This window comes from Streptomyces sp. S07_1.15 (genome assembly GCF_020739505.1).
In the GTDB taxonomy this organism is placed as follows: Bacteria; Actinomycetota; Actinomycetes; order Streptomycetales; family Streptomycetaceae; genus Streptomyces; species Streptomyces xinghaiensis.
Window position 1 is genome coordinate 1,598,733 of record NZ_JAJBZK010000001.1, and the last position, 56,218, is coordinate 1,654,950.

The 56,218-nt window shown below is 71.2% G+C and carries 55 protein-coding genes and 4 pseudogenes (2 of these 59 only partly in view); 34 read left to right on the top strand and 25 right to left on the bottom strand.

Features of this window, described 5'->3' with window-relative positions; genetic code table 11:
- Positions 1–90, bottom strand: partial view of an alpha-amylase gene (locus tag LIX60_RS06715; RefSeq protein WP_227957640.1) — the start only. Its footprint begins 255 nt before the window's first position; the window shows 90 of its 345 coding nt (coding positions 1–90); its start codon is at positions 88–90; its stop codon lies beyond the left edge, outside the window.
- A gap of 634 nt (positions 91–724) precedes the next feature.
- Between LIX60_RS06715 and LIX60_RS06720 the strand changes: the two genes are divergently transcribed.
- From LIX60_RS06720 to LIX60_RS06730, 3 genes are all read left to right on the top strand, one after another.
- On the top strand, positions 725–862 hold the full coding sequence (locus tag LIX60_RS06720) for a hypothetical protein (protein ID WP_227957641.1): 138 nt from the start codon (positions 725–727) through the stop codon (positions 860–862).
- Positions 859–1,155: a hypothetical protein gene (locus LIX60_RS06725; RefSeq protein WP_227957642.1), complete on the top strand. Its 297-nt coding sequence runs from the start codon at positions 859–861 to the stop codon at positions 1,153–1,155. The genes LIX60_RS06720 and LIX60_RS06725 overlap by 4 nt, the downstream gene beginning before the upstream one ends.
- 242 nt (positions 1,156–1,397) lie before the next feature.
- Positions 1,398–1,694 carry a hypothetical protein gene (locus LIX60_RS06730; protein WP_227957643.1) on the top strand — a complete coding sequence of 99 codons (297 nt, stop codon included), beginning with the start codon at positions 1,398–1,400 and terminating at the stop codon, positions 1,692–1,694.
- 517 nt (positions 1,695–2,211) lie between these two features.
- Here LIX60_RS06730 and LIX60_RS31725 read toward each other — a convergent pair.
- Positions 2,212–2,568: a hypothetical protein gene (locus tag LIX60_RS31725; RefSeq protein ID WP_308101105.1), complete on the bottom strand. Its 357-nt coding sequence runs from the start codon at positions 2,566–2,568 to the stop codon at positions 2,212–2,214.
- Between the two features lie 11 nt (positions 2,569–2,579).
- Complete coding sequence (locus LIX60_RS06735) at positions 2,580–4,544, bottom strand: glycosyltransferase family 4 protein (RefSeq protein ID WP_308101106.1); 1,965 nt, start codon at positions 4,542–4,544, stop codon at positions 2,580–2,582.
- Between the two features lie 594 nt (positions 4,545–5,138).
- Here LIX60_RS06735 and LIX60_RS06740 point away from each other — a divergent pair.
- The 5 genes from LIX60_RS06740 to LIX60_RS06760 all read left to right on the top strand — a co-directional run bounded on the left by LIX60_RS06740 (position 5,139) and on the right by LIX60_RS06760 (position 10,515).
- Positions 5,139–5,942: a DedA family protein gene (locus LIX60_RS06740; protein ID WP_374117814.1), complete on the top strand. Its 804-nt coding sequence runs from the start codon at positions 5,139–5,141 to the stop codon at positions 5,940–5,942.
- Positions 5,943–6,112: 170 nt separating this feature from the next.
- Positions 6,113–7,558 carry a glyceraldehyde-3-phosphate dehydrogenase gene (locus LIX60_RS06745; RefSeq protein ID WP_227957644.1) on the top strand — a complete coding sequence of 482 codons (1,446 nt, stop codon included), beginning with the start codon at positions 6,113–6,115 and terminating at the stop codon, positions 7,556–7,558.
- 236 nt (positions 7,559–7,794) lie between these two features.
- Positions 7,795–8,571: a phosphodiesterase gene (locus tag LIX60_RS06750; protein WP_227957645.1), complete on the top strand. Its 777-nt coding sequence runs from the start codon at positions 7,795–7,797 to the stop codon at positions 8,569–8,571.
- A 130-nt stretch (positions 8,572–8,701) separates the two neighbouring features.
- Entirely contained in the window at positions 8,702–9,709 is a 1,008-nt protein-coding gene (locus tag LIX60_RS06755; protein ID WP_227957646.1) for an NADP-dependent oxidoreductase, read from the top strand.
- Complete coding sequence (locus tag LIX60_RS06760; RefSeq protein ID WP_227957647.1) at positions 9,706–10,515, top strand: SDR family oxidoreductase; 810 nt, start codon at positions 9,706–9,708, stop codon at positions 10,513–10,515. The genes LIX60_RS06755 and LIX60_RS06760 overlap by 4 nt, the downstream gene beginning before the upstream one ends.
- 124 nt (positions 10,516–10,639) lie before the next feature.
- On the opposite strand, the gene LIX60_RS06765 is transcribed toward LIX60_RS06760, so the two are convergent.
- Positions 10,640–12,040, bottom strand: a complete 1,401-nt coding sequence (locus LIX60_RS06765; protein WP_227957648.1) for a radical SAM protein — start codon at positions 12,038–12,040, stop codon at positions 10,640–10,642.
- Positions 12,041–12,088: 48 nt separating this feature from the next.
- On the opposite strand from LIX60_RS06765, the pseudogene LIX60_RS06770 reads away from it, so the two are divergent.
- The 9 genes and pseudogenes from LIX60_RS06770 to LIX60_RS06810 form a co-directional block, all read left to right on the top strand.
- A pseudogene (locus LIX60_RS06770) lies at positions 12,089–12,328 on the top strand (GNAT family N-acetyltransferase); the annotation flags it as partial.
- Positions 12,329–12,422: 94 nt separating this feature from the next.
- Positions 12,423–13,934, top strand: a complete 1,512-nt coding sequence (locus tag LIX60_RS06775; RefSeq protein WP_227957649.1) for an ABC transporter substrate-binding protein — start codon at positions 12,423–12,425, stop codon at positions 13,932–13,934.
- A 236-nt stretch (positions 13,935–14,170) separates the two neighbouring features.
- Positions 14,171–16,039 (top strand): ABC transporter permease subunit, encoded by a 1,869-nt coding sequence (locus LIX60_RS06780; protein ID WP_227957650.1) that lies wholly within the window; start codon positions 14,171–14,173, stop codon positions 16,037–16,039.
- Between the two features lie 153 nt (positions 16,040–16,192).
- The gene (locus tag LIX60_RS06785; protein WP_227957651.1) at positions 16,193–16,642 is read left to right on the top strand and encodes a DUF5980 family protein; all 450 of its coding nucleotides are present in this window, start codon (positions 16,193–16,195) and stop codon (positions 16,640–16,642) included.
- 734 nt (positions 16,643–17,376) lie between these two features.
- Entirely contained in the window at positions 17,377–17,901 is a 525-nt protein-coding gene (locus LIX60_RS06790; protein ID WP_308101107.1) for a YbhB/YbcL family Raf kinase inhibitor-like protein, read from the top strand.
- A gap of 140 nt (positions 17,902–18,041) precedes the next feature.
- Positions 18,042–18,419 carry a DUF1330 domain-containing protein gene (locus LIX60_RS06795; protein ID WP_227957652.1) on the top strand — a complete coding sequence of 126 codons (378 nt, stop codon included), beginning with the start codon at positions 18,042–18,044 and terminating at the stop codon, positions 18,417–18,419.
- 276 nt (positions 18,420–18,695) lie between these two features.
- The gene (locus LIX60_RS06800; RefSeq protein WP_227957653.1) at positions 18,696–19,574 is read left to right on the top strand and encodes a helix-turn-helix transcriptional regulator; all 879 of its coding nucleotides are present in this window, start codon (positions 18,696–18,698) and stop codon (positions 19,572–19,574) included.
- Complete coding sequence (locus LIX60_RS06805) at positions 19,571–19,786, top strand: DUF397 domain-containing protein (RefSeq protein ID WP_227957654.1); 216 nt, start codon at positions 19,571–19,573, stop codon at positions 19,784–19,786. Before LIX60_RS06800 ends, LIX60_RS06805 begins: the two co-directional genes overlap by 4 nt.
- Before the next feature lie 164 nt (positions 19,787–19,950).
- Positions 19,951–20,145: an antitoxin gene (locus LIX60_RS06810; RefSeq protein ID WP_227957655.1), complete on the top strand. Its 195-nt coding sequence runs from the start codon at positions 19,951–19,953 to the stop codon at positions 20,143–20,145.
- 115 nt (positions 20,146–20,260) lie between these two features.
- Here the strand turns inward: LIX60_RS06810 and LIX60_RS06815 are convergent.
- The 6 genes and pseudogenes from LIX60_RS06815 to LIX60_RS06840 form a co-directional block, all read right to left on the bottom strand.
- Positions 20,261–20,350 (bottom strand): annotated as a pseudogene (locus tag LIX60_RS06815) (IS5/IS1182 family transposase); the annotation flags it as partial.
- 226 nt (positions 20,351–20,576) lie between these two features.
- A complete protein-coding gene (locus LIX60_RS06820) occupies positions 20,577–21,452 on the bottom strand; it encodes a hypothetical protein (RefSeq protein ID WP_227957656.1) in 876 nt (291 codons plus the stop codon).
- 87 nt (positions 21,453–21,539) lie between these two features.
- On the bottom strand, positions 21,540–21,917 hold the full coding sequence (locus tag LIX60_RS06825; protein WP_227957657.1) for a peptidase inhibitor family I36 protein: 378 nt from the start codon (positions 21,915–21,917) through the stop codon (positions 21,540–21,542).
- Positions 21,918–22,247: 330 nt separating this feature from the next.
- The gene (locus LIX60_RS06830; protein ID WP_227957658.1) at positions 22,248–23,786 is read right to left on the bottom strand and encodes a carboxylesterase/lipase family protein; all 1,539 of its coding nucleotides are present in this window, start codon (positions 23,784–23,786) and stop codon (positions 22,248–22,250) included.
- A 106-nt stretch (positions 23,787–23,892) separates the two neighbouring features.
- On the bottom strand, positions 23,893–24,792 hold the full coding sequence (locus LIX60_RS06835) for an MBL fold metallo-hydrolase (RefSeq protein WP_227957659.1): 900 nt from the start codon (positions 24,790–24,792) through the stop codon (positions 23,893–23,895).
- A gap of 383 nt (positions 24,793–25,175) precedes the next feature.
- On the bottom strand, positions 25,176–26,075 hold the full coding sequence (locus tag LIX60_RS06840; RefSeq protein ID WP_227957660.1) for a helix-turn-helix domain-containing protein: 900 nt from the start codon (positions 26,073–26,075) through the stop codon (positions 25,176–25,178).
- Positions 26,076–26,302: 227 nt separating this feature from the next.
- Here LIX60_RS06840 and LIX60_RS06845 point away from each other — a divergent pair, with 227 nt between their 5' ends.
- From LIX60_RS06845 to LIX60_RS06855, 3 genes are all read left to right on the top strand, one after another.
- Positions 26,303–27,334 carry a hypothetical protein gene (locus LIX60_RS06845; RefSeq protein ID WP_227957661.1) on the top strand — a complete coding sequence of 344 codons (1,032 nt, stop codon included), beginning with the start codon at positions 26,303–26,305 and terminating at the stop codon, positions 27,332–27,334.
- A gap of 571 nt (positions 27,335–27,905) precedes the next feature.
- Entirely contained in the window at positions 27,906–29,153 is a 1,248-nt protein-coding gene (locus tag LIX60_RS06850; protein ID WP_374117816.1) for a glycoside hydrolase family 30 beta sandwich domain-containing protein, read from the top strand.
- Positions 29,154–29,543: 390 nt separating this feature from the next.
- Complete coding sequence (locus LIX60_RS06855; RefSeq protein ID WP_227957663.1) at positions 29,544–30,605, top strand: hypothetical protein; 1,062 nt, start codon at positions 29,544–29,546, stop codon at positions 30,603–30,605.
- A 309-nt stretch (positions 30,606–30,914) separates the two neighbouring features.
- On the opposite strand, the gene LIX60_RS06860 is transcribed toward LIX60_RS06855, so the two are convergent.
- On the bottom strand, positions 30,915–31,124 hold the full coding sequence (locus LIX60_RS06860; protein ID WP_227957664.1) for a DUF397 domain-containing protein: 210 nt from the start codon (positions 31,122–31,124) through the stop codon (positions 30,915–30,917).
- Entirely contained in the window at positions 31,106–31,948 is an 843-nt protein-coding gene (locus LIX60_RS06865; protein WP_227957665.1) for a helix-turn-helix transcriptional regulator, read from the bottom strand. Before LIX60_RS06865 ends, LIX60_RS06860 begins: the two co-directional genes overlap by 19 nt.
- A 550-nt stretch (positions 31,949–32,498) precedes the next feature.
- Between LIX60_RS06865 and LIX60_RS06870 the strand changes: the two genes are divergently transcribed.
- The 10 genes and pseudogenes from LIX60_RS06870 (at position 32,499) to LIX60_RS06915 (ending at position 38,972) form a co-directional block, all read left to right on the top strand.
- Positions 32,499–32,792 carry a hypothetical protein gene (locus LIX60_RS06870; RefSeq protein WP_227957666.1) on the top strand — a complete coding sequence of 98 codons (294 nt, stop codon included), beginning with the start codon at positions 32,499–32,501 and terminating at the stop codon, positions 32,790–32,792.
- 195 nt (positions 32,793–32,987) lie between these two features.
- Entirely contained in the window at positions 32,988–33,545 is a 558-nt protein-coding gene (locus LIX60_RS06875) for a hypothetical protein (RefSeq protein ID WP_227957667.1), read from the top strand.
- A 434-nt stretch (positions 33,546–33,979) separates the two neighbouring features.
- Positions 33,980–34,462 (top strand): class I SAM-dependent methyltransferase, encoded by a 483-nt coding sequence (locus LIX60_RS31405; RefSeq protein WP_308101108.1) that lies wholly within the window; start codon positions 33,980–33,982, stop codon positions 34,460–34,462.
- Between the two features lie 250 nt (positions 34,463–34,712).
- Positions 34,713–35,162: a hypothetical protein gene (locus LIX60_RS06885; protein ID WP_374117817.1), complete on the top strand. Its 450-nt coding sequence runs from the start codon at positions 34,713–34,715 to the stop codon at positions 35,160–35,162.
- Positions 35,159–35,425, top strand: a complete 267-nt coding sequence (locus tag LIX60_RS06890) for a hypothetical protein (protein WP_227957669.1) — start codon at positions 35,159–35,161, stop codon at positions 35,423–35,425. Before LIX60_RS06885 ends, LIX60_RS06890 begins: the two co-directional genes overlap by 4 nt.
- Positions 35,426–35,442: 17 nt before the next feature.
- Positions 35,443–35,556, top strand: a pseudogene (locus LIX60_RS31920) (type II toxin-antitoxin system Phd/YefM family antitoxin); the annotation flags it as partial.
- A gap of 229 nt (positions 35,557–35,785) precedes the next feature.
- Positions 35,786–36,325 (top strand): AAA family ATPase, encoded by a 540-nt coding sequence (locus LIX60_RS06900; RefSeq protein ID WP_227957670.1) that lies wholly within the window; start codon positions 35,786–35,788, stop codon positions 36,323–36,325.
- A 482-nt stretch (positions 36,326–36,807) separates the two neighbouring features.
- Complete coding sequence (locus LIX60_RS06905) at positions 36,808–37,371, top strand: hypothetical protein (RefSeq protein WP_227957671.1); 564 nt, start codon at positions 36,808–36,810, stop codon at positions 37,369–37,371.
- A 39-nt stretch (positions 37,372–37,410) separates the two neighbouring features.
- Complete coding sequence (locus LIX60_RS06910; RefSeq protein ID WP_227957672.1) at positions 37,411–37,956, top strand: AAA family ATPase; 546 nt, start codon at positions 37,411–37,413, stop codon at positions 37,954–37,956.
- A gap of 113 nt (positions 37,957–38,069) precedes the next feature.
- Positions 38,070–38,972 carry a hypothetical protein gene (locus tag LIX60_RS06915; RefSeq protein ID WP_227957673.1) on the top strand — a complete coding sequence of 301 codons (903 nt, stop codon included), beginning with the start codon at positions 38,070–38,072 and terminating at the stop codon, positions 38,970–38,972.
- Between the two features lie 291 nt (positions 38,973–39,263).
- Here the strand turns inward: LIX60_RS06915 and LIX60_RS06925 are convergent, their stop codons facing one another.
- From LIX60_RS06925 to LIX60_RS06940, 4 genes are all read right to left on the bottom strand, one after another.
- On the bottom strand, positions 39,264–42,353 hold the full coding sequence (locus LIX60_RS06925; RefSeq protein ID WP_227957674.1) for a glycoside hydrolase family 18 protein: 3,090 nt from the start codon (positions 42,351–42,353) through the stop codon (positions 39,264–39,266).
- A 575-nt stretch (positions 42,354–42,928) separates the two neighbouring features.
- Positions 42,929–43,585 carry a hypothetical protein gene (locus LIX60_RS06930; RefSeq protein ID WP_227957675.1) on the bottom strand — a complete coding sequence of 219 codons (657 nt, stop codon included), beginning with the start codon at positions 43,583–43,585 and terminating at the stop codon, positions 42,929–42,931.
- The gene (locus LIX60_RS06935; protein ID WP_227957676.1) at positions 43,582–44,463 is read right to left on the bottom strand and encodes an ATP-binding cassette domain-containing protein; all 882 of its coding nucleotides are present in this window, start codon (positions 44,461–44,463) and stop codon (positions 43,582–43,584) included. The genes LIX60_RS06930 and LIX60_RS06935 overlap by 4 nt, the downstream gene beginning before the upstream one ends.
- Before the next feature lie 213 nt (positions 44,464–44,676).
- Positions 44,677–45,429, bottom strand: coding sequence for a MerR family DNA-binding transcriptional regulator (locus LIX60_RS06940; RefSeq protein WP_227957677.1), 753 nt, complete (start codon positions 45,427–45,429; stop codon positions 44,677–44,679).
- 89 nt (positions 45,430–45,518) lie between these two features.
- On the opposite strand from LIX60_RS06940, the gene LIX60_RS06945 reads away from it, so the two are divergent.
- Entirely contained in the window at positions 45,519–46,133 is a 615-nt protein-coding gene (locus tag LIX60_RS06945) for a putative immunity protein (protein WP_227957678.1), read from the top strand.
- Positions 46,130–46,645 carry a putative immunity protein gene (locus tag LIX60_RS06950; protein ID WP_227957679.1) on the top strand — a complete coding sequence of 172 codons (516 nt, stop codon included), beginning with the start codon at positions 46,130–46,132 and terminating at the stop codon, positions 46,643–46,645. Before LIX60_RS06945 ends, LIX60_RS06950 begins: the two co-directional genes overlap by 4 nt.
- A gap of 123 nt (positions 46,646–46,768) precedes the next feature.
- On the opposite strand, the gene LIX60_RS06955 is transcribed toward LIX60_RS06950, so the two are convergent.
- From LIX60_RS06955 to LIX60_RS06970, 4 genes are all read right to left on the bottom strand, one after another.
- Positions 46,769–48,028, bottom strand: a complete 1,260-nt coding sequence (locus LIX60_RS06955; protein ID WP_227957680.1) for an RNA polymerase sigma factor — start codon at positions 48,026–48,028, stop codon at positions 46,769–46,771.
- 6 nt (positions 48,029–48,034) lie between these two features.
- The gene (locus LIX60_RS06960; protein ID WP_227957681.1) at positions 48,035–48,442 is read right to left on the bottom strand and encodes a YciI family protein; all 408 of its coding nucleotides are present in this window, start codon (positions 48,440–48,442) and stop codon (positions 48,035–48,037) included.
- 198 nt (positions 48,443–48,640) lie between these two features.
- Positions 48,641–48,883, bottom strand: a complete 243-nt coding sequence (locus tag LIX60_RS06965) for a hypothetical protein (protein WP_227957682.1) — start codon at positions 48,881–48,883, stop codon at positions 48,641–48,643.
- An 11-nt stretch (positions 48,884–48,894) separates the two neighbouring features.
- The gene (locus LIX60_RS06970; RefSeq protein WP_227957683.1) at positions 48,895–49,278 is read right to left on the bottom strand and encodes a bifunctional 2-polyprenyl-6-hydroxyphenol methylase/3-demethylubiquinol 3-O-methyltransferase UbiG; all 384 of its coding nucleotides are present in this window, start codon (positions 49,276–49,278) and stop codon (positions 48,895–48,897) included.
- A 61-nt stretch (positions 49,279–49,339) separates the two neighbouring features.
- Between LIX60_RS06970 and LIX60_RS06975 the strand changes: the two genes are divergently transcribed.
- The gene (locus LIX60_RS06975; protein WP_227957684.1) at positions 49,340–50,032 is read left to right on the top strand and encodes a TetR/AcrR family transcriptional regulator; all 693 of its coding nucleotides are present in this window, start codon (positions 49,340–49,342) and stop codon (positions 50,030–50,032) included.
- Positions 50,033–50,131: 99 nt separating this feature from the next.
- On the opposite strand, the pseudogene LIX60_RS06980 reads toward LIX60_RS06975, so the two are convergent.
- A pseudogene (locus LIX60_RS06980) lies at positions 50,132–50,637 on the bottom strand (GNAT family N-acetyltransferase).
- Between the two features lie 53 nt (positions 50,638–50,690).
- Complete coding sequence (locus tag LIX60_RS06985; RefSeq protein WP_227957685.1) at positions 50,691–51,083, bottom strand: hypothetical protein; 393 nt, start codon at positions 51,081–51,083, stop codon at positions 50,691–50,693.
- 410 nt (positions 51,084–51,493) lie between these two features.
- Here LIX60_RS06985 and rox point away from each other — a divergent pair, with 410 nt between their 5' ends.
- The gene (gene rox / locus LIX60_RS06990) at positions 51,494–52,939 is read left to right on the top strand and encodes a rifampin monooxygenase (RefSeq protein ID WP_227957686.1); all 1,446 of its coding nucleotides are present in this window, start codon (positions 51,494–51,496) and stop codon (positions 52,937–52,939) included.
- A 279-nt stretch (positions 52,940–53,218) separates the two neighbouring features.
- Here rox and LIX60_RS06995 read toward each other — a convergent pair whose 3' ends face one another.
- The 3 genes from LIX60_RS06995 to LIX60_RS07005 all read right to left on the bottom strand — a co-directional run.
- Positions 53,219–54,685, bottom strand: a complete 1,467-nt coding sequence (locus LIX60_RS06995) for an ATP-binding protein (RefSeq protein ID WP_227957687.1) — start codon at positions 54,683–54,685, stop codon at positions 53,219–53,221.
- A 68-nt stretch (positions 54,686–54,753) separates the two neighbouring features.
- Positions 54,754–55,416, bottom strand: a complete 663-nt coding sequence (locus LIX60_RS07000; RefSeq protein WP_043460637.1) for a response regulator transcription factor — start codon at positions 55,414–55,416, stop codon at positions 54,754–54,756.
- Positions 55,413–56,218 carry the 3' portion of a sensor histidine kinase gene (locus tag LIX60_RS07005; protein ID WP_227957688.1) on the bottom strand. The gene runs 337 nt beyond the window's last position, so only the last 806 of its 1,143 coding nucleotides appear in the window; its start codon lies beyond the right edge, outside the window; the stop codon is at positions 55,413–55,415. Before LIX60_RS07005 ends, LIX60_RS07000 begins: the two co-directional genes overlap by 4 nt.

A 56,218-nucleotide genomic window follows, 5' to 3' on the forward strand; every position in this document is an offset into this window, starting at 1 on the left:
GTACGCCGCGCCGGGCTGCGCGAGTCCCGCGGCGGCGGCCAGCAGCACCGGCAGCGAGGCCCGTGCGATCGAGCGCGACAGGGTGAACATGGGGACCTCCTTCGACGTGCCGAATGGAACGAGCCCGAGCGTAGGAGCGGCGCGTGGAGCCTGAAAGAAATTGCGCCAGTTGCGCAAGGATGATCACGCTTCCCCAGACGCCGGGAGGAGAGCCGGAGTGACGACTTTTCTCGCAGGTCATGACACTCTGCTCTCCGGCGCAAGGGCTTGCCCCACCCTGCCCGCGTGGAACCACAGGCCGCACTTCCGTTCCCTCCAGGGGGCAGCGAGACCGGGCAGATATGCCAACGAATGGTATGTCAGCGACAACTCTTCCCGCCCAGCAGCAAGTTGGCTTGAAAGAAATTTCAGACTTTTGCGCAAGGAGCTGCCTGCGGGGAAGCGGCCCCCGGCCGCCGAGGAGGCCCTCGTTCGCGGCTGTCGCGGAGTTCCGCGAGAAGGCCGAGGAGGCATGCCGCGACCGCGAGATGCGCACCTTCGCGGCGGCAGAACACCGCCTCGACCACAAGACGGAATGACCCGGGCTCACTTCGGGAGGGACTGTGTCGAACTCGCCCACGCTCACCGGCACGCGGCCGATCTGCCGCAGCCGCCGCAGGGGTACCGGGTCTGGGATCGGCCCAACGGGAGCTATGCCGTGTACCACGAAGGCACCAACACACTGGTGTCATACGGCAGTGACGGCCTGCCGAAGACCCTGAACCGGCCCGCTCCGAAGTCAGCGGACAACCCCAAGGGATTCGACACCAAGCTGTGGCCGACCCTTGAGGACTACCTCAAAGCCCAGGGAACGAGGCGATGAAACTCAACAGGGAAACGGAAGACGACGAGGAGATCTGCCGGATCTGCGGCTACACCGAGGGCGATCTCCTGTGGGAAGGCGGCTGGCCGAACTACATCATCTGCCCGTGCTGCGGCACCGAGTCCGGTATCGGCGACGCGGGAAATCCGGACAGCTGGGAAGGCCTGCAGGGGATCCGAAATTCCCGCGGCTACTGGATCGGGAACGGCGCGCAATGGAGCAGCCCCAGCCTCAAACCGAAGAGCTGGGACCTCCTGCGGCAGCTGGCGCAGCTCCCGCCGGAATGGCGATGACCCGGACCACCGGCCGGGGCATCACATGACGTAACGGCAGGCCACAGCGCCGGAGCCGCTCCGGCGGAACGGATCCGGCTCCGCGCGACGCCGGTTCCCCGAGGCCCGACCGGGTCCCGGGGAACCGGCGTCGCCCGGCCGCGGGCCCCGGCCGGGCCCGTCGCCGGGACACCGGACCGGCCCCGGGGTGCGGCGCCACCCGACGGCTGCCCCGGACCACCTCAGAAAGCAGGGAACCGAGGATGAAACTCAACAGGGAAACGGAAGACGACGAGGAGATCTGCCGGGTCTGCGGCTACACCGAGGGCGCATTGCTCTGGGAGGGAGGCCGGCCGAACCACGTCATCTGCCCGTGCTGCGGCACCGAGTCCGGTATCGGCGACGCGGGAAATCCGGACGACTGGGAAGGCCTGCGCGGGATCCGAGTGCTCCGCGGCTACTGGGTGGGGAACGGCGCCCGGTGGAGCAACCCCGACCGCAAGGCGGAGGACTGGGACCTGCTGCGGCAGATCGCGCAACTCCCGCCGGAATGGCGATGACCGGGGCCGCCGGCCGGAATACCTCGCCGGCTGGTCCCCCACCGGTCTTCTGGGCCGGTCGGGTACGTGCGGTGGTGGTCCGCCGTTCCCGGCCGTGTGGTCACGACCGGGAACGGCGGGCCCCAAACACTCGGACGGTGGTTCTGGCCAGTCGCCGTGCTGCGGGCGGGGACCGTCCCCGAGCCAGGCCGGCGGGGCCGAACGGTACCAACTGAACGACCCCGACAACCGGGAACCTCCCGAGCACCACGATCTTCCGGCCGCCCGGCGTCGCTTCGTGCGGCTCACCGATGCTCTTGAGCGGCGTTTCGGGCCGTCCGTCAAGGCCGGCATGCCGCAGGACGCGAGCTTCCACGGAGGGATCTCCGGTCCCGCCGCCATGGGTGCGGGCCGGCGGCCCCTGTGGATGCTGATGAGCAACTTCGGCAGCCGACGCTGCTCAGCAGCGGCCTCCAGGGTGCAACGGTCCGCCGGGGCGCGGTCCGGGCGGGGCCCGGCCCCGGCGGGACCCGGAGGCTCAGGTACCGGCGGCGTCGCTGTCGCGGGCGCTGAGGGCCAGGGCGTTGTCGACGGTGAAGAAGGGCCTCACCCGCGTGGTGCCCCGGTCCGGGTGGTCCAGGAACAGGGGCGGGTAGACGTCCGTCTTCTTCCGGTCGGCCAGGTCGCGGGTGATCCGCCCGATGGGCACGGGCGGGCCGTCGCCGGGGACGCGCAAGGTCAGGTCCCAGACATCGTGTTCGGCGCGGCGGAGCCGGAGGGCCTCGCCGTAGGGCAGGTCGAAGCGGAACGTGCCGACATCGGCGCCCGGGCCTCCGGTGGGAGTGAGCGGCACCGTGAAGTCGGAGTCGTCCCCCTCCCGGGACGCCGCGTGCACGGTGGTCCCGGTCAGCGGCAGGTGTCGGGCGCGAGGACGGTCGCGGTGACCGTGGCCGCGGCCTCGCCGATGTGAAGGGCGGTGACCTCGGCGTGCGCCGGGCGGCGCCAGACGCGCAGGGCGAGGAAACCATCGGTGGTGGTGTAGGGGATCCAGGCCGAGACGCCGTGGGCGTCGAGGACGGGGGGCCGTCCGATGAGCCGGGCCTGTTCGGTGAGGCCGGCGGTCAGCCGGATACGGGGCCGGGTGCGGGTCCCGGCGCCGCTGCCCGCGGCCTTGCCGCCGCTGTCGCTGCCCTCGCCGGCGTCGCCGCTGCCGCCGCCGCGGGGTGCGACGTAGCAGTCCCAGCGGCCCTCGGCCAGGGCGTGTTCGCCGGGCTTGAGCGTCACGCCGATGTCGTTGAGGTCGAGTGCCGTGGCGACCTCGGGCAGCGGGACGCGGATCTCCCGGCGCTCGGGGTCGCGGCGCAGGCGGGCGACGAAGTCGAGCCGCCCGGGCGGCAGCGATACGGCGTCCAGACGGACCCGGATGCCACCCTCTGAGGTCGAGCGGGCGAACGCCACGGGCCGGGCTCCCGCGCCCTGCCGGGCGCCCTCGTCGGGTAACGCGGTGCCCGCCGCCGGGGCGGCGGGCGTCACCCGGGTGCGCCGTGTCACCCGCGCCGGCGGTGTCACCGGTCTACTGCCACGGGACAAGGCGCCGCGGACCCGGTCCAGGAGACCCGCACGTTCCGCGGCCGCCGCGCGCGCCTTCTTCTCGTAGCGCTGCGCGGAGAGCATCCGGAAAAGGTCCTCGTAGCGGCGGGCGATGGCCGGGGGAGCGAAGGTGGACGCCTTCTCGACGGCGGCGTCGCCGAGGCGGCGACGCAGTCGGTCGTCGGACATGAGGAGCCGCAGGGCGGCGGCGTAGTGCTGTACGTCGGCGGGGAGGCCAGCCGTGTCCGGGGTCCGGTCCGGCGCCGCGCCGTCCGTGGCGCCGTCCGCGGCGAGCGGGACAAGCAGTCCGTCCGTGCCGTGCGTGATGATCTCAGCGGGTCCGTGCGGGCAGTCCGTCGCCACGACCGGGACACCGCAGTGCATGGCCTCGACGATGGTCATGCCGAAGGACTCCATGTCCGAGGAGACCGCCGCGATGGCACCCTTGGCCCATTCCGTCTCGATCGGGGAGACGGCGCCCATGAGGAAGACCCGGTTGTAGAGGCCGAGTTCGTCGATCAAGCGGCGCAGCTTCGGCCGTTCGGCTCCGCGCCCGTAGATCCGCAGGGTCCAGCCCGGGTACTCGTCGGCCACGGCGGCGAAGGCGCCCACCAGGCGGTCGTAGCGCTTGACAGCGACGAGGCGTCCGGCCGCCACGATGGTCCGGGAGTCCAGCCCGGCGGGCTCCACCTGCGGCCGGGGCACCCCGTTGGGGATGCCGAGGACCATGGTCCCGGCCCCGGACAGCGCCCGCTCGTACTGGCGGGCGTCGGCCTCGGAGACGGTCACGAAGGCATCGAGTCCACGGACCGCGGTGTTCTGGTCCTCGCGGAGCTGGTCGCTGTGGGCGTCGAGGGAGAGATGCTCCTGGCCGATGCGCAGGTAGCGGTCCTGTCCGTGGCGGGCCAGGTAGCCGTTGAGGATGGGGCGGGTGGCGATCACCACGTCGGCGTCGGTCCGCGCCAGGTAGCCGGCGATGCGCTGGTCGTGCAGGGCGGTGTAGTGCAGCCGGCCGAAGTCGACGCCCGCGTCGGGGAACATCGTGTTCGGCCGCTGGGCCAATGCGTGACCGCCCTCGTAGCCGGGTCCGTCCTCGCGCATGTCGATCAGCGAGGTGAGCCGGACCTCCGCGTCGAACGGTAATCGCGGCTCGTCCGCGACCCGGTGCACGCTGACCACCTCGACCTGGTGGCGCACCGCCAGCGCCCGGGAGAGGTTCACCGTCGAGCGGATCGTTCCCCCGATACCGAAGGCATTGTGCAGTAAGAAAGCGATCTTCATCGTTACGCCCCCCGGCGTCCCCGTCCGCCCGTGCTCCTCGCTGTGCGCGCTCGCACGCTGTGCGCCGGCGGACCGCTCGGCCCCGGCCCCGTCCGGGCAGGGACGGCGCCCGCGCCAACTGGTCGTCCCCGGAGGGCTGTTGGGCGGGGGCCGCATGGGACGAGACCTCCGCCGGGCCGGATGGTTGCCCGGGACGGAAGTGAATGTGACGCGTGCAACATGCGGACGTTGCGTGAAGGCCGGGGGTGCCGAAGGGGGACGGAAGAGCGGAAACCCCCGGCCCCCGGCCCCCGGCGCCCGGCCCGCGCGGCTGGACGGGTGCGGTACGGGGAGCGGGACGGCGCGTACCGCGCGGCGGGCCCGGGTCGCGACGCGCGGACGGGCGACGCGGCGGTTTCGAAGGTCCCGCACGGGCAAGAAGGCGCCCCATGGGCGTCGACCGGCCCACACCGGCCGCCGAACCGCGCGGCAGGCGGCACCCCTGGCGCACGACCGCGCCGGCGCCCGGCGAGGGGTGCTCCTCGCCCCGGGAGGCACCGAGTCGAGGGAACGGGCCGGGCCGCCGCGGCCGGGTCCGATGACGGGAGACCACGTATGCACGGCATGATCTCGGCCCAGGCTCAGCAGTCCCCCGGTGGCCTCGCGGGCTGGGCCACGGATCTCGTCGAGACGATGGGCGGGCCGGGAGCCGGGCTGGCGATCGCCCTGGAGAACGTCTTCCCGCCGCTGCCCAGCGAGGTCGTGTTGCCGCTGACCGGCTTCGCCGCCGGGCGGGGCGTGCTCGGTCTGCCCTCGGCGATCTTCTGGACGACGCTGGGCTCGGTCACGGGCGCGGTGCTCCTGTACTGGGCCGGGATGTGGCTCGGCCATGAGCGTCTGCACCGGCTGTGGGTGAGGGTCCCGCTGCTGAAGCCCGCCGATCTGGAGCGCACGGAGGCATGGTTCGGGCGGCACGGCACCAAGGCGGTCTTCCTGGGCCGCATGGTGCCGGTCTTCCGCAGCCTCATCTCCGTCCCGGCCGGAGTGGTGCGGATGCCGTTCCGGGTCTTCGTCCTGCTGACGACCCTGGGCAGCCTGCTGTGGAACTCGGCCCTGATCATGGCGGGTTACTGGCTCGGGGACCGCTGGCATGTGGTGGAGACGTACGTGGGCCTCTCCTCCAAGATCGTCCTGGCCGCCGCGGTGCTGGCGCTCGTCGTCCATCTGGTGATGCGCCGCAGGAGGCACGGCCGGAACCGGAGGCACGATCGTGGCAGCACCGCAGACGGCGAGGGTGACGGAGCCGGAGGCGGTGGCGGAAGCGCAGGCGCAGGCGACGAGGCCTCCGGCGGCGACCGGGAGCAGGGTGACGGGGAACGGGGCCGGAGCGGGGACCGCACCGCCGCGCGCCCCGAGTGAGCCCCCGGCAACTCCCCACCGCCCCGGACCGGTTCGTCCCGGCGGCACCCCCGCCCCGTCCCGCGCGGCCATGGTCCCGCTCACACCCGCTCCGACCAGGCATACCGCTGGAAGGACCGGAAGAGCAGCCGGTTAGCATATGAGCACCGCCTAGCTCGAAAGATGGACCAGTGACTGCCACCGTGGACTCGTTCACCAACTGGAAGAACCGCGAAGAGATCGCGGAATCGATGATCCCGATGATCGGGAAGTTGCACCGGGAGCGGGACGTCACGGTCCTGCTGCACAGCCGCTCCCTCGTGAACAAGTCGGTGGTGAGCATCCTCAAGACCCACCGTTTCGCCCGCCAGATCGCCGGCGCGGAGCTGTCCGTGACCGAGACGATGCCGTTCCTGCGGACGCTCACCACGCTCGACCTCGGCCCGTCCCAGATCGACATCGGCATGCTCGCCGCAACGTACAAGGCGGACGACCGCGGCCTCTCGGTGGAGGAGTTCACCGCCCGGTCCGTCGCCGGTGCCACGGGTGCGAACAAGATCGAGCGCCGTGAGCCGCGCGATGTCGTCCTCTACGGCTTCGGCCGCATCGGCCGCCTCGTCGCCCGTCTGCTCATCGAGAAGGCCGGTTCCGGCAACGGCCTGCGGCTGCGCGCCATCGTCGTCCGCAACGGCGGCGGCCAGGACATCGTCAAGCGCGCCTCGCTGCTGCGCCGCGACTCCATCCACGGCCAGTTCCAGGGCACGATCACGGTGGACGAGGCGAACAGCACGATCGTCGCCAACGGCAACGAGATCAAGGTCATCTACTCCGACGACCCGACGGCGATCGACTACACGGCGTACGGGATCAAGGACGCCATCCTCATCGACAACACGGGCCGGTGGCGGGACCGCGAGGGCCTGTCGAACCACCTCCGCCCCGGCATCGACAAGGTCGTCCTGACCGCCCCGGGCAAGGGCGACGTGCCCAACATCGTCCACGGCGTCAACCACGACACCATCAAGCCGGACGAGCAGATCCTGTCCTGCGCCTCCTGCACCACCAACGCGATCGTCCCGCCGCTGAAGGCGATGGCGGACGAGTACGGCGTGCTGCGCGGCCATGTGGAGACCGTCCACTCGTTCACCAACGACCAGAACCTGCTGGACAATTACCACAAGTCCGACCGTCGCGGCCGCTCGGCGCCGCTCAACATGGTCATCACCGAGACCGGTGCCGCCTCCGCCGTCGCCAAGGCGCTGCCGGACCTCCAGGCGAAGATCACGGGCAGCTCGATCCGCGTCCCGGTGCCGGACGTCTCGATCGCGATCCTCAACCTCCAGCTCGCGCGGGAGACCACCCGCAAGGAGGTCCTCGACCATCTGCGCGAGGTGTCGCTGACCTCGCCGCTCAAGCGCCAGATCGACTTCACCAGCGCCCCCGACGCCGTCTCCAACGACTTCATCGGCTCGCGCCACGCCTCGATCGTCGACGCCGGCGCCACCAAGGTGGAGGGCGACAACGCGATCCTCTACCTCTGGTACGACAACGAGTTCGGCTACTCCTGCCAGGTCGTCCGCGTCGTCCAGTACGTCTCCGGGGTGGAGTACCCGACCTACCCGGCCCCGGCGGTCTGATCCGGCGGTCCGGTTCCGGGCGATCCGCTTCCGGGCGGCCCGGATCCGGCCGCGCATCCCGGGCCGACCGCCTGCCCGCGGTCCCCGTCCGCCGTCCCGTCCGCCGCCGTCCCGTCCGCCGTCCCGCCGGCCGGGGCGGCGGTTCACCGGCCGCGACGCGGGCACTCGCCTCCGCGACGTTCCCACCCGCCGCGGCGACGCAGCGCCGCGGCGGACGGCAGTGAGGGAGATCGCGCATGACGGCCTCGCCGGACCCGCAGGACCCGCAGGACCCGCCGCCGCCCGCCCTCCGCCACCGCGCCACCGCCTCCCTGGCCGGCCGTGTGGCGCGGTGGCGCGGCGCGCCCGCGCTGCACCCCGCCGGGGTCCGGTTCACCGGCACCCTGGCCGTCGTCCCCGCGGGCCCGGCCCTGGGCGAGCCCTGGCTCGACCGGCCCGGCCGCTACCGGACCGACGTCCGCTGGTCACGTGCGGCCGGTGTGCCCGCATGGTGCCCGGACGGTCTCGGCCTCGCGCTCCGCGTGACCGACGCGGGCGGTCCCGGCCGTCCGCTGGACCTGCTGTTCACCACGAGCGGCGGCGGACGCCGGACCCGCCACCTGCCGCTCGCCCGCGGAAACGCCATGGCGGGGCCGTACTCCACGCTCCTCTCCTACCGCGTCGGGACCCACCGCCGCCTGCTGGCGCTCACCCCGGCCCCGGGCTCGCCCCGCGTCCGCGGCGATCTGGCCGGGCTGCGGCAGGCGCTGCACACGGGGCCCCTCGTGTTCGTGCTCTGCACCGTCCGGGACGGTGAACCCTGGCGCGCCCTGGGCACGTTGACCACCGGGCCGCCGTCCGACGCCCCGCCCGGGTCCACGTCCTCGTACGACCCGTATCTCAACGCCCTGCCGGGCCTGCGGCCGACCTCCCGCCTCAGCGGATTCCGGGAGTCGGCCTACGCGGGCTCCCGGTCCGGCCGCTCCGGCCTGCCGCCCCGCCCGGCCTCCGCGACCGGACGGCCGCCCGGGTGACGGCGGGGCGCCCGTGGCGACGGGGCGCCCCCGATACCGTTCCCGGCGCCCGCTGTGGCGCATACCACACGCCGCATCGTACGTACCGGTCGGTATGGTGCTGGTTGCGCGGCACTCAACAGGAGGCTTCATGTCAGCGACCAACCGCCAGATCCGTCTGGCAGCACGTCCCGTCGGCGAGGTACGGCCCGAGGACTGGGAGCACGCCACAGCGCCCGCCGAGGAGCCGGGCGAGGGACAGTTCGCCGGGCGGACCCGTTTCATCTCGCTGGACCCCGCGATGCGCGGCTGGCTCGACGACCGGCCCTCCTATCTGCCGCCCGTCGGCCTCGGCGAGGTGATGCGGGCGGGTTCCGTGGTCGAGGTCACCGCCTCCAACCACCCCGACTACCGGCCCGGTGACCACGTGGTCGGCACCTTCGGCGTCCAGGAGCACGTCGTCTCCGACGGCAAGGGCGCCCTGAAGATCGACGTCGGCCTGGCGCCGGCCTCGACCTACCTCGGCGCGCTGGGCATGCCCGGCATGACCGCCTACTTCGGCCTGCTGGACGTCGGCGCGCTCAAGGAGGGCGAGACCGTCGTCGTCTCCGGCGCCGCGGGCGCGGTCGGCTCCATGGTCGGCCAGATCGCCAAGGTGAAGGGCTGCCGGGTCGTCGGCATCGCGGGCGGCGCGGAGAAGTGCGCCCTGCTGACCGACGAACTCGGGTTCGACGCGGCGATCGACTACCGCGCCGGGGACGTCAAGCGGGCCCTGCGCGAGCAGACGCCGGACGGCATCGACGTCTACTTCGACAACGTCGGCGGCGAGATCCTCGACGCGGCACTCACCCGGCTGGCGATGCGCGCTCGTGTGGTGATCTGCGGCGCCATCAGCCAGTACAACAACGAGACGCCGGTCAGCGGCCCGTCGAACTACCTCTCGCTGCTCGTCCGCCGGGCGCGCATGGAGGGCTTCGTCGTCTTCGACTACGCCAAGCGCTACGCGGAGGCCGCGCAGGAGATCGCCGGCTGGATCGGCGACGGCCGGCTCAAGGTGAAGGAGCACGTGGTCAAGGGCACCGTGGACGACTTTCCGGAGACCTTGCAGATGCTCTTCCGCGGCGAGAACGTCGGCAAGCTCGTCCTGGAGCTGTCGTGACGGCCGCGGGACCCGCCGGAGAGCGGGCGGAAGGGCAGCAGGGGCAGCCGGGGAAGCCGCTGAGCGGCAAGGTCGCCGTCGTCACCGGAGGCGCGTCCGGCCTGGGCCGCGCCACCGCGCTGACGCTGGCGGAGGCGGGCGCCGAGATCGTCGTCGCCGACCTGGACGCGGCGGGCGGCAAGGAGGTGGCCGGGCTCGTCGGCGGCCACTTCCGCGCCTGCGACGTCTCGGACCTGGACGCCAACCGCGCCCTGGTGGACTTCGCCGTGGAGCGCTGCGGCGGCGTCGACATCGCCTTCCTCAACGCGGGCGTGGCGACGGGCTGCGGCATCGGCGACGACTTCGACCCGGCCCTGTACCGCCGGGCGATGGGCGCCAACCTCGACGGTGTCGTCTACGGCGCCCACGCCGTGCTGCCGGCGCTGCGGGCCCGCGGCGGCGGTTCGATCGTGGCGACGGCCTCCCTGGCGGGCCTGACGGCGGTGCCGTTCGACCCGCTGTACGCCGCCAACAAGCACGCGGTGGTGGGCCTGGCCCGCTCGCTGGGCCCGGCCCTGGCGCCGGAGGGGGTCCGCTTCAACGCGATCTGCCCGGGCTTCGCCGAGTCGCGGATCATCGACCCGATCCGGGAGATGCTCTCCTCGCAGCACCTGCCGATCATCCCGGCGCAGATCGTGGCCGACACGGTGCTGCGCATCCTCACCGGGGACGCCACCGGGGAGTGCTGGTTCATCCAGCCCGGCCGCGAACCGGAGCCGTTCCGCTTCCGCAACGTGCCGGGCCCCGGAGAGGCCGCCACCGGCTGAGCCGGCGCCGCGCCGTCCGGCACGGACGGTCCGTGCGGGTCCGCGCCCGGCGCATCGCCCTCGTGCGGTGTGCCGGGCGCGGGCGCCGGGTCCCCCGTGGCGCCCGCCACGGCGCCCTCGCCCGCTACCGCGTCCCCGCCCCGCTGCCGCGGGCGGCCGGGCCCCGGAAGGCCGCGAGGGTGTGTTCCAGCAGCGGCAGGGCCCGCACCACGCGGCGGGAGCGGATGAGCGCGTCCCAGGCGGGCTCGAACTTCTTCCAGCCGCCCGCGTAGGCGAGGTGCCGGAGCCGCTCGTGGGCGCCGGACTGCGCGGACGCGCCCCGCCAGATGTTCGACCAGCGGTAGAAGTCGCGGTAGGCCCGCCAGTAGCCGTCCTCCAGCTGACGGGCCGTCATGTTGCGCGGGCGGTGGACGACGTGGCGGGTGTCGTAGAGGTCCCAGTCGCGGTGGACGATCCGGTCCTCGGCCTCCAGCTGCTTCCACAGCCCGGTCGACGGGTACGGCGTCATGATGTGGAACGTGGCCGTCTCGACGCCCTGCCCGACGGCCCACTCCACCGTCCGGTCGAAGACGTCGGGCCCGTCCTGGTCGAGCCCGAAGACGAAGCTGGCGTTCACCATGACACCCGCGCCGTGCAGGCGGCGGACGACCTCGCCGTAGTCGCGGCCCGCGTTCTGGTCCTTCCTCCGCTCCGCCAGGTTCGCCGCGTTGACGGTCTCGAAGCCCACGAACAGGCTGCGCAGCCCCGCGTCGGCGGCCCGTTCCAGCAGCCCCGGTTCCAGTACCGACTTGACCGTCCCGGCCGCCTGCCACACCCGGTTCATGCCCGCCATGCCGTCGAAGAGGGCTTCCGCGAAGCGGCGGTTGCCGAACAGGTGGTCGTCGAGGAAGTAGAGGTGCCGGCCGGGCAGCCGCTCGATCTCCGCGAGGGCGTCGTCGACGGCCTGGGTGTAGAAGGACTTCCCGCCCTCGAAGAAGGCGTCCTTGTAGCAGAAGTCGCAGTGGTGCGGGCAGCCGCGGGACACCACGAGGGAGTTGGGCACGAGGTACAGGTGCCGTTTGACGAGGTCCCTGCGGACGGGCGGCAGGCCGGCGAGGGTCCGGCGGGTGGAGTCGTAGCGCCGCGCGGGCACGCCGTCGCGGAAGTCCTTGAGGAACAGCGGCCAGGTGTCCTCACCCGGGCCGGTGAAGACCGTGTCGGCGTGCGCGGCCGCCTCGTCGGGGAGTGACGTCACGTGCAGGCCGCCCATGGCGACGTGGACGCCCCGGGCCCGGAAGTGGCCGGCTATCTCGTAGCTGCGCCGCGCGGAGGTGATGTACGGCTGGAGGACCAGCAGGTCCGGGGTCTCCAGCGCGTCGAGGCTGATGCGCTCGACGTGCTCGTCGTACAGCGTCACCTCGTCGTCCGGGCCGAGGTACCCGGCGAGGGTCGCCAGCCCCAGCGGCGGGAAGAGCGAGTACTTGACCGGCCGGAAGAGCGGGCTGGTCGCCTCGGTCAGGGCGGGCAGGATCATCGTCACGCGCATGCCTGTTCGGACTGCCCGGAGCGGCGGTCCGGTTCCCGGGGCTCCCTTCGGGGTCTTCCGCCGCGCCCGGAGTACCGGCGCCGTGGGCTCGCGCGTCAACTCGTCGGCGAGCTGATGGAGTTCGCCGCGGCCGACGGCGGCTACCGGTCGGTCTACCTGCACACCGACCCCGCGTCGCCGGGCGCGGAGGCGCTGTGGCGGTCGCTGGGCACGCTGGTGTGGGACGAGCGGGAGGAGGAGCCGGGGGGCGGGCAGGGGGTCCTCCACTTCGAGATCCCGCTGCCGTGACCCTGCGGCGTAAATGAAAACGACAATCGTTTACGATGTGGCCGGTCGCGCCCCGCGCCCGCCGAACACACCGGAAAGACGAGAACGAGACACGATGACATCGCCCCGGAGCCGGCTGACCGCCGGACTGCTGCTGCTCGTCCCCGTGCTCTCCAGTTGCTTCTCCGCCGGCGGTGCGTCGTCGTCCGCCTCGGACCCGTCCGCCTCCGGGGAGGGCGGGCGCCTGCGCGTCGTCCTCGCCTTCCAGCCGACCGAGAACTACTCGCCCCACGGCCAGGACGCCTTCGCCCTGTCCCGCCTCGGCGTCGCCGAGGGCCTGACCCGGCTCGACGCGAACGGCGCCGCGGCGCCCGCGCTCGCCGAGTCGTGGAGCCGCGAGAAGGGCGGCCGAAGCTGGGTGTTCACGCTGCGCGAGGCCGCGTTCCAGGACGGCGGTGAGGTCACCGCGCAGGCCGTGGCCTCCTCCCTGAACCACGCCGCCGGCGCCTCCCCGGCCCCCGCCGCGCTGTCCGGTGTGCGGCTGACCGCCGACGCCGTGGGCGGGGACCGGGTCCGGGTGCGCACCGACGAACCCGACCCGGTGCTCCCGCTGCGGCTGAGCAACCCGAGCCTCTCGGTGTTCTCGCCCGGGGCGTACGGGGAGAAGGGCACCGTCAACCCGGCCGGCACCGCCACCGGCCCCTTCGAACTCACCGGCACCACCGGGGACACGGCCGCCACCCTCGACCGCTTCGACGCCTACTGGGGCGGCCGCGCCCAAGCCGCGGGGATCGACGTCAGGTTCGTCTCCGACGGCACGGCGCGCGCCAACGCCCTGCGCACCGGCGACGCGGACATCGCCGAGTCGCTCCCCGTCGCCCAGATCGCCTCCCTGGACGAGGGCACCGTCCACGAGACGGACACCGCCCGCAACACCGGCCTGCGTCTCAACACCGGCTCCGGAGCCTTCACGGACGCCGGGCTGCGGGCCGCCGCGCGCGAGGCCGTCGACGCCTCGGCCGTCGCCGAGGGAGTCCACGAAGGGCACGCCCAGCCCGCCCGGGGCCTCTACGGACCCGGCCTGGCCTGGGCCGGCGGCAAGCGCGGCGAGCCGACCGGGCGGGCGGAGGCCACCGAACCGAGGGGCACGCGCATCACCCTCGCCACGTACGACGACCGCCCCGAACTGGCCGAGACCGCCCAGGTGCTCCAGCAGCAGCTGGAGAAGGCCGGGTTCCGGGTCGGGCTGGAGGTCCGTACCTACGCACGACTCGAGAGCGACCTGCTCGCAGGGAAGTTCGACGCCGTCGTGACCTCCCGCAACATGATGCTGGACACCGGCGACCCGGTCGGCGTCCTGGTGAGCGACTACACCTGCGAGGGCGGCTACAACCTGTCGTTCCTGTGCGACGAGAAGGCCGACCGGCTCATCGCCGCCGCCCAGGCGGAGACCGACCCCGCCAAGCGGCAGGACGCCGCCATGAAGGCCGAGGCGGCGATCCTCGGCACGGACGCGGAGATCCCGCTCGTGCACCTGAAGGCCGTCACAGGGGTCGCCGCGTCGGTGAAGGGGACGGTGCTCGACCCGTACGAACGGCAGCTCGTCTCCACGGGGACCCGGCGCTGACCGCCGCCGCGTCCGGCCGGGCGGGTGGCTCCGGGGGCGCCGGGAGCGCCGGTCGCTCCGGGGGCGCCGGGAGCACCGGTCGCTCCGGCCGCCCCGACACCGGCAGCACGTGCCGCCCCGGCAGGGCCGGCGCCGCCGACGGCGCCGGCCCTGCCGGCCGCACCGGGGGCATACCCGCCGTCCTGCGCGCCCTGGCGCGGGGCGGCGGTCCGTCCCTGCTGTGGCGCGCCGTGCTCATGGCGGCCCTGGTGTGCGCGATCGGGCTGCTCCCCTGGCTGGCGCGCACCGACCCCGCGCTGACCGTGCTCAGGGCGCGCTCGGCGGAACGCGACCCGGACCCCGGGACGCTGCGCGCCATCCGCGACGAACTCGGCCTCGATGACGGACCGTTGATGTTGCTCGGGCGCTGGCTGGGCGGGCTGCCGCACGGGGACGCGGGCCGCTCCTGGGTCTCCGGTGCGGAGGTACTGCCCGCCGTCGCGCAGGCGCTCGGGGTCTCGCTGCTGCTGATGGTCGGCGCCCTCGCGGTCGCCGTGGCCACGGCCGCCGCGGTGTGCGCGCGGACGGTGTGGCTCGGCTCGCGGCGCCGGCTCGGCGGGCGCGGTCCCGGCACGGACTGCGGTGCGGGTGCGGGCGGCAGTGCGGGCGGCGGTGCGGGCCGCACCAGTGACACGGGCGGGGCGGGCGGCGCGGGCCGTATCGGCGGCACCGGTCCCGCCGTGCTCGCCGCCCTGCCCGAGTTCCTCGTCGCGTCCGTACTGGCCTCGGTGGTCGGGGTGCGACTCGGCTGGCTACCCGCTCTGGGCTGGTACGGCCCGCGGTGGATGGTGCTGCCCTCGCTCGCCCTGGGCCTCCCCGCCGGGGCGGTTCTCGGGCGGATGCTGGACGATCTGCTGCCCGCCGCGTTCGCCGAGCCGTGGGCCCGTGCCGCCGCCGCGCGCGGCATTCCCCCGGGGTCCGTGGCCCGGCAGACGGTGCGGCGCTGCCTGCCCGGACTGCTGCCCAACGCGGGGCTGTTCGTGGTCGGCCTGACCGCAGGGTCCGTCGCCGTGGAACAGGTCTTCGACATCCCGGGGCTCGGCCGGCTGACGCTGCGCGCCGCCCTCGCCCAGGACCTGCCCGTCCTGCAGACCGGTGTGCTCGCCCTGGTCCTGCTCGCGGCCGCCGCCGGTGCCCTGGCCCGGCTCGGAACCCGGCTGCTCATCGGGCCCGCCCTGCGCGGCGGCGCCCTGCACACCCTGCACCGTCCGGCCGCGTCCGCGTCCGCGCCCCGCGCCCTGCCGCTGCTGTACGGTGCGGCGCTCCTCGCCGTCATCGGCCTCGGCCTGCCGCACGACCCGTTCGCGCTGGACACCACCGCGCGCCTCCAACCCCCGTCCGCGACCCACCCGTTCGGCACCGACGCCCTCGGGCGCGACATCCTGGCCCGGACCGCGCACGGCGCGCTGACCACCCTCGGCACGGCCGTCGCGGTGAGCGCCGCCGCCCTCGCGGCCGGAGTGCTGCTGGGGCTGCTGCCGCGGCTGTCCGGGCCGGTGGCCGACACCGTCAACGCCGTGCCGCCCGTCCTGGCCGGTCTGCTCGTCACCGGGATCGCGGGCGGCGGCCCGTGGACCCCGGCGCTGGCCGTGGCCGTCGTCGCCTGGTCCCCGCTCGCCGCCCACACGTCCGCCCTGCTGCGCCAGGAACGGGCCGCCACGCATCTGGCGGCCACCCGCGCGCTCGGCGCCGGACCCGGGTACCTGCTCGCCCGCGTGCTGCTGCCGGCCGTCCTGCCGTCCGTGGTCCGCCACGCGCTGCTCCGGCTGCCGGGCATCGCGCTGAGCCTGGCGGCCCTCGGTTTCCTCGGGCTGGGCGCCCAGCCCCCGTCCCCCGAGTGGGGCCTGCTGCTGGCCGAGAACCAGCCGTACGCGGAGCGCGCCCCGTGGGCGGTGCTCGCCCCGGCCGCCGTCCTCGCGCTGCTCGGCGCGCTGGCGGTGACGGCGGCGGGCGGGGTGCGCCTGCCCGGCCCGGGGCGGCTCCGGGCCGGAGGGACGGGGGCCGCCGGAGGCGCGAGGGCCCGGGGACGCGGGGGCGCGGGACGGCCTTCACCGGACACCGGATGACGAGATCAAGACAGTTATTGAAAACGCAAATATCACCCTGTTCGCGGGCTGTCACGTGCGTGAGACTCGTTGACAGCGGCCGGTCGGCGAAGTCGGCCGGAAGGCACGTCGTGCCGCCGCAAGCACCTCCACGCCCCCAACCAGGAGGTATCGATGAAGAAGACAAGCCCTCGCGGAATCGGGTTATCGCTCGGCCTCTTCTCGGCTCTCACGCTGACGCTCGTCAGCGGCGCCCCGGCTTCCGCCTCGGCGCCGACATGGACACTGGAAGCCGACCAGCAGCGGATATGCGTCGACGCGCAGTCCGGATGGTCCCTCACCTACGCCTTCTCCCCGGTGGCCGGAAGCTGGTCGAGCCCGATCACGACCGGGGTGCGCGACCTGCCTCCCGGCTCCTCCAGCCCGTACAACGAGACCATCGCCCCCGGTTCGAACTTCCGGGACCCCGACGACCGCAACGCTCTGACGGTCAACTCCTTCGTCTGGATGAAGCTCGCGCCGGCCCCGGCCGGTGACTACACCGCCGAGATCTGGGCCACCGACGGCAAGCGGACCGAGACCGACCCGCTGCTGCTCGCCTACCGGGACCGCTGCCCCGGGTAACGGCCACCCGGCCACCCGGCCAGTCGGCCGCTCAGGGCCGCGGCGCACGGCGCGGCCGGGCCGGGCCCCGGACCGCGTGCGATGAGGGCCGGCGGGGCGGGTCCCGGCGCGAGGAGGGCCCGTCCGGCAGCCGGTCGTTAAGGGCCGGTTATGTGGCGCTTGGCTCAGGCTTCGCAGCGGCTGCATCCGTTGCGAGGGCCCTCCGCTCCGTCCAAGCTGATGTCCAGGACCGGCGGTGGCCGCCCGGGGAGGTCCGGGGCCGCCGCCGTCCGTACGGCGTCAGCAGCCCTGGCGCGGGCAGCCGCCTCGTTCCGGGAACGGGGCGCGGCGGCTCCGCGCCACCCGGTTCTCCGCGCGGGTCCGGCTTGGGACAACGGGCCCGCGCGGGGGCTCCGGCTCGGCCCCGGCTGCTACGGCAGCCGGGGTACCGGCCGATCGGCCTCGGGGCCGGCGCTCATTCCTTGCCCTGCCCGGCCTTCTTCTTCAGGCGCCGCCGCTGGCGCGGGGTGACGTCCTTGCGCCCGCTCTCCCGCAGGTACGCCGCCTTGCGCTCCTCGTTCTTCTTCATGCTCGCCCTCTCGCCGTGTCGTAGGGGGCCGTAACGGCCCGGGCCCGACGGGGCCCACCCGTTCCAGTCTGTTCCGGCCCACCCCCGGCCGCACCCGAAGCGGCACAGGGCGGACATATGACATGTTCCGTGCACATCCGACCCGCAGACGGGTACTCGCCGCCGCATGGCCGATATCGAACTCCGCAGTACCGCCTTCAGCGGCGAGTCCTTCATCCCGCGCACGTACGCCCGGGACGGCGACAACCTCTCTCCCCCGCTGAGCTGGTCCGGGGTGCCGCAGGAGGCGGCGGAACTCCTCCTGCTCTGCGAGGACCCGGACGCGCCGAGGGGCACGTTCCTCCACTGGCTGGTCACCGGCATCGACCCGGCCTCGGGCGGCGTCGAGGCCGGACAGACACCCGCGGGCGGCACGCCCCTGACGAACGGCTTCGGGGACCGGGGCTGGGGAGGCCCGTACCCCCCGCCCGGCGACCGGGCCCACCGCTACTTCTTCCGCCTCTACGCCCTCCCCGGCCCGGTCTCCCTCCGCGACGGCGCGACCACCGGCGAAGTCCACTCCGCGGTGGACGAACGGCAGCTCGCGAGCGGAACCCTGTACGGGCTGTACGAGCGCCGAGCCGGGCAGCCCCCGTACGTGGGGAACCCGGCGGCGCCAGGCACCTCGGAACAGGATGCATCCGGCCCCTGAAACCGACCGGGCGGTATCTATGATCGGCATATCCGGTTAAGCTGCTGCGGCGCCAGGACACCGCGGAAGCGCGGGCGGTCCCCCGAGCCGCTTCGACGGCGGGAACCGCCCCCGACGAGACGACGAGAAGGGGAAGCCGGATGGCCATCGATCCCTCGGGAGCCGACCTCGCACGGATGGTGGCGGAGGACCCGGGCGGCCCCGTCGTCATGCTCAACCTGCTGCGGTTCACCGAGGACGGCCGCTCCTCGTACGCCGAGTACGCCCGGCGGACGCAGAAGTTCCTGGAACGCTACGGAGCCGAGCTGCTCTACGCCGGCGACGGCACCACGCCGCTGGTCGCCGAGGAGGGCCAGGCGTGGGACGCGGTCCTGCTGGTCCGCTACCCCAGCCGCGAAGTCTTCAGCCGCATGGTCGCGGACGCGGAGTACCAGCAGGTCACGGACCTGCGCAGCCGGGCCCTGACCGAGGCCGTACTCCAGCCGACCGCCCCGTGGACGGGCCGCCGGGCGGACTGACAGCCCGGAGACCCGAGCTTCCCTCCGCCCATCCCTCCAGCCCGGCCCGGCATGTGCTCGTGGCCGTTGAGCTGAGCGTGTGGCCCGGGGCTACCCGCGCAGCGCGATCGATCACAACGCAACCCGGTAACCGCCGTCAATGGCCGTCTGTACGCGCGACGCCGATACGGGTACGCGGCGAGCGGCGTGACGGCGCCCCGACGTCCGCGTTGAGCCAGGAAGGCAGAACAGCCAACTGGCGCGACTGGCGTACGGACATGAAGGCGGGGAACTGGGATGGCGGTCGACGAGGCACCGGTGCATGTCGGGGACGGCTGGGACAACGACGACGGCGCGGCTCCGCGGGCCGCGGACAGGTCCGGCCAAGGGGTGGTCGTCGCCTTCGGGCGGAGCATGAAGATGCTGCGCCTGCGGACCGGCATGGAACGCGCTGAGTTCGGACAGCAGTTGGGCTACACGGCCTCCAGCGTCGCGGCCTTCGAACAGGGGCGGAGGATTCCGTCGTCCCGGACGATCGAGCGGGCGGACGAGGTACTGGCGGCGGGCGGGCTGCTGACCGTGTGGAAAGAGCAGATGGAGCGGGCGCAGTACCCGGTGTTCTTCCAAGGAATGGCGGCGCTGGAGAAGGAGTGCGTCGAACTGCTCATGTACGACACGCACGTCGTCAACGGGCTGCTCCAAACCGAGGAGTACATGAGGGCGCTGCTCGCCATGCGGCGCCCGACCCTGGACCAGGAGACCATCGATCAGCGGGTGACCGCGCGGCTGGCCCGGCAGGCCATCTTCGACCGGCGGCCCGCGCCACTGCTGAGTTTCGTGATGGACGAGGCCGTGCTGCGGCATCGCTACGGCGGCAACGCGGTGCTCCGGGGACAGCTGGAACACCTTCTGCTGATCGGAGGGCAGCGCAACGTCGAGATCCAGGTCATGCCGCTCGACTGCGAGGACAACGCGGGCGTGAACGGGCCCTTCACCGTGGTCACGCGCAAGGACGGCAAGAAGTTCGTGTACTCCGAGGCCCACGCCACCAGCACCTTGGAAACCGATCCGGAGCAAACGGTCCTCGCCGCTGCCCGCTATGGGATTATCCGATCCCAGGCTCTCACTCCCCGAGAGTCGCTGGAACTCATCGAAGGGTTGCTGGGATCGCTATGAACAACGCTGAGTGCTCGGCCACCGCATCCGACCTCGCCTGGTTCAAGAGCAGCTACAGCGGAACCGAGGGTGGTCAGTGCGTGGAGGTGGCCGCTGGTACGGGAGTTGTGCACGTCCGGGACTCCAAGGACGCGGCCGGCCCCGTCATCCGCGTCTCGCGTGAGGCATGGACGGGCTTCGTCGGGCTGGCCTCGTCGGAGCAGAGCGTCTGACGGCCGTCCGTCCGTACCCGAGAGCCCTGCCGGTCCCTGCGGACCGGCAGGGCTCTCCCCGTTCGGCGGCTCGTGCCACCTGCGGAAACTCGGAGGTGAGGTACGGGATCCGGCGGGTACCCGAAGGTTTGGCACGACGTACGCGAGACCCCGGGAGGTGTCCCATGGGGAAACTGGGCGATATGGCGAAGAAGGCCAAGCAGGCGGCGAAGAGCCACCCGGACCAGGCCGACAAGGGCGTCGAGAGGTCCGAGCGCATGATTGATGAGCGGACGGGCGACAAGTACGACGCCCAGACCGACAAGGCCGCCGACGCGGCCCGCCGCTCCTACGGAGGCGACGAGCCGAAGGAGCGGTAGCCCCGGCGCCGCAGCCCGGCCCCCGGTGTTCACGCGCCGGGGGCCGGCGATGCTCTACCGCGCCGTTGCCTTGCCCCTGATCAGGAGGAGAGGCGGTGGGCAGTCACCATGAGCACCCCGAGTAGTGGGGACGGTCCGCGGCGATCCGGTCGATCGGCAGCAGGGTCCCGTCCAGCAGCACGAACGCCTTGGAGGATGCTTTCCCGGCGGCGCTGACGGAGCTTGACGGACAGGAAGCGCAGCGCAGAACTGGACACGTCAACACCCGTCCACCGGGGACTTCGCCCGTCTGTCAGCCAAACGGCCCTTCCAACCCGACAGTTGAAAAGAGCTCAGCCCGCCCCAGCCCCAGCCGCATCGGCGCCGTCGCCCAAACCGCCCTCGTCCTCAACAACACATGGCGATGGACTTCGCCGAGAAAACTCACTGTATCAGTGTGATTCATCAAGTACGTTCTTCACGGCAACCAGGTGGGTCATTTTCGCCTCCTTGAGTTTCCTGAAATACTCCGCGTTCCGCGCGATCGCACCCTCCTCCAGCCTTTTTTCTTCTGCGTACCATTTATCGATCAGGCCGACTTTTTCTTTACATTGCACATCACGAACCGCGGTATCCATCTCTTCCTTGCTACCGATCTGACGCTCCTCATCCTTCCACCATTTCTTGTCATTTATCGCGTCATACGGCGTGGCATATTCCTTCCCCCTCTCCTTCATGCATTCAGACCACGCTTTCATGGATGCCTCCACCCGGGGATCTTCCTGGGCTTGCTTCAGGTACTTTGAGCTCAGCTCATTGAAGAGGGAGTAGTCCATTCTGGAATCATCGAGCTGCTCAGTGGCAAGCGCATTGCAGCTCCCTTCGTTATCACCTTGCCCGAGGGCAGCCTTCTGCTGTTCTTCGGTAAGTTTCTTCCATCTTCTATCTTCTGACCTCTTGGTTCCGTCGGGGTCGCGCAGTTCGATAGGGGCGTGGTATCCGTATGCCTGAGCCACCTCGATCTCAATGACTCCGTATCGCCTCCTGTTCGTAAGGTCCAGAGTGCGAGTTGGGCGCTCAACAACGGTCCAGTCCAGGCCTTTACTCCTCATACATTTCTGAATGACGAGATCCGTCGCGTTCTGCGACATGTTGTACTCGCTGGGACTCAGTTCGTACTCATCAAATGGGAGGATGAGGGACTTCACCTGCTCGGTGGGCTCGGGTGCAGCAGATGTGGCGCCATCGCTGTTATCCGCCTCACTGCACCCAGCGATAAGGAACGCACCGCCGAGCGCGACAACCCTGGCAAGTATTTCTTTTTTCATCCCTCTCCCAGGTGCGAAGCATGCGTATGGATGCCAGCCCCTCCGGGCCGGCATCCATACGCGCATTTTCACTCAGCCGTTCTCGGCTCAGCGGACATCGACAGAGCTGGCCTTGTTGTCGAAGTTGTTGTTCGAGAAGTCGTTGTCCTCCGAGTTCTTCCTCGCGAAGTAGTTGTCGCCGGCGTAGCCGCTCGTCTGGTAGAGCACGACGTCGCGGCTGAGGTTGTTCCTCATGGAGCTGGCACCGTCGTTGCAGGCGCCGGAGGCGTTGGTCCAGTAGTTGTTGGCGAGGCTGCTGTCGTCACGAGTGAAGTTGCACCAGCCACCGCCCTTGTTGTCGTGCTGGTAGATGGTGAAGTAGGCGGCCTGAGCACCCGATTCAGCGGCGCCCGCAGCCGGGGCAGCGAGCGCGGCGGCGCTGAGCAGGGCGGCGGAGCCAAGGGCGGTGAAGAGCGTGCGCTTCAAGACGTTCCCCTCCTGTTGGTACCGAGTCGGTGGTCACAAGGTGTGACACACGTGTCGCTCGGAGTACCTTCATCCGAACAAGTGAGCCTTTCGCGTGTCAACGCTGTTCGAAATGTTCATCTGGGCGCGATGAGATCCGGAATGGTCCAGACCACGAACGCGAGCAAGTCGGTGCGCTTGCCAAGTCCCGTGCGCTGGCGCGACCGAGCCCTGACCGAGAAGTGTGGGTGGCGCGCAAGCGGAAGGAGCCGACCGAAGAGATCGTTTCAATTGGATCATCATGTTCCGGCACCTCGATATCCGGAATGCCCGAAGTGCCTACGCCGTCGGTCAGATCCAGGCCCGTCGTTCCCGGCCGCGGGGGTCGTCGGCCCGGGTCCACCGCGCGTCGATGCGCATCGTGGCCCGGCGCTCGCCGTCGTATCGGTCCCAGCCGGGGTTGCCCGTTCCCGCGAACCGGATCCACGCCTCGTGCACCCGGGCGGCGAGATCCGCGGGGGGCTTGCCGGGGCCGAGCAGGCCGCCCGGTCCGTGCAGCTGCGGAAGATGCGCCAGATCGAAGACGAAGGGCAGCTCCACCGCGTGGGCGGCGCCGAGCTCTCCGTCCAGGGCGTGGGAGCGCCACGCGAACTCGTAGGCGTAGGTGGCGGATCGGGGGTGGGTGGCGTGAGCACCGGCCAGTGCCCAACTCCCCGCGCCGAACGCGGCGTCGCCCATGATGGCGGACCGCAGCTCGCCGAAGGACGCCCCGGGGCGGGCCTTCCGGTACGTCTCGACGAGCCGCGCCGGATCCGGGTGCGAGCGGGCCGCCGCCGCGTATACGTCCTCGGCGGTCGAGGTGGAGTACGCGCCCACGGGGGCCAGGTAGAGGTTTCCCTCCTCAGTGTTGGTCCCGATGAGCAGGTCGACGTCGGCACCGAGGCCGGCGGCGACGGATTCGGCGGGCTGTGTGCCGAGGACGAGACTGAAGGGGCTGAGCCCGATCAGGGGGTCGCGGTGCGTCTCGGTCCGCAGGTCGATGCCAGGGAGCCGGTTGGCCGCCTCGACCAGACGCTCGTCGGAGATGCCCGCGAAGGCGTCGGCGTGGGGCTCGATGCCCAGGGCCCCGGCCGCCGCCCGGGTGACGCGGGCGGCCTGTTCGGCCGTGAACGCCCCCAGGCCGCTGCCGCTCTGGACGATCGCCCGGTGGAAGAGGCCCGTGGCCTCGGGGGTGGCGAGGACGCCGCCGACGATGGTGGCCCCGGCCGACTGGCCGAAGAGGGTGACGTTGCGCGGATCACCGCCGAAGGCGGCGATGTTGTCCCGGACCCAGCGCAGCGCGGCGACGACATCGAGCAGGCCGCGGTTGGCGGGCGCCCCGGGGATGTCGAGGAACCCGGCGATGCCGAGGCGGTAGTTCAGGGTGACGAGGACGACACCGTCGCGGGCGAAGCCGGAACCGTCGTACAGCGCGGACCGCGTCGATCCGGCGACGAACCCGCCGCCGTGGACGAAGACCATGACGGGCCGGTGCCCGCGGCCGCGGTTGCCGCTGTGGCCGCCCGCGGCTTCGGGTGTCCAGACGTTGACGGTGAGGAAGTCCTCCCCGCGGCTCCAACCGGCGCCGAAGTAGGGGGACATGTCGACACTGCCGAGCTTGCGCTCGGACTGCGGCGCGTTGGGCCCGGGCACGGTGGCGTCTCGTACGCCGTCCCAGGACGCATGCGGCTGCGGCGCCGCGAAGCGGCCGGCGCCGAGAGGAGGGGCGGCGTAAGGGATGTTCAGGAAGGCGATGGCGCTGTCCAGGCGCAGGCCGCGGACCGCTCCCTGCGCCGTGGTCACGACGGGGTCGGGGTCCGGGTGGGGGTGGTGGGGCTTCGCGTGGTTCACAGTGGTGCCTTTCCGGGTGCCTCTGCCGTGTCTGCTGCTGCCCTGTCCGCTGCTGCGCCTGGCCCACCGTCACGGCACCGGGCCGTGGCGGTGGGCCAACGGGAGGTCAGAGCCGGTCGAACGGGGCCCACCGCTTGATGCCGAACGAGCCGCCGCTGCGTTCCACCTCCAGCGCGCCGTGTCCCGCGAAGTGGGCGGGCAGGACGAGCGCGTTGCTGTCGGCGGCCCAGCCGAGGATCTCCTGACGGGTCCTGCGGGCCGCCGGTGCGTCCTCGCAGAAGCAGCTGTTGTGCTCCGGCCGCATGACTTGGAAGGGGGAGTGCATCAGGTCGCCGACGAAGACCGCGCGCTCGGAGCCGGAGGCCAGCATGACGACGCTCGATCCCGGTGTGTGGCCCGGTGTGGCCTGAAGACGCAGGCTGGCGTCGATCTCGTGACCGGATTCCCAGAGCAGGACCTGGCCGGCGGCGTGTACCGGCGCGACGCTGTCCTCGAAGACGTTCTGGTTGACCCCGCCGGCGATCTCCGGATTGTTGGCCGGGTTCCAGAACTCGAAGTCGGCCTTGGGCATCAGGTACGTGGCGTTGCGGAAGGTGGGCACCCAGGTCCGGTTCTCCAGGCGGGTGTTCCAGCCGACGTGGTCGACGTGCAGGTGGGTGTTGACGACGATGTCGACATCGTCGGGGCGCACGCCTGCCCGCTCGAGGTTGCCGAGGAAGTCGAGCTCCAGGTGGCCCCAGACCGGTGCGTAGGGGCGTTCCTTGTGGTTGCCGACCCCGGTGTCGACCAGAATGGTTTTGCCTTCGCTGCGCAGCACCCACGTCTGCACGGCAACCTCGCAGATCCCGGTCTCGTCGTTGAGGAAGTCCGGGACGAGCACGGGCCGGTGTTCGTCCCACTGCTCCTTCGGCGAGCCCGGGAAGAACACGTCCGGGGTCATGCCGACCGGGCCGTGCAGCTCCTCGACCCGGGTCACCTCGACGGCGCCGAGCGTCATGTCACTCATGGTGTGTGCTCCTGTGTTCGTATCGTGTCGTGGACGGATCCCACCGGTGGCCGCTCCGGCGGGCACGCAGCGGGTTGGGACGGGTCGCGATGGTGCGGGCGGCGCTGAGCACGGACATGTCCTTGCCGCGCAGCGCGACGGAGGTGGGGTTCCGCGGCCCGTGGCCGGTGTCCGGGACCGTGGTGGCAGTGCTGTGGGCCGGATGCGCACGCTCTTGCCGGGGGCGTTGAGGCCGGCGAGGACCTCGTTGCCGCGGCCGGGTTCCTTCACTGTTTTCGGGCAGGCGGCAGCCGCGGTGTGGCGCCGTGGTCTGGAGGCGTACCGGGAGAAGTGGCTCGCGTCAGGCGGTGCGGGTCAGGCGGTGCGGGTACAGGTGGTTCAGGTCAGGCGGTGCGGGATTCGGCGTCCCGGCGGGGCCGGGCCGCTTCCGGTGGTGCGGTGCCGTGGGCGAGCAGGGCGAGGGCTTCCGCGGAGGGGGAGCCGGGGGTGGCCGTGGCCACCACCAGGGACGGACCGTTGCCCTGCGGGCTCTGGAGTGTCTGCTGGGTGACGGTCAGTGCCCCGACCAGGGGATGGCGCATCTCGAAGTCGGCGGCATCGCAGATACGGACCCGGTGATCGGCCCACATCGTGGCGAACTCCGGGCTCCGCATGGTCAGTTCGCCGATGAGCCCGGTCAGGAGGGGATCGTCCGGGTACCGGCCGGCTGTCAGGCGCAGATTGCCGACCACGGCCCTGGCCTTGGCGGGCCAGTCGGCGTACAGCTCGCGGGTGTGCGCGTCGAGGAACACCAGCCTGGCCATGTTCGGCCGCCGGGCCGGTGTGTTGGGGCTGTCCCGATCGAGATGGCCGGCGAACAGCGCGTGACCTTGGCTGTTCCAGGCCAGGACATCGCTGCGACGGCCCAGGACGATGGCGGGTGTGCCCTCGATGGCCGCCAGCAGGGCGCTGGTCGCCGGGGTGATGCGCTCGGCCCGCGGCCGGGCCGCGGCTCTGCGCCGTTTCGGTGCGCGGGCGAGGTCGTGCAGATGGGCACGCTCGGACTCGTCCAGGCGCAGGGCGCTCGCTATGGCGTCGAGCACCTCACGCGAGGCGTTCCGCGACTGGCCCTGCTCCAGGCGGGCGTAGTAGGGCGCGCTGATGCCCGCGAGCATCGCCAGTTCCTCGCGCCGCAGCCCCGGCACCCGGCGCCGCTCGCCGTACGTCCGCAACCCGACGTCATCGGGGCGCAGTTGGCTCCGGCGTGCCTGGAGGAACTCGGCGAGGTGCCCGTGCTTGTTCATGGGGTCGAGTATGCGCACCGCCGCCGGGATGTGCCTCACCCTGCCGGGGTGGGGATCGGCGGGGCCCGGTCGCGCCCCCATACGCGCCCCTCCGGGCCGTTGCCCGGCTTGGAGCCGGTTCGGCGTCGGCAGGGTGAAGCCCCGTCTTGATAGCGTCACTTGACGGGCAGGGGCACGACAAACGAGCCAACGGGGGCGGTGTGGCGCGGGCCGGGACGGTGCGGTGGATGTCATGGACGGCGGCGGTCGTCGCCCTGTCCCTGGTGGCGTCCTGGATCTGGTGGCGCGAGAGCGGAACGGCGGCCCGCTGGCGTTTCGAGAAGGCGATGAAGACGTACTGCGGCGGCCTTCTCGCCCACGAGCGGAGCGAGCTGTACGACGGGTTGTGGCACGAGACCGACCTGCGGTTGGACCAACGGTACGGGCCTGAAGCGCACCGCTGCATGCTCGGTCTCACAGAGGTGACGGTCGTCCGCGTGACCCGGGACGACCTCCGCACCCTGAACCTGGACAGAGTGCTGCTGCCGTTGAAGGGCGATCGGCTGCCGGTTCCCCTGCCGGGCGGCTGGCGGGGAGTGACCAACGGGCATTCGATCCGGGTCGTGTCCGACTGCCGGGGTGGCGATGCGGCAGTCGCCGTCACCATCTCCCCGTATTTTCCCAGTGACCATCGTGAACGGCCCGAGGACGGCTGGTTCGGTATGGACGAGGAGTGGGTGCGGTTCGCCACCGCCACCGTCGTCAAGGCCGCCGACCGCTGGAACTGCGCTGTCGAGAAGGGCGCACGCGTCAGGGAACTACCGGCTCCGGCGGGGCCACGGGTCACCGGGCGGGCCGAAGGCACGTGCGCCGGTCTGCCGTTCGCCCGCGACAAGCGGTTCGACACGGTGACGGAAACACCGGCGAGTGCTTCGGCGGTCAGTGAGCGTTGCGAAGTCAGCGGCGAGTTGGGCCCCTTCAACACCCCATACGTCCTCGCGGCCGACTTCGGCCCCTTCGCGGAACGCACGCGGCAGAAGCAGGAGACGTACGGGGAGGCAGGGCGGTCGGAGTACTCGATGTGGGCGACCGCCCACTGCCCCGGTGACCCGGCTCGTGCTCACTTCTCCGTGTCCGTCCCTCCGGAGGCGAGCGTGGAGTACCACCCGGACCGGGAGAACGAAACCCGCGAGGAGACCTTCGGCCTGCCGGCACTCACCGAGTTCGCCAAGCGGTCGGCGGACCGGCACGGCTGCACGGATCTGCGACTCCCGCGGTAGCGGCTCCGGAGGATTACGTTCCCGAACCGGTGTCCCCCGCCCTTCGGCCGTGCTCGTTCGCAGTCCTTCCCTGCGTGCGGACGCCGGGGCCTGGAGTGCCGACGGTCCCGGGGCGGCGAGCGCAAAGCGCTCAAGGATGGGTTGACGGTCGGGAGTTGGGCCGTTACCGTGCCAGCGATCCGGAATCTCGCGCACCGTTCGCAATATCGAACCATCGACGCCCTCCGGTAGCCGGTCCGCGCTTTCCTGCACTTCGCAAGGCAGACCGAGGCAGCATCTGCGTTCACCACCGCCATGAAGACACATTCCGTGATCACGGCTACATATGGGAGCGCTCCCAAGAGGGGGGTGCGGTGCAAGACAGAGAAAGGCACTCGGGGCAATACCGTCACACACCCCCGCCCCCCGCCATAACAGGGGCGAGGAGTTTCGGGGAACGACGTCGACCGCACTGGAAGACCCGAACGGCACGGACCACTACATCGGTTCAGGAGGAATCATGACGTTACGCCGGGATGAGTCCACGGCCAGCGGGCCGGAATCTCCGAGCCGGAGGTCTGTTCTGGCGGCGATGGGCGCCCTTCCGCTCCTCGCGGCGGCCCCGCCGGCCGCGGGAGCGTCCGGAACACCGGCCGCGGCGACCGCACCGGCCGCTGACGTGATCGTCGACCCCTCCGCGGCGCGGCAGACGATCCGGGGCTTCGGCGGCATGAACCACACGGCCTGGATCAGCGATCTGACACCCGCCCAGCGGGACACGGCGTTCGGCAACGGCGAGGGACAGCTGGGGTTCTCCGTGCTGAGAATCCCCGTCCACGAGAACCGGGCCGACTGGAGCCGCGAGGTGGAAACGGCGAAGCGCGCCGCCGAGCACGGGGCGACCGTCATCGCGTCGCCGTGGAATCCCCCCGCGCACATGACCGAGACCTTCGTCCGCGGCAACCAGACCAACGCGAGGCGGCTCCGCCATGACATGTACGGCGCCTATGCGCAGCACCTGAACGACTTCTCCGGGTTCATGGCGGACAACGGCGTGGACCTGTATGCGATATCGGTGCAGAACGAGCCCGATTACGCCCAGGACTGGACGTGGTGGACCCCGAACGAGATGATCCGGTTCCTCCGGGAGAACGCCGCCTCGATCGGCACCAAGGTCATCGCCCCGGAGTCGTTCCAGTATGTGAAGAGCTTCTCGGACCCGATCCTCAACGACCCCCAGGCACTCGCCAACCTGGACATTCTCGGGGCTCACCTCTACGGAACACCGCCCCAGAACTTCCCCTATCCCCTCTTCAGGGAGAGGGGTGCCGGCAAGGAACTGTGGATGACCGAGGTCTACCACCCCAACAGCAGCGATTCGGCGGACCTCTGGCCCCAGGCGCTCGACGTGGGAGAACACGTCCACCGGGCTCTGGTGGACGCCGAGTTCCAGGCGTACGTGTGGTGGTACATCCGGCGCGGCTACGGCCCCATGAGGGAGGACGGCCGCATCAGCAAGCGCGGCGCCTGCATGGCGCACTTCTCGAAATTCGTCCGCCCGGGGTATGTGCGGATCAATACCGCCGCGAACCCCCAGCCGAACGTCTACACGTCCGCGTACACGGGCGGTGGCTCCAAGGTGGTCATCGTCGCCGTCAACAAGGGTGCCTCGCAGGTGAGTCAGACGTTCACCCTGACGAACGCCACCGCGTCCAGCGTGTCGTCCTGGCTGACGGACGCCGGCAGAACCCTCGCCCCGCAGGGCGGGATCACCATGTCGAACCGCTCCTTCACGGGCACGCTTCCCGCCCGAAGCATGACGACCTTCGTGACGGGGTGAAGCGAACCGCTACGGGAGCCGCGCACGGAGACCATCGAGCCACTGGCCGGACCAGATCGCTTCCGCCGCCGAGATGGCCGACGGACCCGCTGTGCTCCAGGGGCCACGCAGCTCGCCGAGCGTGAAGAGCGCCGCGCTCTGGGCCTCGGCCCAGCGAAGAAACCGAGCGCTTGGCCTGGCACGGCATGGAGACGACCTGGCGCCCTCCTCCCCAGCGGCGAGCTCGCAGACAGCGGGCGGGTGCCAGGGCTCGCCGGAGGGCGGGACCAATCGGGCCGGCCGTCCCAGGTCAGTTGAACCCCAAAGGAGCGCGGATCTCCGCCACAAGTCCGGGCAACCATGCGTCCGGTTTGATCGTAGGATGATCGGCCTTACGAGTACGATCCCCACGTGGCTACAGCTGACCTCTCTCATGACATATCGGGCAAGGGGCCTGAGGTTCGGGTGCTGGTGTGTCCTGCATACGGCAGTGCGGAGTCGCGCAGGCACTGGCGGGACACCCTTGAAAAGGAAGTTGCTTTCGAGGAGGGGTCGCTGAAGCGCCATCTGTCTGCGAGTCAACTCGAGCAACTTCTCGGTCTCCACCCCGCGGGCGCGGCGCGTTTCTGGGGCGCCACCTCTGCGCACGACACGGCGATGTCCAAGGTGTGCACCGGCGATGTGGCGTTGTTCACTGGCATGAAAAGGGTTCTGGCCGTGGGGGAAGTCGGCGCAATATTCGCCAACAACACCTTCGCGGACGCTCTGTGGCCACCCGGCCCCGGCGGCAGGAGCTGGAAGACCGTCTACAGTTTGCGCGACTTCACACCGGCTTCGATCCCTTACGAGACACTCGCCAAGCTGCTCAATTACTCCGAGAACTACGGATTCCCGGGGCAGTTGGTTGTGCACGGCAGTAAGGCGCAACGTGTCGTCGATGGCCTGGGGATAACGACGAGAACCGTCCTCGAGCAGCTTGGTACGGAAGAGCCGCCGAGTTCGCGCACAGTCCGAGCCGGGCTGGAGAGGCATCAGACCCCGCTGGTCAGTTTTGTCTCAGCGGGAGGGGCGACTCTGTACAGGCGAGAAGAACAACCGCTGGTCATGGAATTCTGCGCCACACTCAAGCAGGCCACGAGCCGCTTCTACTGTCCTGTCGGAGTATGCGACATCTACGCCGAAGGGGACGGTGACGTCGAGATCATTGAAGCCAAGAGCTCGGCCGGACACTCCTATGTGCGAGAGGCCGTTTCTCAGTTGCTGGACTACGCGCCGTACAGTCCACGACCGGTGGACCGGCTCGCGGTCTTGCTGCCTGACCGGCCGGAACGCAGGGAACTCTCCTTGCTCCATCGATACGGGATCGATTGCATCTATCGCGTCTCCGCAGGGACCTTCGAAAGATCACCGGCTTCTGATCGTGAACGGCAGCTGATAAAGGAACTGATAGACCGACGTTTCCACGGTCAGTAGAAAGCCATCCGCCGCCGAGTGACCCCTCGCCCCCACCACGACGAGGACCGCCGGGCCTCTCCCCGTCCGGCAAGACGGTGGGCGGGAACGCGATCAGCAAGAAGCCGATACCCATCGACGTGAGTCGTGCTCACAGTTGCCCCGGAACCAGCGTGTGGCCACTGGCAGTTCAGTGCCTCACTCCCGAACAGCCCCCGGGAACACGGCCGGGGCCAAGTCGGCGCCATGGACGAACCCAAGAAGACGCAGTCGGGGTACGGCAACAGCTCTCGTACGCGGACCATCTCCGGAGCCGCCGACATTCACGGCTCAGGCTCCCGGACCACCGCCCTTGACAGCGGCTATGAACGGAGTCCAGCCGCCCAGCGGGAACACGAGCACCGGACCGGTCGGGTTCTTGCTGTCACGGACGGGCACGGCATCGACGAAGTCGTCGGAAACCTCCACGCATTCGCCTCCGTCCTGGTTGCTGTAGCTGCTCTTGCGCCACGTAGCCACGGTCAGGTCGAGGGATCGCACGGTGTCTCCTCCAACAGACGCAGGACAAACTTCCGCGACTCGACGGGGGTCAGGGCCAAGTCGCGCACTGCATCGTACGCACGCTGCAGACGATCAACGGGGCAGGTTTCTTCGATCAGTTCACCCCGGTAGCCGTTCTCCGTGTACGCCACAGTACGTCCGTCGGGCAAGCGCAGGAACATGACGGTGGCGTTCATCAAGCCATGCGGCCCGACACTGAGCGGCAGCACTTGGAACGTCACGTCCAGCCGGTCCCCCATCGCCAGCAGATGCTCAAGTTGCGCGCGCCATTCGCCTACGTCACGCAGTGGTGCGCGGAGGACCGCTTCGGAGATCATCGACCGGAACGGCGGCGGTTCCTCGCCGTCCAGCAGTTCCCTCCGCCCCATACGGGCGTCGACCTGGTGCTCCAGTTCATCGCCCCTGAGCCCACCGGCCGCCAGGAGTTCCCGCGCGTACCCGGGCGTCTGCAACAGCCCCGGCAGCACGCTCACCGCGAAGTGCCACAGGCTGGTGGCCTCCGCCTCCAGCTCCATGTAGCGCCGGTACTGCTCGCGAAATTGGGTGTGGTCCGCCCGCGCCAGCTCCCACAGGGCGAGCAGCATCCCCGGCGTCCCGAAGTACGTGTCCAGGGCTTGGACGACCTCCGGGCCGCCCAGCGTCTCGCCCTTCTCCATTTTTCCAAACAACGACCAGTCCCAGCCCAGCCGTTCGCCGAGCTGGCGGAGGCTGACGCCCTTGCCGGCCCGTAACTGCCGCAGTTCCTCGGCGAACCGCTGACGCGGCTCCCGGCTGCGGCCCGTGACCAGACGTCGCTGCGGCAAGGCAACTCCCTTCCGGCGCCCCGGGCCGACCGTCCTCGACCGCCCCCAGAAGCCTTTCGTACGCGTACTCACTCACACCGGCACGCGCCTTCACCCGCACCCACCGCAACTCGCGTGGAAGGCGCGGAGCGCGTGGCCCGGGAAGCCGGATCGCCTGCACGGCCTGCCCGGCACCACCCCGGCAGCATTCTCGTAATGCACCGACTACACACGGTAAGACAGCCGACGCGGACGCGATGTACGGATCGCGAATCCTCACCCCCACCACCCCGCCGGAGGGATGCCCCCGTGCCGAACCCGACACCCACAGTTCCTCACCTCGCCCAGAAGCTCCAAGAGACCCCGGCCGCGCGGGACACCCTCGCCGAACCGACTGATCCGAGGCCACGACCCGCGATGCCGAGGAGGCCTCGTCGAGCCGGGCAGGGCACCATGTGGTTCACCGGACTCGAGCCGTCGCTTCCGTCGGCGCCCAGGCGCCTGCGCGGATTCGTTTGGGTCACAGGGGAGACGAGTGATGAAGGCGGCTCCCGGGTGGCAACCTGGGGCGATGCGACCTGGAACCGATGTCCCCGAGAACGGCCTGCGGCATCTGCTCAATGAATGGGATCCGATTGGCGTCGCCGACGAGGTGCAGGACGAGTACAACTGCATGCTCGCCCCTTTGCTCCAACGCCTCCATGATGGCGCGGACCAGGCGGAGATCGGCGAGTTCCTGCGGCACGAGCTGGAGCATCACTTCGGTCTCGACCCTCTGGGACCGCGGCCGGACGCGACGGCCGCCCGAGTGATCGCCTGGTGGGCATCCGTCGGCAGGGAGACCGATGGCACCGGCCGCGTTTAGCCGCTCATCGCGGACAACGGCTTCGCGGTCGACCGGAAGCCGTGGGAGGCCAACCGCGCCGAGTGCGGGCCCTGCCGGCCCGGCGGGAACTGCCACGGATCCGCCGGGAACGACCAGGCCAAGGGCACCACGAGTGTCCCCGGGCCCTCTTGGCGCAAGGCGCCGGCGCGCTGACCGATTCCGTCTGGAAAGAGAATGCGAACCCTGACTCAAGCCGCTTGGGAGGACGCTGTCGGGCGCCTCCTGGGTGACGTGTACTCCTTCGCGGCGACCGGCCCCAGAACCTCCGCCGGTTGGCAGAAGGACGCGCTGGCGGTGATGAACCGGGAGGTCGGCGATCCCCGCGGATGGATCACGCTCGACTGGGACAAGGAGAAGAACGGGGAACCGGCGAAGAGCAGCCCCTCCTTTCCCTTCGCGCCACTGTCCGACACGGAGCTGACGAGGCGGCTGTCCCCCGTCACGACCGACACGGCTGCCCGCCTGCTGGTGATCACGACGTACGAATGGGGGCTACCCGGCACGGAGGAGGAGACCAGGGCAGCGTCCGCCGACGCCCGGACCCTACTCGACAGGTTCGGGGACCGGACCTCCTGCTACAGCAACATCGCCGAAGCACGCACCACCCCGTCGCCGGACCTCACGACCGGGGTCACCGGCTGGAACCCTCTCACCGAGTACGACGGTGACTTCGGAGTCATCGCCGTCTCACCCGAAGAGGTCGGTGTCTTCTGGTCCTTCAACCCCATCTGACCTCATGCGGCACGACCGCACCCTGTCCGGCGTCCGGGCGTTCGCCTCACGCGTCGGCTCCCTCACCTGACGGGCGGGGCCCCACCATGCAGCGGTAATGACCAGACCGGGGACGCCGCGCGAGTGTCCCCGGGCACTGGCTTACGCAAGGCGCGACGGTGTTGCGTCAGTTCCGGCGGAGCATCGGGCGTCACCGGATACGGTGGCCGGCTCCGTCGCCCTCACCGTTTTCGGAGGAGTCTCATGCCCCGCGCGCCTCGCACTCCGGCCGAGTACTGGGACACCTATATGCCTCACCGGAGAAAGGGCGTCCAGCCGCCCCTGTTGCGGACCGCTTCGAGTGGACCCAGTACCCCGGTCACGGCCCCGGTGCCGAACTGCTCGGCGAGCCGGGCCGCGCTCTGGACCTCGGTCCCGCGGAAGGCAGGGAAGCCGTGTACCTGGCCCGGCACGGCGTAGAGGTGACGGGCGTCGACCTCTCCCCCGTCCAGGTGGAGCGCGCCCGCAGATGGTGGGACGGCGTACCGGGGCTCACCTTCGTCCACGCGGACGTACGCGACTATCTCGCAGCGCACACCCAGGTGTTCGACGCCATCTACTCGGTATGGGGTGCGGTGTGGTTCACCGACCCCGAGCAGTTGCTCCCCCTGGTGGCCGAGCGCCTAGTGCCCGGCGGTGTCCTCGCCTTCAGCCAGGCCGAGCCGGCCCCCGGTGCCTGCGGACCACCGCCGATGCGGGGAAAGTGGCTTGAGGGCCGCGAGCACGAACTCACGGTGCTCCGCTGGCAGTACGCCCCCGAAGCGTGGACCGGCCTCCTCAAGCGCCATGGGTTCACCGGCATCCACGCCTCGGTGCTCGAAGCGCCCGAGCCGGGCAAGCCCGGCACGCTCCTGGTACGGGCCCGCACCTGCGCATAGGGCGACAGGCAACAGGCGGCCTCTCACACACGGCACAGGCCCCACGCCCGCACCCACCGCACCCCGTGTCGAAGTGGAAGGTGTGGAACGTGCCCCAAGGGGGTGGGGAGCTCGACCACGTGCTCGGCCTGAACGGCCACACCCCGGCGGCATTCTCGTAATGCACCGACTACACACGGTGACTCGACGGATGTGCGCGCGATGGCCGCATCACGCATCCGCTCCCAGAACCCCGCGGAAAGACACCCCCGTGCCGAACTCCACACCCCACCCTGCCGCCGGTCTCAACCCCCACCCCGGCTCCGCCCCCGACCAGGCCCCCGCCCCGGAGCGCACCCCGCCCCCGAAGCGCACCCGGCGCACCGGCCCTCAGTTCCTGGCCCCCAAGCTCCAAGAGGCCCTGGCCGCCCGGGACGCCCTCGCCGTCGCCCTCACCGACGCCGGCATCCAGCTCCCCGCCATGGACGTCCGCACTCCCTGGGGCGACGCCCTGCCCGACGACGCCGACGACCCGGCGGAGCCGCCCCGGACGCGGCGGACGGACGAGGCCCTGGCGAAGCCCGCCCCGGACAGCGACCAGCACCGCATCCCGGAGAGCGCCCGCTACGCCCTCGTCCACCTCGGCGTCTGCTCCGCCCCCGTCGCCCTCGCGCTGGCCGCCGTCATCGCCCGGGGAGCCGTACGGAGCGACGCCCGGTGACCACACCGCCCCCCGCCGGTCCCCCACCCGAGCCGGCCCCTCCCCCGCCCGGCACCGCCGTCCGGGACACCGCCCGCGCCCGGGTCGGGATCGTCACGGGCCACGAGGGCCCGTACCTCCGGCTCCGCCCGCTCTCCGGCGGCCGGGAGTGGGCGGCCGACCCGGCGGACGTCCGCCCCCTCGACCCGGCCGAACTGCTCCGCGCCCAGGTCGCGGAGGCCAACACCCGCAGCCTGCAAGCACTCCGCGAACGAGACATGTGAAGGAGGGCGCGCACTCCATGGAAGCCTCGGCCCGCGCATTCGAGCACAACGCCTCCCGGTTCCTCGCCGCCGCCGAACGCGGCGAGACCGTCACCGTCACCAGGAACGGCCGCCCCGTCGCCCGCGTGGTGCCGTACGACCCCGCAGAGGTGCCGCCCTATCCGCCGGGAACCGTCGGGGGGCATCGAGGGCATTCTCAAGGGAACGGGTTGGTGAACCACATCGTCATCGCCGACACCGACGCAAGGGGCGCCCTCCTCTCTTCACCAACGGAGAGTGGGACCGCCCGTGCCGCAAGGCATGCTGACCAAACGCGCCGACCCAACGCGGGCGGCCGGCCACGAAACCGGGGGTATCGCGTTGATCGTCTGGGTGAACGGTGCGTTCGGCAGCGGGAAGACGACGCTGGTGGACGAATTGCGTCCGCGATGGCCCGAAGCACTGGTATACGACCCGGAGTTGGTCGGCTTCGTGCTGCGGGAGATCGTGGACGTGCCGACCGGCGACTTCCAGGACCTCCGGCTGTGGCGCCGGCAGGTCGCCGACCTGGCTGTGGGTCTCGTCGAGGAGTACCGCCGCCCGCTCCTGGTCCCGATGACCCTGGTCAACCCCCGCTACGTGGGCGAAATCTTCGGCGTGCTGAGGGACGCAGGCGTCGATGTTCACCACTTCTACCTCAAGGTCTCCCGGAAGATCCTGGAGCAACGGATCGACGGGCGGAGCTTCTTCCCTGGTGATCCCGATCGGGAGGAGCAGGTTCGGCGCTGGGCCAAGGACAGGATCGAAGCATGCATGGCCACTGCCGACACCCTGCCCGGCAGCACGGTCTTCCTGGACGGCGAGCTGGCCCCGCGGGAACTGGCCGACGAGGTGCTGACCCGTATCGGCCCAGGACGTTGAGGGCCCGCCCGGCGAGGAAGCATTGGCGGCACCCGAGGCTCAGGACCGGCCCATGAGTGCTGGTGCCTATGCGCTGCGCTGCGGTGAAGTTCAGCTCCCGGTAGGTGAGTTGACGCTCCAACCCTCGGCGAGCCGTGGATGCGCTACCGATACGGTGGGCGGTCAGCCGCTCCGAGGCCGCCGCGTTCACCGGACAGCGCCATCTCGGCCAGGACCTCAGGGAATCATGAGGATCGGCTACTCAAAAGGCAACGAGCGTGAGAACCAGCAGGGCAACGACCCGGAAGACGGCTGAGGCCAGAGACGATCCGAAACCGGGCGGAGCATGCCGACGACGCAGAAGGATGCTGATGGAGATCGTGACCAGTCGTAAAGGGACGCGAGGGCTCCTCTGCGCGGCCGTGGCCGGCTCTCTGGCACTCGCCGTGGCGGGTTGCAGCGGAGGGGATGACGGGAGTGGCGGGAAGAAACCCGATACCTCCGTGGCGGCCGAACGCCTCTGCGGCGGCAACGCCGTGTCCACGGAGGCGGGCAGAGCTCTCCAAGTCATCATGGGCTCGGCACGGTTCGAGCCATCCGACGAGAAGACTACGGTCGCGGCCACCGCGCGGGAACTGGGCCGCACGGACAATTCCTCCGTGCGCGGGATCGGGGACATCTGCCGGATCTACCCGCCCACCGACGCTCCGTACAAGCAACTGCGGGTCAGCTGGCACCTGACCGGCAGTGCGCCGGAGGACATCTCCGCCGGGAGGTTCACCCTGCTGCCGATAGGCGAACAGGCCGGCACCGCACCGGACGTCGCGTTCGTCACCTTCGCCTGCCACGACGGTCACGAACTGACCGGCCCCTTGCGTCGGCACATCACCATCACCGTCGAGCCCGGAGGCAGGCCCACCGAACCCGAGGGCGACACTGAGGAACTGGAGGCACTCAAGGACGCCTACGCCACCGTCGCCCACTCCTTCTCCCTGGCCATGGCAAAGGAACTGGGCTGCGAGGACAACGGCGGGCTGAAGGCCAAGCCGTCTCTGGACCCGGCGTAGACGGAGCGCGCGGGCCCGGCAATAGGTGGGGAGATTGTCTTGCTCGTCTGGGTGAACGGTGCGTTCGGCAGCGGGAAGAGCACGTTGGTGGACGAGTTGCGCCGGCGTTGGCCCGAGGCGCTGGTCTACGACCCGGAGATGGTCGGTTACGTACTGCGGGAGACCGTGGAGGTGCCGACCGGCGACTTCCAGGATCTGCGGCTGTGGCGACGCCAGGTCGCGGACCTGGCGGTGGGCCTCGTCGAGGAGTACCGCCGCCCCGTTCTGGTGCCCATGACCCTGGTCAACCCGCAGTATGCCGGTGAGATCTTCGGCGTGTTGAAGGGTGCGGGAGTCACCGTCCACCACTTCTTCCTCCAGGTTTCCCGCGAGATCCTGGAGAAGCGGATCGACGGCCGGAGTTTCACGCCCCACGATCCCGAGCAGGACGAGCGCGTCCGGCGTTGGTGCAAGGACAGGATCGGACCGTGCACGGCCGCGGTGGATGTCCTGCCCGACAGCACCGTGTTCCTGGACGGCGAACTGCCCCCGCGGGAGCTGGCCGGCCAAGTGCTGACACATATCGGCGCGGCCCCGGGCCGATAGAACAACGCCACCTCAACGCGGTCCTCCCGGCTGCCGCAGCCGGTGAAACCTGCTTCCGCCCGGTCGCGTCAGAGGACCGGACAGCCTGCCGCTCCGTTCGCCCGGGAGGTCACATGCGTGTCCGGACGTCGCCCTCCGTCAGCCTGCTCGCCGCGCTTGCCATGACCGCCGCCGGCCTGGGGGCCGTCTCCGGTTGCGGCAGCGGAGAGGTGTCCGAGGACGGCGACGCGGAGGCACGGGCGCAGCGTGCCCGGCGGGTCGCCGCGGCCTGGGACGGGTCGGAGGCCGCCACCGCCTGGCGTGCCGGCTTCCACCCCATGGGCGACGTGATCCGGCTGCCGCGGGGCGGCCTGCGGAGCACGGCTGACGAGCAGGCATTCCGGGACCACCGCTTCGTCCTGGACGGGAAGTTGCCCGCCGCCTGGCCGAAGGAGGGCCGGGTGGCCTGGGCGAAGGGCGGTTCGCTCAACCGGCCGTTGGTGGGGGCGGAGGAGGCGTACAAGACCCTGTCGAGCGGTCGCGCCGGGGGACAGCCGCGCCTGACGGTGACGGGGGCGGAGCTCGGGGAGATGAGTGTGGCCACCAGCCGCGGGCCGGCGGTGGTGCCGGCCTGGCTGTTCCATCTGAAGGGGTACGACTCTCCCCTCAAGCAGGCCGCCGTCCTCCCATCGGAACTTCCCCGGCCGCCGATCCGGCGGGCCAAAGGCGTCCCCGGTTATCCGCTCGAACGGCTGGTCGAGGTCTCCGGCGACGGGCGATCCGTGACCGTGGTCGCGCTGCACGGGGTCTGCGACGACGGCCCCGTGGTGGACGTCCTGGAAACACGCGGCAGCGTGGTCCTGTCGGCTTTCGTCAAGAACCCCGAGCACACCGGAAACTGCACCAAGCAGGCCAAGATGCAGCAGGTGACGGTGAAACCGGACCGGCCCGTGGGCGACCGCGTCCTGCTCGACGCCCACACCGGCCGCCCCGTCCCCTACGAGCCACCGCACGGGCCCTCCCCGAGTTGGCGGTGATCCGCCGCTCGGCGTCCTCTGGGTGGCAGCGGACGGTGGTGGAGCACGGGCACTGATGACGCGTGCGGGAGGGCAACACAGGTGGACGAGTCGCGTCCGCGACGGTCCGACGCACTGGTCCGTGACCCGGAGATGGCCGGCTTCGTGCTGCGGGAGATCGTGGACGTGCCGACCGGCCACTCGGCTGTGGCACCCGCAAGTCGCCGACCTGGCGGTAGGGCTCGTCGAGGAGTGCCGGCCGGCCGGTCCTGGTCACCATGACCGGCCGGCCCCCGAACGGTGGCGCCGGAATCAGGTCGGGTCGCCCTCCAAGTCCACGCGCGTGGCCAGTTCTCCCGCCGCCCACATCTCGCGGGCGCGTTCCAGGCAGTCCTCCTCGGACTCCACTTCGTCCGCGAGCCGGAGACCGATGACGTTGTTGATCTCGTCCGCCCTGTTGTCCGCGTCGGAGCCCGGGCGGCCGAGTTCGTGCGCGTCGCCCATCGCGACGGCGAACTCCTCGCCCAGCCTCTTCTTGAGCAGGCACTGCCAGTACACATGCCGTACGGCGTTCTGCTCCTCCGCGTCCGTCATGTGCTCGACGACCTGGAACACCCTGCGGTGCACCCCGAGCCAGTGGAAGAGATTCCCGGGGTACCGGAGAATCACCTGGTACTCCTCGTAGGAGATGTTCTTTCCGACCAGGTAGACGTACTTCCGCAGTGCGGAGAAGCCTTCCTCCTGGAGGTCCTTCATCACCTTGGACAGGATTCCCGCGGCTTCCGCCATGTTCCGTGACACGGCGTCCTTGGTGCCCGAGTTCGAGAAGCCCAGCCATCCGACTCCGGTGACGGCCAGGATCAGGAATCTGGTGGCCAGGTTCAGCGGGAAGGGGACCATGAGCGTGATCGCCGCCACGGCCAGATAGGCCGCGACCTGGCCCCCGCTGATGTCCCGGGGAGCGATGCCCTGCGTCCCGCCGAGCTTCTGCCAGGTCTCCACCATGGTGTCGAAGACGTCCTCGCTCGGCACGGTGTTGCATTCGCAGCGGAATCCGGTGCCGCTCGGCGCGCTCATGCGCATGGTCCAGGTGCCCGGTTGCGGGTCCTTGGTGATCAGGCACCGGATCGAGGAACCGGACATCATGACGAAGGTGCCGGCGTCCTGGATCTCGTGGTCGTAGGTGGTCCCGCCAGGGTCCTGGAGGGTCATGACGACTCCCTCGGGGAATTCCACCGAGTCGTCGTCCCGCATGACCGCCGAGTAGAGGTACGGAGTGCCCTCCCGGACGAGCATCGGGGCCGTCAGGTTCACCATCTCCACGTTGTCGCCCTGCGAAGGGATGGTGCCGATCAGGCAGTAGGAGCAGTCGTTGGACCCCAGGGCCTGCGTGACCAGCGCCGGCATGGTGCGCGGCTCGTTGCTGACGTCGAAAAGGCCGTAGAGGCCGCCGATTCCCTGGTCGTCGATTTCGGTCGGCTGGTCGAAGTACTGGCCTTCGATGAGTGCCGGGGTCTTCCTCGCACCGGCTTTCCAGTCGTCGCTGAGGGAGAGGCCCCACAGGCGCGACCGGTACCGCGTATACCCGGACGGGCCGCCGTCCTCCGCTTCCATGTGGCCCCAGTACCAGGCCGGGGCATCGACCGATTCGAGGACGTCGAACTCCCCCCAGAGTCCCAGAGCGCCCTTGTCGACGATGCGGGTCGGCCGGTTGAAGTACTGCCTCTTGATCACCGCCGGGGAGCGCTGGGCGACGTCCACCCAGTCCGCGCCGTCGGGGATGTTCCACAGCCGGGCCGAGAACTGCCGCACACCGGGGCGGATGATGTCGTCGTCCTTGAATTGAAGGGCGTCGGTCGAGAAGCCCAGGAAGCCGACGGAGTCCCACAGGCAGTGGCTGGCCACCACGGTCGGTGGCTGCGTGACGGGCTCGGGCTCGGGATGGCCGGAGGCGCGGTAGAGGGCCTTGATGATGCTCTTGCCGTTGTCCCAGACGTCATTGGAGAGTTCCCAGATGATGACGCCCTGGGCTCCCACGTTCTGGAGGAATTCGAGCTTGGTGACGGCGGTGTCCGGGGTCTCGAAATGGATGTTGTGGGCGTACGGGTAGTCGCCCGGAGGCAGGGGTTCGTTGAGGGCGGGCCGGGGGGTGCTTCCGGGCACCTTGATGTTCGCGTTCCCGGCTTGGTGGGCGTCCGGGAACGCGTCCAGGATTTCCTGGTACCGCAGCACCTTGTAGCCCGGGGGCACTTCACCGGTGAGATCGTCCGGGTCCTTGGCCGCGGAGAAGTCATAGCCGTAGACGGGTACTCCTGCCGCGATCTTGTCGCGGGCCACCTTCTGCCCCGCCCCCTGATGGTTCACGAAGAGGGGGTTCGTCCAGTACCAGAGGGAGTCCTCGACGGACAGGATCGGATTGTTCTCGATGTTGTCCGCTTCCGTGGAACTGCCGCCCGTTCTGGGGCCCGGCCAGCTGCCGTGCTGTTCGGAAAGGTACGTCTCCTGGTAGACCTCCGACTCGCGGATGTCCGAGGTGTCCTCGCCGCGGATCTTGAGCAGGGCGGAGTGCGGGCCCACCGGAGACCGGTCCCATGAGCCGGTGAAGTCGTAGGTCATGATCCCGAGCCAGTCGACGTGGTCCGCGACCTCGGGATCGTAGTTGTTCCCGTACCAGGAGGTGCCGAAGACGGCCGCCGACACGATCTTGTCGGGCATGGCCTGCTTCAGCCTCTGGGCGAACAGCGCCAGGCCCCGCCCCGCGGGGTGCGGCCCGTCGCTCTTCGTCCGGCCGCCCTGGTCCGGCTGGCCGGGCCTGCCCCACCAGCACTCCAGATCGAGGTCGACGCCGTCCAGGCCGTTGGCGGTGACGAAGTCGGCCACCTTGCGCACGGCCTGTTCGAGTTGCGGGGCGGCCGGATCGTTGCCGACCGCCGTCATCAGGTCCAGGAAGGCGTAGTCGTTCGCGCCGCCCAGCGCGACCATGATCTTGGTGTTGGCCAGATGGGCGGCGATGACCACGTCCGGGAGGACGGCCCCGATGTCCGCGACCGACGTGGGGTCGAACTCGCCGGGGTTGGTCTCGCTGAACGTCAGGAACGCGATGATGCCGTGCGTGATGTACTGATACATCTCGCCATTGCCATAGTCGAATCCCTCCGCTGTGCGCCAGGTGGGGATGTAGGCGATGACTTTCGACTGCTGGGCCGGCGTGTTCGAGGTCTGGTCGTACAGTTCGTCGAAGAACCGCCAGCCATTCGTGTTGGCGTCGCCCACCCCCGGCTCCGCGGCCCAGAAGGCGGCACGGAAGATGTTGCCCTTGTACTTGGTGACGGCTCCTGCCTGATAACCCTCGGGTTTCGCAACCCATTCGGGAACGTCAGGGTAATCCGACGAAACACCCACTGAAAACCCACTCCCCTGCTGTGGAAACCACTGTGCTGCGGAAGAAGCGCACCCGCTCAACGGGGCTGATCCGGCGGTGAATCCGGCGCCGCCGGTGGCCGCCCGTGCATCCGCCCCATTCCCCCGGAAGCATTCGCGCGGCCACGGCAACGGCCAGTCAAGCAGAACCTTCCTCAACGGCCCAGACCAGAATCAGCCGTCAACGATCTCCTCGGATTTCCAGCCACATGAATGCCGTGGGTCTTCGTGCCGGCCTTTGCCCCCGGAACGCATGTCCGCTCTTCGAAGCCCCAGTACTTTCGGGCACTTCCCGGCAAGCAAAAGCACCCGGCGCACCACACAAGCGGCCGGACAGCTCATGACCCCGCGCTTCCACCAGGCCGACCGCCCGGCAGAACAGCCGGCGAACAGCAAGTGAAGTCTTACCGTTCCGGTGGCAGCGGTGTGCCGTCCGGAATCAGCTACGCCTTTGTCGATGCGGCCGCGCCCGCACAGCGCCGACAAGAGCAGGCCGCTGTCCTCCCGTCGAAACTCTCCCACCGCCGATCGGACAGGCGGTGGTCGGTGCGAGTCGCTCATGCCTTTCTGCGGGTGATGGCATGGGTGATGGCCAGTGCGGCCGCCAAGAAGCCCGTGGCGACGGCGAGCAGGACGCTCGTGGTGACCAGGGCCTCCGCCGAGTCCGGCGTGTTCTGCAGGTGGGTCAGCATGATGTTGACCGGGGAAACGCCCTTGCCCAGCAGCACGGCCAGCAGAAGCAGCAGGGCGGCGACCAGCGCGTAGCCCTGCCGCCGGAACACGAGCCGTGAGCAGAGCAGCCCGATGGCCATGCCGGTGACGGCGGAGGTGAGTTGGGCCGCGGTCCCCAGAGCCAGGTCCGCGAGGCCGGGTGTGTGGGTCCCGAACAGCAGCGGCAGCACCAGACCCGCAGCCATCAGCAGCAGGCACCACACGGCGGCCGTCCCGGCCGTCGCGAGCTGGACGCGCAGCTGGCTGCCGGCGCTGACGACGACGATCGAGCGGTGCGGCTGGTCCTCGAGACCGGTCAGGGCCATGGTCAGCCAGACCGAGCACAGCAGCATGGCCCCGGCCACCGAGGCGTAGGTCGCGGTGAGCGGTCCGGTGTCGCTGCTCGTCAGCACGGCCACCAGGCCGATGAACAGCAGCAGCGGCGCGAGGTAGCGCTGGGAGAGCAGCATCACCGTGAACGTGTAGCGAACCAGGGCGATCACAGGGCTGTCCTCCTCGCATCGGCCCGGGAACCGGGCTCGTCCACGGCCTCGGCCAGGCCCGCCACCGACCACCCGTGCCGCAGCGCTGTCAGCAGCACGGCGTCCGAGTGCTCCCGCGCGACCCGCAGGACGACCGCATCGCCCCGCCGGGCGGTGCCTGCCACACCCGGCAGCGCGGGCCAGTTCACCTCGACCGGCATGACACCCGTGGGCGGCGCGGTCAGGACCAGCTCGACCGGCGAGGTGCGGCTCCGGGCCTGCCGGCCGCCGCGCCAGGTCACCCGGCCGTCGCTGATGGCGTAGACGCCGCCGGCGTGCGCCTTCAGGATCGCCTCGTGATGGTCGGTGAAGACCACCGCCCCGCCCTGGGCGGCCACTTCGCCGATCAACTCGGCCAGGACACCGTGGGCCGAGGCGTCCAGCCCCGACCAGGGTTCGTCCAGGACCAGCAATCCGGGCCGGACGAGCAGGGCCTGGGCGAGCGCCACCTTCTGCGCGTTGCCCTTCGACAGCGTCCGCAGCGACGCGTCCCGGCCGCCCACCAGGGACAGCCGCTCCAGCAGGTGGCCTCCTCGGGCCCGTGCGGCGGAGGCCGGCAGGCCACGGATGCGGCCCATGTGGGTGAGGTAGGAGAGGGCCGAGATGCGGTCATGGGCGGTGAAGCGGTCCGGTACGTAACCGATGTTCGGCGGTCGGCCCGATACGGTCCCGGAGGTGGGCCGCGAGAGTCCCGCGAGGATCCTCAGCAGGGTCGACTTCCCCGAACCGTTGCCGCCCACCACCGCGAGGACATCGCCGGCCGAGACCCGCAAGTCCACCTCGCTGAGGACCCACCCTCCCCTGCCGTAACGCTTGCCGACCGCCTCACAACGTAACAACTGGACTCCTCGATGTGGCCTGCGCGTTGAAGCTCTGGCGGGGTTCTCGACCGGACGCCGGCCATCATGCGACGCCGAGGCCGGCAAGCCCCTTTCGCTCGTACCGGGCACGCCCTCCCCGCCGCGGGCCGAGCACTCGTGCGAAGCCGTGAGCCCTCCCACAGCATTCTCCGTCGTGGGTGTGGCGTGAGTCGTCGCGCTTCGCGGCTCGGCTCAGCCGGTTCTCGCGGACCGGTCCAGGGCGTCGAGGTAGGCGGAGAGCCTGCCGGCGGCGTGCAGTTGGGCGGTTCCGCGGGACGTGAGGTCGCGCCGCCATCCTTCCAGGGTGGCGGCCAGCGCTTCGAGGCCGCCGGCGTCGCGGAGTTCCCCGAGGACGGAGGCGATGGCGGCCAGGGCCTGGCCTCCCCGGCGCAGCAGGTGCGCCAGTTCGGCGTCGCGCACGTCCGGCGCGAGGTACCGCCGGTCCCCGGTGCGGGGGTCACGTCGTGGGGCGAGGACTCCGGCGCGTTCCCAGGCGCGCAGGGTGGCCGGGTTGAGTCCGAGGTGGCGGGCGAGTTCACCGATGCTGAACGGCGCCCGGGTGCCGGCCGCCGCGGCGGTCGCGGCCGGGGTGGAGTCCGCGGCCGGAGTGACAGCCGGAGTGGCGGCTCCGAGGGATGAGAGCGCCGCCTCGACGGTTCGCAGTGTGGCGCGGTCGCGCGCCAGGAGTGCGTGCCCCTCGTCGACACACTCCAGGGCTTCGTCGAGCCGGCCGCCGGTGACGGCCCGCATGATGCGCCGGCTCGCCGAGTGGCCGAAGGCGGGGACGAGCGCCAGGTGGGCCGCGAGCCCGGCGGCATGGGTGGCGGTGTAGTCCCGGTACCCGGTCGGGCCGCGGTGAGCCGGCGGGATGATGCCGGCGTCCTCGTAGTTGCGGACCGCCTGCGTGGAGAGGCCGTGCCGGCGGGCCAGGTCCACGGGACGCATCTGACCTCCGGTTGAGGGTTCACCGCCCGGGTGAGCGGAGGCTTCGTCGCGGAGTCTCCACCGGGCGTTCAAGGATACGATTCAGGGGCATGGCACAGAACAGGCACACCGTTTCCGGGGACTTCGACCTGACGCCGGACGAACTGCGCGTCGTGGCGCGTTACGCGGTCCGGCACGCGGAGGACGTCCTGCCGGTCTTCGAGCAGGCCGTTCCCGGCGACCCGCGCCCCCGCGAAGCGATCGACGCGGCCTGGGAGTTCATCAACGGCGCCAACAGGACGGCACTGCAGCGCGTCACCTCCCTCGACGCCCATCGAGCCGCCCGGTCCGCGCCCTCCGAAGCCGCCCGCCTGGCCGCGCGATCCGCCGGTGATGCCGCATCGGCCGCCTATCTGCACCCCATCGCCCGGGCCGGCCAGGTCGGGCACATCCTGCGTGCCTCGGCGAGCGCCGCGCGCATCGGGGAGCTGGAGGCGGGCGGCGACCCCGCGATCGGGGACGCCCTGCTGGAACGGTCGCGGCAGCGTGCGACACCGGTGCTCATCGACGTGCTCCGCCGCTACCCGCCCGCTGCGGGCGGCAGCAGCCGTGTCGCCCGGCTGATGAGCGCGCTGGACCGCTCCCTGCGCCTGGCGGCCGGCCCGCCGCCGGGGCGCACCGCAGGAAGGGGCGCCGGGGCGCAGAGGACGGAGAGCGCGTCGTGATCCTCCCGAAGGTGCGCGACCCCCGCTTCGTGACGATCCGCCGTGGCGGGACTCTCACGGACGCGGATCACCGTCTCCTCGCTCTCTGGGCCGCCTCGTGCGCGGAGCACGTCCTCGGCCTCTTCGAGTCGGCCCGGCCCGGGGACCCGCGACCGCGCCGGGCGATCGGGCACGCCCGGGCCTGGGCACGGGGGGAGGTCACGATGATGCGGGCCCGCGCGGCGGGCGGTCATGCGATGGGAGCGGCCAGAGACCTGCGCGGGGCGGCGCGGCATGCCGCGTACGCCGCCGGCCAGGCCGGGGCCGTGGCCCACGTCGCCGCGCACGAACTCGGGGCGGCCGCCTACGCGATCAAGGCCGCGCGGGCCGCGGCGCCGGAGGGCGAGGGCGAGGCCGCGGGACGACTCGAGTGCCGGTGGCAGCGCGATCGGCTCCCGGCGGCGATCCGCGAGCTCGTGCTGGACGACCAGCGGCTGCGCAACGACATCTGCTGGTCGGTGTTCGACTGCTGAGGCCGGGTGCCGAGGCCGGACTGTGTACGGTCCGCCGCCTCGCGCGGGAAGGCCGGCGCTCCGGGCACGGGCCGCGCCCCCGCCAAGGTGACGCGGGGAGGCGGGCGCGTGCCATCGGGGCCTTCACCGGCGGGCGTTGAGCCGGGCGGCCTGGCGGGTCAGGTGGTCGCGCTCGGCGAGGTTGGGTGCCCGGCGGGCCGCCTCGGCGTACAGCCGTGCCGCCGTCGCCAGGTCGCCGTCGCGCTCGTGGAGGTACGCCGCGACCGCGGTGTACCGGGGGATGCGGTGACCCCTGTCCGAGGAGCTCGCTGAGGAGGCGTCGTCCACTGCCGCGAGTGCGGCCAGGCCGGCGCGCGGTCCGTCCGCCTCGCCGACGGCGACCGCACGGTTGAGCCGGACGACGGGACTGTCGTTCAGGAGTACGAGTTCGTCGTACCACTCGACGATCTGCACCCAGTCGGTCTCCCCGGCGGTGGGCGCGTCGGCGTGCAGGGCCGCGATGGCGGCCTGGGCCTGGTACTCGCCCAGGCGGTCGCGGGCGAGGGCCGCCTGCAGGATGCCGATGCCCTCGGCGATCGACGCGGTGTCCCACCGCCCGCGGTCCTGCTCGGCGAGCGGCACGAGGCTGCCGTCGGGCGCGGTCCGGGCGGCGCGCCGGGCATGGTGGAGCAGCATGAGGGCGAGTAGCCCCGCCACCTCGGGGTGGTCGATCGCGGCGGCGAGCTGCCGGGTGAGGCGGATGGCCTCGGCGGCGAGGTCGACGTCACCGGAGTAGCCCTCGTTGAAGACGAGGTAGAGGACGCGCAGCACGGTGGCGACGTCGCCGGGCCGGTCGAACCGCACGCCGGAGACGGTGCGTTTGGCCCGGCTGATGCGCTGGGCCATGGTCGCCTCGGGCACCAGGTAGGCCCGGGCGATCTGTCGGGTGGTCAGCCCGCCGACGGCGCGCAGGGTGAGCGCGACCGCGGACGACGGCGTCAGCGACGGGTGGGCGCACAGGAAGTAGAGCTGGAGCGTGTCGTCCACCGCGGGCGCGGGGCCGGGCGCCGGCTCCTCGTCGAGGAGATCCTCGCGACGGCGGCGGGCGGCGTCCGCCCTGGCCGCGTCGAGGAACCGGCGCCAGGCCACGGTGACCAGCCAGCCCTTCGGGTCCCGTACGGGCCGCCCGCCGCCCGAGGAACCCGCCGAGGAGCCCGAGGAGTCCGAGGAGCCCGAAGCGCCGCCGGAACCCGGGGAGTTCGCGGAGCCGTCGGCCGGCCAGGCGCGGAGCGCCTCGACCAGCGCGTCCTGCACGGCGTCCTCGGCCGCCGCGAAGTCGGCTCCGCGGCGGACGAGGATCGCGATGACGCCCGGTATGAGGCTCCGGAGGAGGACCTCGTTCACCTCAGGTCACTCCGTGACGGTGGGGGGCGCGGTCAGGAACGGGCGCACCTCCAGCCACTCGTGGATCGGCTTGCCGCCCTTGCCGGGGGCGGCCGACAGTTCCCCGGCCAGCTCGACGGCGCGGTCGTAGCTGTCGACATCGATCACCATCCAGCCGGCGATGAGGTCCTTGGTCTCGGCGAACGGGCCGTCGGTGACCGGCGGGCGGCCCTCGCCGTCGTACCGGACCCACGCCCCCTCGGGGGCCAGCGCCTGGCCGTCGACGAACTCGCCGTTCTTCTCCAGCCGGTCCGCGAAGTCCTGCATGTACTGCATGTGGGCCGAGATCTCCTCCGGCGTCCACTGGTCCATGGGTACGTCGTTGACCGCGGCCGGCGCGCCGCGGTAGTGCTTGAGCAGCAGGTACTTGGCCATCGTGTCTCTCCTCGGAGCGGGTGCGGCCCATTGTGGTCGCGTTCACCTCGGGGACGGAGCCGGTCGCCGGTTCTCGACATCGCCGGCGGAATTTTTTGCCTCGGGTGGACCAGCCGGGGTGAGATGCCCCGCGGTGTCCGGGATGCCGGCGCCCGTTTCAGCGGCCGGCATCCCGGGCCCCTCACCGCACGACGGTCCTCACGCCGCTCCGTCCGCGGTGCGGTGCAGCGTGAACCAGAACGTCGGGACCGGGTTCGTGCCGGGTGTCACGTCGGTCAGCTCCCATCCGGCGAACCGGGTGCGGAGTTCGTCCGCGGTGACGCCGGAGATCGGGTCCTCGAACGCCTCGGGCCCGTAGCCGAACATCAGGAGCCGCGCGCCGGGGGCGGCACGCCGGGTGAGGCCGGCGGCGTAGGCGTCGCGGCGGTGCGCCGGGATCACGCAGAAGCAGCTCAGGTCGAAGAACAGGTCGTACGGGCCGGGACGTCCAGTTCGTCCAGCCGGGTGGCGTCCCCGCACAGCACCGTGACGTCCGCTCCGGCCGCTTCGGCCGCTTCGGCCTTCTCCCGCGCCTGCTGGACCGCGCGGTGGACCATGTCGACGGCCACCACCCGCCAGCCGTGCCGGGCCAGGTACACCGCGTTGGTCCCGGTGCCGCAGCCGAGCTCGAGGGCCCGCCCGGGCGTGAGCGCGCCGGGCCCCTCGACCAGGGCGACGAGTTCGGGCGGCGTGACGCCGGTGTCCCACGGCGGCTTGCCGTCCCGGTAGTAGTCCTCCAGCGAGCGGCGCACGGCCGCCTCCGCGTCGAGCTCCGCGGCCGTCCAGGTCTCGGTCATCGTTTCCCCCAAGAAATCAGAGTCCAACTCTAGTGATGGATACTAGAGATAGACTCCCGGCATGGACGCGGTCAAGGGATCCGGCACACACCACGGCAAACGCCCCGACAAGCGGGCCGAGCGCTCGCGGCGCACCCGCGAGAAGATCATCGCGGCGGCGCGGGATCTGTTCATCGCACAGGGGTACGGAGCGACGAGCCTTCAGGAGGTCGCGGACCGCGCGGGCGTGGCCGTCCAGACCGTGTACTTCGTATTCCGCAACAAGCGGGCGTTGTTCAAGGACGTCGTCGACACCTCCATCGCCGGCGACACCGAACCGGTCGCCACGATGGAGCGCGACTGGTTCCGCGCCGCCTGCGCCGAGCCCACCGCGGCCGGGCAACTGCGCGCCCACGTACAGGGGGTGCGCGCCATCCAGGAGCGGGTCGCCCCGGTCATCCCGCTGATCGCGGCCGCCGCGGCCACCGACCCGGAGATCGCCGCGCAGTGGCCCGCCGGCCCGGAGGACCCGCGCTACACCGTCCAGCACGCCGCGGCGGAGGCACTCACCACCAAGCCCGACGCCCGCCCCGGTGTCGACACCACCCGCGCCGCCGACCTGCTCTACGGGCTGCTCAGCCCGGAGCTGTACCTGATCTTCGTCCGCGACCGGGGCTGGTCCCCCGACGCCTGGGAGGAGTGGGCCCGCACGACCCTGACCGCCCAGCTCTGCACGGGCCACGAGCGGGACACGGCACGACCCGGGCCGTCATAAGGGCCCAACCGCCGGCCGCGCACGGGTTCATCGGAACGATCTCGACGGGCAGACCGTCAAGGCGGCCCGTCCGCACGGCCGTTCGGTACCGGTAAGTCGTCACCCCTGGCGGCGGACCAGCACGCGAGTGGTGCTGCCGTCGTCCTCGGTGATATGTCCCGGACGTACTCGAAGCCGATCCTGCCCAGCAGGGTCAGGGAAGCCGTGTTCGGTGCGGCCACGGTGGCGTGGACCTCGGTGAGTCCCAGGGCGGTGAAGCCATGGGCGGTGACCGCCTCGGCGAGTTCGGTTCCCAGGCCGATCCCCCAGGCCGCCGGCGCCAGGGCGTAGATGATCTCGTGGCCTCCGGTGGCGTCGGTCGGCTTGATCTCGGCATGGCCGACCAGCACCCCGTCCCGGCGGACGGCCCAGACGTCGAACAGGTTCCGGGCGTAGACCTTCGTGAAGATCCGCCCGAACAGGGCCCGGTCCGAGGCTTCGGACGCCGGCCCGTCGCCCATCCATCGCGACACCCTGGTGTCCTGGAACAGCGCGACGAAGGCTTCTTCGTCCTCGGGGACGTAGGGCTCCAGCAGCAGCCGCTCGGTGCGCAGAGTCGGGGTCACGGACGGCGACGCCTGCCTCGCGACGCCGGGGCCGGTACACCCGTCCGGATGCCTCACGGCGTCCCCAGGCGGCTGAAGCCGGCGAGGCGTGGCGAGATGGTGACGGGGAAGGACGCGCCGCCGGGGGTCCTGAGGGCCGCCACGATGTCGTGGTCCGGTGCGCCGAACACCTCGAAGTGCTGCACGGTGCAGTGCTCCATCACCTCGCGGATGTACGGGTCCGACAGCCGCCAGTGGGTGCGGATCGCCTCGGAGTCGCGGTAGAGCTGGAAGCTGTGTGCGAGCATCCGCTCCTCGTCGAGGAAGACCTCCACCATGAGCTGGCGGCCGTGCTCGTGAGCGAAGGCCACCGCCCGGGCGATGGCGCGCCGGAAGCCGTCGAGGTGACCGTCGGTGATGCGCATGGTGTTGCGGAAGAGAAGAGTGCCGCTGTCTGTGATCTCCATACGCCGAGCGTCCGACCTGAACCGGGGTTGAGGTCAAGGAGCCGGCTCGGGTCATCCCGGACGCGGAAGAAGAGGCCGGTTCGGACAGCGGAGGGTGCCGCGGTCGCGGTGGCCGCGGTCACCTCCTCAGGGGGCCGGTGACGGACGGCACAAGAACAAAGGCAAGGAGGTCGGCTCTCCTTGCCACTCTCAACGTATAGCGCACGGGGGGCCTTGCGGCAAGGCCCCGGTCGTGCTGCAGAATCTCCGCCCGAGGCCGGAACCTGCGGAAATCAGCAATACGCGGATTACGTACAGCTTTGTGCGCAGTGGAGACCGGAGCACCGGACGACGTGCGACGTGCGCGTGCCCGGTGCCCGACCGCGCCGAGCGGCCGGCCGGGACACAGCCTTGTCGAAATGGGGGGTTTCATGATTGACGTGATCATCGCCGGTGGCGGACCGACCGGCCTGATGCTGGCCGCCGAGTTGCGGCTGCACGGCGTGCGGGTGGTCGTGGTGGAGAAGCTGACCGAGCCGACCGCGCAGTCCCGCGCGCAGGGCCTGCACGCCCGCAGCGTCGAGGTGATGGACCAGCGCGGCCTGCTGAAGGAGTTCCTCGCGCGCGGCAAGAAGTACGCGGTCGGCGGCTTCTTCGCGGGCCTCGGCACGTCGTGGCCCGAGCGGCTGGACACCGCGCACTCGTACGTCCTCGCCATCCCGCAGGTGGTCACCGAGCGCCTGCTGCACGAGCACGCCACCGGGCTCGGCGCCGAGATCCTGCGCGGCCGCGAACTGACCGGGCTGAGCCAGGACGACGACGGGGTGACCGCCGAACTGGGAGACGGGTCCCGGCTCCGGGCGCGCTATCTCGTCGGCTGCGACGGCGGGCGCAGCACGGTGCGCAAGCTGCTCGGCGTCGGCTTCCCCGGCGAGCCCAGCCGGGTCGAGACGCTGCTGGGCGAGGTGGAGGTGGGCGTCGGGCCGGAGGAGCTGGCCGCCGTGGTGGCGGAGGTCCGCAGGACGCAGTGGCGGTTCGGCACCATGCCCCTGGGGGACGGGGTGTACCGGCTCATCGTGCCGGCCGAGGGCGTGGCCGAGGACCGCACGGCGCCGCCGACCCTGGAGGAAGTCAAGCGGCAGGTGCGGAAGTTCGCCGGCACCGACCTCGGCGTGCACTCACCCCGCTGGCTCTCCCGCTTCGGCGACGCCACCCGGCTGGCCGAGCGCTACCGCACCGGCCGGGTGCTGCTGGCCGGCGACGCGGCGCACATCCACCCGCCGACCGGCGGGCAGGGCCTCAACCTCGGCGTCCAGGACGCGTTCAACCTCGGCTGGAAACTGGCCGCCGAGGTCCGCGGCTGGGCGCCGGAAGGGTTGCTGGACAGCTACCACACCGAACGGCACCCGGTGGCCGCCGCCGTGCTCGACAACACCCGCGCCCAGATGGAGCTGCTGTCCTCCGAGCCGGGTCCCCGGGCCGTGCGCCGACTGCTGGCCGAACTGATGGAGTTCGAGGAGGTGAACCGGTATCTGATCGAGAAGATCACCGCCATCGCGGTCCGCTACGACTTCGGCGAGGGCCATGAACTCCTCGGCCGGCGGCTGCGGGACGTGCAGTTGCGGCGGGGGCTCCTCTACGGGCTGATGCACGGCGGCCGAGGGCTGCTGCTCGACCAGACCGGCCGGCTCTCGGTGGCCGGCTGGGAGGACCGGGTCGACCACATCGTCGACGTCATTGACGCCGGCGAGGAAGACAAGAAACCGGACGTCCCCGCGGCCCTGCTGCGTCCGGACGGCCACGTGGCGTGGGTCGGCGACGACCAGCGGGACCTGCTCGCCCATCTCCCCAGGTGGTTCGGGGCCGCGTCCGGCTGAGCAAGCCGCGGCGGCCCGGAAGCGCGGGACCCGTCGTCCGGCCCGGGGCGGGGCTCCGGCGGGGAACCACGCCCACCGCGAGCCGATGCCGATCACCGCGGAACAACGGAGCGGAGAAACAGCGGAAAGCGGCTGCACCGCGGGCGCCCGAGAGTGATGGTGGTCCGGCAGTGGTGCCATGTGCGTCGGCCGGGGCGGCGCGCCACCCCGGCCGACGCCCTGCCATGGCTTCCACCGAGTCCGGCCTTCAGCGCGTCCCGCCCTCCTGCCCCCGGCGCGTCACTCTCCCCGGTACATCCGCCACAGGTCGACGAGTTCGACGTCGCCGCGCCGGCCGGCCTCGCGGCGCAGGTCCTCGGTGAAGCCGGAGCGGGCGAAGAGCAGGAGTTTGGGCAGTGCCCCCACCCGGGCGCTCGGCAGCAGCCCGCGCAGGTGTTCCAGCCGTTCCAACTGCGGCAGACCTACGGGGGTAGCGGTCCCCTTGGCCTCACCGATCGCGGTGATCCGCTCGGGCCCGAACGCCGGTGACTCCGCCACCACGAGATCCAGCTCGTGCCCGCGGCGGTGCTCCCGGCAGGCGATCTCGGTCGGGCGCACCCAGGTCGCCCGGCCGCCCAGGCTCTCCGGAGCGGCGTGTTCGAAGCACCACTGGCGGGCCAGTTCCTCGAAGTGCGGGCCGTAGATCTTCCCGGCGACGGTGTCGGCGTTGTCCGCCCAGACCCGGTCGGCCCGGCCCACCACCAGCTCCGGCTCGTGCCGCTTGATCAGCAGCTGGTACAACCGCACCGCGGGCTCGGCGACCCGGAAAACACTGCGCTTGTCTCTTATGGCGTCCTCGACCTGCTCCAGTAGGCCGATGTCCCGGAGCCCGGAGAGCAGGTGCGCCAGCGCGCCGCTCGGCCGCCCCAGCAGACCCGCGATCTCCGACCTGCGGTGATGCCCGGCACTGACCGCCGCCAGGACCGCCGCGTACGAGGTCGGATCCGAGATCGATGGCTCCTCACGCAGCAGCAGCCCGCCTTCGCGGAACATGGCGGAGGCCGGGTTGAGCAGGCGGCGGGCGACCCACCCGTCGAAGTCCGCGAGGTCCGCCGGCCCGGTGCCTCCGCACATCTCCTTGTACGCCGGGGTCCCGCCCACCAGCGCGTGGAGCCGGAACGCCAGCTCCGGGTCGTCCTCCACGCCCCAGAAGGCGGCCGCCTCCCGGAACCGGAAGGGCCGTACCACCAGCTCCGTGCTCGCCCGCCCGCGCAGCGGGGCGCCTCCGCCCAGCAGCTGCGCCATCGTGGTCAGCGCGCTGCCGCACAGGATCAGCCGGGTCCGGGTGTGCTCCTTGGCATGGCTCAGCGGGCTGAGAGCCTGCTGCAGATAGGAGGGCAGGGCGGGGGACGCCGACACCAGATACGGAAACTCGTCGATCACCACTGGCACCGGGGCGTCCTCACCGATCCGCAGCAGCTCGTCCAGCGCCTCCCGCCAGTCGGCGAACAGCACCGGCCGCCGGAGCCCGCGGAATGCCGAGTACGCCGAGCCCAGATCCGCGAGATTCTGTGCCTCGCTCTGCTGCGTGGCCGCGAAGAGAAAACCCCGCGACTCGCGCGCCAGCAACTCCAGCATCAGCGTCTTCCCCTGCCGCCGCCGCCCGTACACGAGCCCCAGGGAGGCACCCTGCTGCTCCGACGCGGCGAACCCCTCCAGCTCGCGCCACTCCGCGTCCCGCGCGAACAGTCTCTCCGGCTTGGCCACCGGCAACACCTCCGACAACTATGATAGCTGCAACTATCATAGCTGAAGTAGCCATAACCTTGGCCTGCTCACGGGCTGCGCGGAGTGACGAGGCCGGATTCGTACGCGAGGACGACGAGCTGCGCGCGGTCGCGGGCGTGGAGCTTGGTCATCGCCCGGTTGACGTGGGTCTTCGCGGTCAGTGAGCTGATCACCATGCGGGCCGCGATCTGGTCGTTGGACAGGCCCTGCGCGACCAGGGCGACGGCCTCGCGTTCCCGGTTGGTGAGCTCCTCCAGCCCGGTGCCCGGGTCGCCGGGGAGGGGCTGGGTGACGTACCGGTCGATCAGCTTGCGGGTGATGGACGGTGCGAGCAGGGCGTCGCCGCGGGCCGCGACGCGCACCGCGTGCAGGAAGTCGTCCGGCACGATGTCCTTGACGAGGAACCCGGCGGCGCCCGCGCGCAGCGCGTGGAAGACGTACTCGTCCATGCCGTAGTTGGTCAGGACGACGACGTGCACCCGGGACAGCGCCGGGTCGGCGGCAATGCGCCGGGTCGCCTCGATGCCGTCCATCACCGGCATGCGGATGTCGATCAGCACGACGTCGGGCAGATGCTCCCGGGCGAGGGCCAGGCCCTCCGCGCCGTCGCCCGCCTCGGCCACCGCCTCGATGTCGTCCTCCAGATCGAGGAGGGCGCGGAACCCGCTGCGCACCAGCGGCTGGTCGTCGACCAGCAGGACGCGGATCACGGCGCCCGGTCCACGGGGAGTTCGGCCCGGACGGTGAAGCCGCCCCCGTCGCGCGGTTCCGCGCGCAGCCGGCCGCCGAGAGCGGTGACGCGTTCACGCATCCCCAGCAGCCCGACGCCGGGCACCGGGGCGGCGTCCGGCGTGGCCCCGCCGTCGTCGTCGACGCGGACCGCGAGGACGTCCGGGCGGCAGTCGACCCGGACGGAGGCGGTGGCCGCGGCGGCGTGCCGGGCGGTGTTCGTCAGCGCCTCCTGGACGATCCGGTAGACGGTCCGGCCGACCGCGGCCGGCACGTCCTCCCGCCGTCCCTCGACCGTCAGCGACGCCTCCAGCCCCGCCCGGCCCGCCCGCTCCACCAGTCCGGGGAGGTCGTCGAGCCCGGGCGGCGGGGCCGTGCCGTCGTCGCGCAGCGCCTCCAGGGTCGCGCGCAGCTCCCGGGCCGCCTCGCGCCCCGCCTCCTGGATGGCCAGCAGGGCCTCCGGCACCTGTTCGCCGCGCTTGCGGGCCACATGGACGGCGACCTCGCTCTGCAGCTTGATGACCGAGATCTGGTGGGTGAGCGAGTCGTGCAGCTCCCGCGCGATGTGCAGCCGCTCCTCGTCGGCGCGGCGCCGCGCGGTCTCCTCGCGCGTGCGCTCGGCCTCGTCCGCCCGCCGCTCCGCCTGCCGCAGCGCTTCCCCCGCCGCGCCGGCCGCGATCAGCCAGGCCAGCTCCAGGGCGCCGCGGCCCCGCGCGAACGCCTCGCCCGCGTCGTGCGGGGAGACATCGTGCAGGGAGACCAGGGCCGCGAGCGGAAGGGCGG

What these genes read in the sequence shown, in the direction of transcription:
- LIX60_RS06725 (WP_227957642.1), top strand. Translation starts at nt 859, where the DNA reads ATGAAACTCAACAGGGAAACGGAAGACGACGAGGAGATCTGCCGGATC.
- LIX60_RS06730 (WP_227957643.1), top strand. Translation starts at nt 1,398, where the DNA reads ATGAAACTCAACAGGGAAACGGAAGACGACGAGGAGATCTGCCGGGTC.
- LIX60_RS06735 (WP_308101106.1), bottom strand. Translation starts at nt 4,544, where the DNA reads ATGAAGATCGCTTTCTTACTGCACAATGCCTTCGGTATCGGGGGAACG.
- LIX60_RS06740 (WP_374117814.1), top strand. Translation starts at nt 5,139, where the DNA reads ATGCACGGCATGATCTCGGCCCAGGCTCAGCAGTCCCCCGGTGGCCTC.
- LIX60_RS06750 (WP_227957645.1), top strand. Translation starts at nt 7,795, where the DNA reads ATGACGGCCTCGCCGGACCCGCAGGACCCGCAGGACCCGCCGCCGCCC.
- LIX60_RS06755 (WP_227957646.1), top strand. Translation starts at nt 8,702, where the DNA reads ATGTCAGCGACCAACCGCCAGATCCGTCTGGCAGCACGTCCCGTCGGC.
- LIX60_RS06765 (WP_227957648.1), bottom strand. Translation starts at nt 12,040, where the DNA reads ATGCGCGTGACGATGATCCTGCCCGCCCTGACCGAGGCGACCAGCCCG.
- LIX60_RS06775 (WP_227957649.1), top strand. Translation starts at nt 12,423, where the DNA reads ATGACATCGCCCCGGAGCCGGCTGACCGCCGGACTGCTGCTGCTCGTC.
- LIX60_RS06780 (WP_227957650.1), top strand. Translation starts at nt 14,171, where the DNA reads ATGGCGGCCCTGGTGTGCGCGATCGGGCTGCTCCCCTGGCTGGCGCGC.
- LIX60_RS06785 (WP_227957651.1), top strand. Translation starts at nt 16,193, where the DNA reads ATGAAGAAGACAAGCCCTCGCGGAATCGGGTTATCGCTCGGCCTCTTC.
- LIX60_RS06790 (WP_308101107.1), top strand. Translation starts at nt 17,377, where the DNA reads ATGGCCGATATCGAACTCCGCAGTACCGCCTTCAGCGGCGAGTCCTTC.
- LIX60_RS06795 (WP_227957652.1), top strand. Translation starts at nt 18,042, where the DNA reads ATGGCCATCGATCCCTCGGGAGCCGACCTCGCACGGATGGTGGCGGAG.
- LIX60_RS06800 (WP_227957653.1), top strand. Translation starts at nt 18,696, where the DNA reads ATGGCGGTCGACGAGGCACCGGTGCATGTCGGGGACGGCTGGGACAAC.
- LIX60_RS06805 (WP_227957654.1), top strand. Translation starts at nt 19,571, where the DNA reads ATGAACAACGCTGAGTGCTCGGCCACCGCATCCGACCTCGCCTGGTTC.
- LIX60_RS06810 (WP_227957655.1), top strand. Translation starts at nt 19,951, where the DNA reads ATGGGGAAACTGGGCGATATGGCGAAGAAGGCCAAGCAGGCGGCGAAG.
- LIX60_RS06820 (WP_227957656.1), bottom strand. Translation starts at nt 21,452, where the DNA reads ATGAAAAAAGAAATACTTGCCAGGGTTGTCGCGCTCGGCGGTGCGTTC.
- LIX60_RS06835 (WP_227957659.1), bottom strand. Translation starts at nt 24,792, where the DNA reads ATGAGTGACATGACGCTCGGCGCCGTCGAGGTGACCCGGGTCGAGGAG.
- LIX60_RS06840 (WP_227957660.1), bottom strand. Translation starts at nt 26,075, where the DNA reads ATGAACAAGCACGGGCACCTCGCCGAGTTCCTCCAGGCACGCCGGAGC.
- LIX60_RS06845 (WP_227957661.1), top strand. Translation starts at nt 26,303, where the DNA reads ATGTCATGGACGGCGGCGGTCGTCGCCCTGTCCCTGGTGGCGTCCTGG.
- LIX60_RS06850 (WP_374117816.1), top strand. Translation starts at nt 27,906, where the DNA reads ATGGGCGCCCTTCCGCTCCTCGCGGCGGCCCCGCCGGCCGCGGGAGCG.
- LIX60_RS06870 (WP_227957666.1), top strand. Translation starts at nt 32,499, where the DNA reads ATGCGACCTGGAACCGATGTCCCCGAGAACGGCCTGCGGCATCTGCTC.
- LIX60_RS06875 (WP_227957667.1), top strand. Translation starts at nt 32,988, where the DNA reads ATGCGAACCCTGACTCAAGCCGCTTGGGAGGACGCTGTCGGGCGCCTC.
- LIX60_RS06915 (WP_227957673.1), top strand. Translation starts at nt 38,070, where the DNA reads ATGCGTGTCCGGACGTCGCCCTCCGTCAGCCTGCTCGCCGCGCTTGCC.
- LIX60_RS06940 (WP_227957677.1), bottom strand. Translation starts at nt 45,429, where the DNA reads ATGCGTCCCGTGGACCTGGCCCGCCGGCACGGCCTCTCCACGCAGGCG.
- LIX60_RS06945 (WP_227957678.1), top strand. Translation starts at nt 45,519, where the DNA reads ATGGCACAGAACAGGCACACCGTTTCCGGGGACTTCGACCTGACGCCG.
- LIX60_RS06960 (WP_227957681.1), bottom strand. Translation starts at nt 48,442, where the DNA reads ATGGCCAAGTACCTGCTGCTCAAGCACTACCGCGGCGCGCCGGCCGCG.
- LIX60_RS06970 (WP_227957683.1), bottom strand. Translation starts at nt 49,278, where the DNA reads ATGACCGAGACCTGGACGGCCGCGGAGCTCGACGCGGAGGCGGCCGTG.
- LIX60_RS06975 (WP_227957684.1), top strand. Translation starts at nt 49,340, where the DNA reads ATGGACGCGGTCAAGGGATCCGGCACACACCACGGCAAACGCCCCGAC.
- LIX60_RS06985 (WP_227957685.1), bottom strand. Translation starts at nt 51,083, where the DNA reads ATGGAGATCACAGACAGCGGCACTCTTCTCTTCCGCAACACCATGCGC.
- rox (WP_227957686.1), top strand. Translation starts at nt 51,494, where the DNA reads ATGATTGACGTGATCATCGCCGGTGGCGGACCGACCGGCCTGATGCTG.